Raw genomic sequence first — 57671 nt, forward strand, 5'->3', positions numbered from 1 at the left:
ACACTAACTTTCCCACACTAAATGGCGAGGAGCCGAAAAAAGCAATTACGAAGTTCGAAGTATTTGGAAGTTTAATATGGACTGCGATTTGGGCAAATCTTTATTTTTATGCGAATCATTTTGTAGGTGTATATGAAGGAGGAGGAGGAGACGGACTTGAATTCGTGACCCCAGCTTTAAATCATGAATTTTTACTTTGGTATTGGCCAATCGTTCTTGTTGTGATCGTTTCGAAATAGCATTAGCTATTTATAAATTAATCAAGGGACAATGAACGAAAAGCATGGAAATATGTAATACTGCCCTCCAGCTTATTGGAACCGTTGTATTCGTTGCTATATTAAGAAATCCGAACGTAATAAGCCGAGATTTTATTACGTATATGGCTGATTTATTTACCATAACCCCTAAGCAATTTGAAACGTGGATAGTTGGAGGTGGAATTTTCATCTTTATGTTATCTGCGGCAATCAATGTATTTGATGGCTTCCGAAAGACTAGAATTCGTTAATTCGTACTTGCTTATTAGAGTAACAGAGACGTTAGCTACAGAAATAAGGACATTATATTAGTCATATTAATTAATGGAATGTCCTTTAATTTATAAGGATTTTTTCAATTTAGGTCTTGATAATATAAAAATGATCAAATACCTTCTTATTATACTCGTTTGTTAAAAACACAAAAAAGTACACCACTATATTATTGTGATGTACCAATTACCCATATAATGCGCGACATTATATGGCAGACATTGATAGCAAAGCAATACTTACTATCCTGAGCATCGAATAACTACTGGTTTGCATGCTACTTTTGAAGTCCGTACTCTTTTGCTAAATTGCTAAAAGATTTGCCCTCTTCTTTTACAGAATTGTTAAAATCAGCTGTATTCTTATAAGATGCCTCAAGTTTCAAATTCTTTAGCTTTTCAATGAAGGTAGGGTCTTTAACCATTTTGGCGGTAGCTTCTTCCCATTTCTTAACAACCTCTTTTGGTGTCCCGACAGGCAGGGAAACACCTGTCCACCATTGCGTAGTAAGACCTGTCACGCCTTGTTCTTCCACGGTTGGTACATCAGGATAATACGGGCTTCTTTTTGAAGAAAGAGTGGCCAAGATTTTCACTTTGCCTGCCTCAACCATGGAACTAACCTCGTTGACAGAGTGGACACCCAATACTGCGTGTCCACCGGCAATCTTAGGCATAGCGTCAGCAGCACCAGTGGTTACAACCATTCTTGTCTTATCGTAATCAACACCAATTGCATGTAACCATTCCGCTACGGTAAATACGGAAAGACCTGAGGGTCCAACGCTTGTCCACGTAAGCTTCTCTGGGTTTTTTTTCACCCATTCACAAAATTCCTTAAAATCTTTCCACCGTGCATCAGCTTTAACAGTGAAGGCCATTGAATCTTCAGCGAACTGGGAGACAAACAAATGATCCTTCAATTTAACTGGGGGATTAGTCATTCCTGCTGTTAGTAAAGTGGTACTAGTAGGACCGTTAGCCAATGCTGTATATCCGTCATTACTTCCCTGCTGTAAAACAGCCTGGGAGCCTATAATCCCACCTGCCCCAGGTTTATTTACTACAGTTACCGGCTTGCCCCATTCCTTGCTTAAAAACTGGGCTACTGCTCTTGCAACAAGATCGGTTCCTCCTCCTGCAGCAAAAGGTACAACGTATTCAACCTGCTTGGTCGGATAATCAATCTTTTCTTTTTTGTTTGAGTTTGCTGTTTGATTTGAAGCGGAGCAACCAGAAGTAATTAAACCAAAGGCTAAACTTACGGCTAAAAGTAACTGGAATTTGTTTTTCTTTATGATCATATTCCCTCATTCCCTCCATAATTTGTCTTGATAACTGATTCTATCGTATGGCATATATCTTGTATGAAATGGTTAATCAGTTTCTAGTTCTCCACCGACTTCTTTTGTCACTCTCATCTTAGTACGTCTCATTAATCTTAATGAGATATATAGGAGTGCAAAGGCTGATTGATAAAATCGTCATTTTCTTCTCCCGCTGTGAATCCAAGGAAATCCCAAGGTAAAGCACTTACACCTTATCGAATCTTATAATTGGATTATTGATAATCGATTATACTTACATTACACTAAATATTTTAATTTTTCAAATTATTTTTGAAAATTAGATTCTTCTTATGACAATTGGACACTTTCATATTAAAGCCTTTGATAATCTAGGATTATTTCTTAATTTGAAGGAAACCTCCTCCTAACTAACCCATCCAACATCTATCCCAACCAAAGACTTATTATTCCAGTAATCATTTATACAGTAAGGGCAGGTGATATCCTGAATAGCATTTCTGCACGGTTCAATACGACGATTCAAGCGATTATGCAGACTAATCAACTGGAAAACTCTTCTCTTATTTCTATCGGGCAAAGGTTAAGAATTCCTCGAAGGCCGAAGCAGATAATTGATGTGAATGGTTTTACGAACGTTTACGGGCAAGCCGGTGCGCAGCACGTCCGGGAAGTCGCCTATGACCTGACCTATGTAAGCCCGTTTGGATATCAAATGCGTGCAGATGGCAGCCTGGAAGCGATTGATGACAATCCGACCATACAAGCGGCCACGTCTAATGGTGTGGTTCCAATCATGGTAATCACCAATTTTCCTGCCACAGAAGCGGGAACACAGCTTGCCCATACCATTCTTTCCAATCCAGAGTTAGTAGAAAGATTGTTGACAAATGTCATAAGCACAATGAGAAATAAAGGATACCGCGGACTGAATATAGATTTCGAAAATGTGGCACCCGGGGATCGTGAGTTTTACAATCGCTTTATCCAGAGAGCTGTAAGCCGTCTGCATCCTGAAGGCTATTTCGTCTCGTCATCTCTTGCCCCAAAAACGAGCGCCAATCAAACAGGATTACTGGTTGAAGCTCATGATTACCCTGCACACGGCCGAATTCTCGACTTCGTTGTGCTGATGACCTATGAATGGGGGGCCCGAAAAGGGCCGCCACAGGCAATTTCCCCTATAGATGAAATTAGACGCGTCCTTGATTACGCAGTCACAGTAATACCCAGAAATAAAATTTTTTTAGGCTTTCAGATTTATGCCCGGGACTGGCTGGTTCCACATCAAGAAGGACAGGAAGCAGAAACCTTTGATATGCAGGAAGCGATCAGGCGTGCTGTTCAACATAATGCAGAAATACAATATGACAGGGAGGCCGAGTCTCCGTATTATCGATATACAGACAGCCAAGGGCGCTCCCATGAAGTCTGGTTTGAAGACGCACGCAGTGCCAAAGCAAAATTCGACCTGGTCAGAACCTATGGGCTAAGAGGTGTAAGTTATTGGGTACTTGGTTATCCTTTCCCTCAAAATTGGGAACTTCTTGCGGACACATTTATCATCCGGAAACGGTAATTTTCCGTATTCAAAGATAACGAGAATGGGAGATAATATGGTTAAATTCAAATAGCGACTTCTTTTTTCATGGGTTACTCTTTTTCACTCTTTCACGCTTATCAATCCCAAAAAATAGCCCCAAGTAAAAAGAGCTTATCCATTTAAGGAATAAGCTCTTTTGATGAGTTAAAAATATATTCATTTTTGTTCAAACATTATTCAGCCGGTGATAATTCACTTTCTGTTACCCATTTATGATTTTTAACTTCTTCTCCGCCGGTAGTCGGAGTGAAATCAACCATATACAGAGTCGTTTCTTCTGCAGAATCAATTTCAGCGCTCGTGCCGTCCATTCCTTCCATATGAGTTGCATTTACCGTAACTTCTGTTCCAGGTTCTAACGTTTCGTCGCCAACATCTTTAAACTCTTCGTGAATAACCCATTTATGATTTTCCACTCTTTCTCCACCGGTTGTCGGAGTATACGAAATAGCATAGGCTATAGTATCATAGGCACCAACAATCGTTGCTTCAGCTCCCTTCATACCTTCCATATGACCTGTTTCGATAATAGCTTGACTTCCAACTTCATAGGTTGGATTTTCTGCTACTTTCAAACCTTCAGGAACTTCACCTGAGCTGGAATGGTCCATTTTACTATGATCCATTCCTTCCATGTCTTCCATATTTTCTGTGCCTTCTGTGTTTTCTGTGTTTTCTGTACCTTCTGGGTTTTCTGTACCTTCTGGGTTTTCTGCGCTTTCATCATTAGCGTTGGAGCAGGCACCCAGCACTAAGAAAAGGGCTGCAAATAAGGATAAAATGATAGACATTTTCATTCTTTTTTTCAGCATATAAATAACTCCTCCTTTGATGTTTGACAATATCATACCAATAAAATGTGCAGAAATTATGGAGTGCGCTCAAGAGAGGTAAAGAAAAAACAGAGCAGTTTACTCTGTTTCCCCGTTTGATAATATTTTATTCCATTTTATCCACCCAGGCATTTTTGCTGTATCCTCTTTCTTCCCAAAACCCGGTGTGGTCCTTATCGATCAATTCAATTCTGTCTAACCATTTAACCGATTTATAGGCGTACATTTTTGGAACTACCAACCTTACCGGCCCACCATATTCTCCCGAAATCGGTTTGCCATCCAATAAAACAGCAACGATAATATCATCCATCATAGCTTGATCTAAAGTAAGTGAATCAGTATATGTCCCATCACCTGAATAAAATTTTACGAATTTCGCATTTTCCTTTATCCCCGTCATTTTTAAAAAGTCCTTGAGCAAGATGCCTTCCCAGGTAACATTCGTGACACTCCAGCCTGTTACACAATGAAAATCGCTTACCTGTACAGTGCGGGGTATGTTGAGAAATTGCTTCCAATTATAAGCTAATTTTTCATTAACAAGGCCGTCAATTCTGAAATTCCAGTTGTCTGTTGAGAAAACAGGAACCTCTGTTACAGTATAAGGCCTGAATTCCCCTTTTGCCCCGCCTCCAGCAGGCTCAAGAGATTCAGGCATAGGAATTGGTGCAGGAATCATATTATTTTTATCCACTACTTTACGCTCGTACGTGAACACACTTTCAAGATTCATTGTTTTGCCGATCCACTTTAGAAAAAAAGGAGCAATTGACAAAGTTAAAATGGTCCCCACTGAATATCGTATAAAGCTTTTTCTGCCTAAAATAGGATTTGCCCGATCAATAACCAAAGGTTCCTTCAAAGTCTTTGAAGAACTTTTTTCCCTTCCTGCCTTTTTAACCCGCGCACTCCTTGTAATGGAGTGATAAATGGCATAAGGCACCAGAATCCAGGTTAATAAATCATGGGCAATCAATGAGACGGAACTGAGCTTAGATGGAAAGTAACGTTGAAGCCATAACAAAACTCCGGTTATGCCATGGCCTGCCAGAATGAGAAATACAAACAGCAAATTCAAGTGCGCACCCTGCTTTTTTCGCAGCTGTTTATAATGTTTTGCAAACAGAGGAACATACCAAATGAGGATTCCTATAGAAAGAACGCCAATATAAATGTGAACGTCTTTTATCCAAACACGAACTTCAAGGAGTATCGGACGGAGTGCGGGCAAGTACAAAATGATCCCAGTCAACGCTAACAGCAAAAATACCCAGGCATTTGAATTATGAATGGCAATAAGCTTCTTGCCATTTACTTTTTTCTTATTAGCCATGGAACTCTCCTTTCCTCTCTTCTTGGTTTCACCTTCTTCTATAGGATAACGGAGAAAAAAATTATTTGGATCATTTCTTCATAAAATATCTAAAAAAACGGCCCAGTTTCTCCATTATTATTAATTATCACAGCGTTCCTGTTAAAATGACAATAGATTTCTTTTAATTTTATAGCCTATTCCTACTTTTCATATATATTTCAGCTAATAATTGATATAATATATATTGGTATTTTTGGACTATTTAGTAGCATTAACAAAGGTCCAATGATGAAGGAGAAAACAGGATGTCTAAACTAAAGGTGTTAATTATATATACTATTTCAGGGATTCTCTGGGTTTTTGCCACTGATATTTTAATGGAAATGTACATTAAGGATTATGAAGTCATTATGATGATTGAAAAAGCGAAGGGCTTATTTTTCATTCTTTTCACCGGATTGCTGCTTTATCTTTTCCTTACAAAACGGGAAAAGCTAACGAAATTGGATGAGGAAGAGCGGCGTCTTCATACATTGATCAACTCGATGGTAGATTTCGTTAATTTCAAAGATGGAGACGGAAGGTGGATTCAATCGAACGAATACGGGCTTAAACTTTTCCAATTGGAAAATGTCGACTATAAAGGTAAAAGGGATTCCGAATTAGCGAATTATTCAAGCTTTTATAGGGAAGCTTTAAGCTATTGCGAAATATCTGATGAAGAAACATGGAAAAAGGAAACGATAACCAGGTGCGAAGAAATAATCCCGTTGCCAAATGGAGATTATAAAACATTTGATACGATTAAAGTTCCTTTGTTCCATCATGATCGCTCAAGAAAAGGCCTGGTTGTCATCGGCCGGGATATAACCGAAAGAGCAGAAGCGGAAAGAAAGTTATCTGAAAGCAAGCAGCAATATAAATCATTATTTGATTATAACCCCGACCCCGTTTACATGATGGATTTAAAGGGGATCATCACCAATGTAAACCCCCAATTCGAATCGGTCATGGGACTGCCTCACGATGAGCTAATTGGCACATCGGTCAATGATTTCATTTTTCAGGCTCAAGAAGAGAAGGAAAAGCTGAAAGAATCCTTTACTCATGTAATAAACGAGAAAACAGGTATGAATACTGGTGACATCGGATTTCGGACCCGGGATGGGAATATTCACTTTTTCTCCTGTACGTTCGTTCCGATGCTGATTGATAACCAAATAGTAGGCATCATCAGTTACGCCAAGGATGTTACCCATATTCGGGAGACCGAGAAGATCTTAAGAAAAGCCGAAAAATTATCCGTAGTGGGAGAACTCGCGGCCAGTGTTGCCCACGAAGTCAGAAACCCATTAACCTCTCTAAAAGGATTCGTCCAATTACTGAAGGATAATGAGAGTCAATACCAACATTACTACTCCATCATGCTGAATGAATTAGATCGGATTAATCAGATCGTAAGTGAACTGCTGATGCTGGCGAAGCCCCAGGAAATGCAGTTCAAAAAGCATAATCTGATCCATCTTATGACTGAAGTAAAAGCTTTGCTTGAACCTCAAGCAAACTACTATGGCGCTCAAATACTAATGGATGCCCATAATCAGCTCCCTTTGGTTTCCTGTGAAGCGAACCAACTTAAACAAGTATTCATTAATATCATTAAAAACTCCATTGAGGCATCCTCACAAAATATACAAATTAAGTTTGAACGGGAAGATAAATCGATATCCATCATCATGAAGGATGATGGATGCGGGATCGATGAAAGTCGTGTAAAACATCTCGGAGAGCCTTTTTATTCCTCTAAGGAAAAAGGAACAGGTTTAGGGTTAACCGTAACCTACCGCATCATAGAAGCACATCACGGGAAACTTATCATCAATAGTGAAGTCGGTACAGGCACCGAAGTGAAAATTGTTTTGCCAATCAGTTAAGCTTAGAGTGCCCAACTGCATTTTTCCAACTGTGATAATATGAAGATATTAACCATTTAGGGGGTTGAAGCTACATTGAAAAATGAAATAATTGAAAGATTTACCTCTTATGCAAAAGTCGACACTCAGTCCAATGAAGACAATGACACCTGTCCTTCTACGCCTGGGCAGTTGACGCTAGCCAAAATGCTGGTTGATGAATTAACGGCGATTGGCATGTTCGATGTAACGATTGATGATAATGGATATGTTATGGCTACCCTTCCTTCCAATACCGAAAAGCAAGTGCCGACGATCGGTTTTTTGGCCCATGTGGATACAGCTACCGATTTCACCGGCGCCAATGTAAAACCGCAAGTTGTCGAGAACTACGACGGGAGCAACATTTCCTTAAATGAAGCGTTACAGATTGTGCTTTCACCAAAGGATTTCCCGGAGCTTTCGAACTACAAGGGACACACGTTAATTACGACAGATGGCACGACACTTCTTGGTGCTGATAATAAAGCCGGCATTGCAGAGATTATGACGGCGATGGTTTATTTGATTAATCACCCGGAAATCCAGCATGGAAAAGTAAGAGTTGCTTTTACACCGGATGAAGAGATTGGTAAAGGGCCCCATAAATTTGATGTTTCCGCATTCAATGCTCAGTATGCTTACACAGTGGACGGGGGTCCTCTCGGCGAATTGGAGTATGAGAACTTTAACGCCGCCGCAGCGAGGATTACGATTAAAGGCACCAACATCCACCCGGGCTCCGCAAAAGGAAAAATGGTTAACTCTGCTAAAATCGCAATGGAGTTGAACAAAAGTCTCCCTGTAAATGAAGCGCCTGAGTCAACAGAAGAATATGAAGGTTTTTATCATCTCGTTTCCATCAATGGCAGTGTCGAACAAACAAAGCTTCACTACATTATCAGGGATTTTGACAGAGACGGATTCAGTACGAGAAAAGCCAATATGGAGAGAATCGTTGAAAGTCTTAAAGATCAATACGGAAAAGACCGCATCATTCTGGAAATGAATGATCAATATTATAATATGAAAGAAAAAATTGAACCGGTAAAAGAAATTGTCGATATTGCCCATCAGGCGATGGAGAATTTGGGAATCCAACCGCAAATGAAACCGATCCGGGGCGGCACCGATGGTTCACAGCTATCCTATATGGGATTGCCTACGCCGAATATTTTTACGGGTGGAGAGAACTATCATGGCAAATTCGAATATATTTCGGTCGACAATATGATTAAAGCAACCCATGTTGTGATTGAAATAGTTAAGTTATTTGAACAAAGATCTCAGGAGTAATAACCTGTTTTCATTTAAATAACTATACCAGTAATTCAAAAAGGCTAGCCCTATCTAACATGGGTTAGCCTATTCATTCGTTAATCAGTGAAAGAAGAATTGTTTATTAAACTTTTTATTTTTGTCCTTCATCAATTTCATAACGCGAACTTGAACAGTCATTTCATAAATCACTCTAGAATCCCTCCTTAAGATACCTTTCCATTTTGTATGTTCCCGTAACGATCAAGTATTCCTTTTATTGGAGCACTTTTTTTCTGGATGATCCCGGTCAAAACTACACCTCTTTTTTCAACAAGCTTCCCTTTCTCCAATACAATTCAAGTGTTGATCGGTTAGCCATGAATACACCTGCAAGGATCAATAAGGCTCCAATTCCCATAATCGGATTGAGCGGTTCTCCTAAAAACAAATAGCCTGCGATGACCGCAATTAAGGGTGAAATGTAAAGCCATGTGGACGGGAACACCGGATTCGTTTTTGATATAAGCCAGTAATATAATCCGTGTCCGCCGATAGAACCGATGAAGATCAAGTAGAGAATCGGCCATTGAACACTCCATGAAGTTAATACAGACGGGTCAGGGTGTTCAGTAAAGATTGAGGTAATGATCAGCAGCAAGCCGCCGTACAACATCTGAATTCCATTGACTAAAAACGGTGATACATCCTGCAATTCAGTTAAAATCTCCTTCGACTTGATGGAACCCATACCATAGAAAACCTCCCCCATTAAAATAACCATGCAGGCCATGGCCCATAAATAAGACAACTGCTGGTGGAAGCCAGGCAAGGAGATACAAATCACTCCCACAAGCGCAATCATCAGAGCGAGGAATTGTTCGCTTCTCATTTTCGTTTTATTCTGCCTTGCTTGAAGCATAACAATCATCATTGGACCAGTAGCTGAAAGAACAGCTGCCAATCCAGAAGTGATATGCTGCTCGGCCCAATATAAAGTCGAAAACGTCATAAAGGTTAGACAAAAACCGGCGTAGATAATTCTTTTTGAAAAAAGCAAAGGCATGATATGTATTCGTTTTAAAGCGAAGAAAATCAAAACAAGGAGGCCTGCAGCAAAGAAGCGGACTCCTGCTGAAAAAAGCGGCGGTGATCCTGCATCGATCCCGATTTTAATCGTTAAGAATGTTGTTCCGAAAATGATGCAGATTAGAATGTAATTAAAAATAATCATATAGTTTCCCCCTATTCTCTAATGAAACGATTATAGAGGACTTCGTGTATAACAGTACATCACTGTATATAACAGTCTTATGAAGTTTTAGTTGAATATAAAAGGTTTTCGGATTAAGTTATAGTAAAAAGAAACTCAGGTGAAACCCATGAAGTTCGTGCTACATAAAGAATCCAATACACCAATATATCAACAAATCTACGTGCAGATTGTTCAGCGGATTCAGGGCGGTCTTATGACAAATGGTGAACAGCTCCCTTCATTGCGCGCACTTGCAGACGAGTTGGATGTTAGTATGTTGACTGTCCGCAAGGCATATAAATGGCTTGAGACAAAAGGATATGTTTTCGTCCAGGCAGGAAAAGGAGTATTTATTAGAGGAAAAAAACAGACGGCACAGCAATTAACCGATCCCTACGGTTGGCAGCACTCTTTAGCAGTCAACGTCGTGAGGTCTCAATACTTAATCAACCGACAGAAAAAGTATTATGATTTTTCTCAAGCCGTTGTCTATCCCCGTCTTCTTCCTACTCAATTTCTCGCGAATGAAATGCAAAAAATGTTAGAAAAAAATCGGATGATGCTTGCCACATACGGACCTGTCCAAGGGGATGAAGAGCTACGTATTGAAATGGCTAAATATTTAAAAGCCCATCAAGGATTGACTGTCAACCCTTCTAATTTATTAATCACAAGCGGTGTACAACAAGGAATAGACCTAATCGCCCAGACATTACTAAAGCCGGGAGATACAGTTATTGTAGAAAGCCCATGCTACGGAGCCGCCGTTGACGTATTTGTCAATAAGGGGATGAAGCTGCTCCCTATTGAGCTTGATGAACAAGGAATTCGACCAGATTTATTAGAAGACGTTTGTCAAAAAGAGAAGCCCGTCCTGCTGTATGTCAACCCTTCTTTTCACAACCCTACCGGGACACTGATGAGTGAGCAAAGGAGGCGGGAACTACTTGAACTTGCCGAACTATACCACTTTTTCATCATAGAAGATGACTCATTTGGCGATATTTATTTTGATCAAAATATTCCGCCAAATCCGCTTAAACGATTTGACAAAAATGGTCATGTTATTTATTTAAAAGGTTTTAGCAAAACGCTGGCACCTGGGCTACGAGTGGCAGGCATGTTCGCTGAAGGCCCGGTTTTTGACTGGCTGTACGCAGTTAAAGCATTCATGGATATTGGCAGCCCGCTTATAACCCAAAAAGCGGTCCTTCCCTTTTTACGAACAGATAGAATGGTAATTCATCTCGAAAAACTTCGAACCGCTTTACAAATCCGGCGGGATACTACCGTAGAAATCATTTCATCCTTAACAGAGGGAGTTACGTTTCAGATCCCACAGGGAGGATTCAATCTATGGTTGGCACTTCCTGATTTCATCGATCCCCATGCATTGCTCGAGCAAGCAAAAGAAGATAATGTTTCCTTTTTACCTGGTCCAGCCTGTTTTGTCCAACAACCTGAAAATCCTTATATTCGCGTCAGCTATTCCTTGTTAAGTGACCAGGATTTACAAATTGGTCTACAAAAGCTTTGTAAAGTAATACTCCAGGCTGGAACAACTTAAGATAAGCGGATCTTCAAGCGGAAAAAACTTAGATTAAGCGAAAAAACGGATAATTGAGCGAAAATAACATTCATTCAAGCGAAAAAATTACTAATTAAGCGAAAACTGCACTTATTCGAGCGAAAAGATAGAGATGATCGATTTTCAAAATAGGTTATCCCTTTAAACACGGGACACCGCTTTAGTAAGTGTTAAATATGTGTGGAAGTCTTGACCTAATGAGGCTTTTTGCCATTTCACTATTCTCCCTTTTTCATACTATATCTATAAAATAACTATTTTAGGATGTGTTGGTATGCACAAGAAAAGAAGACCGGAAAAGCGGCAAGCACCTTGCCCTTTTCCTGGATATAGATGGTGCGGCCCTGGGTGCAGCGGACCGGGTGCACCGTTAAATGATGTAGATGCATGCTGCCAGAGGCATGATCGCTGCCTGAACCGGGGGATTTCACCATGCCGCTGTGACTTTGAATTTATGAATTGTGTCCGTTCCAAAATGAATAATCATACAAAAAAGGGCAGACAAGCTGCACTTATGTATCGGGCTATGAAAGTGAAAACATCTTTTACCTGCGGCGGATTTTAATCTGGAGACGACATCCATGCTGCCAAAAAACCGATTTCCCCTAAGGAAAAATCGGTTTAGTTAGTATATAATCAAACACCTCCCAATGTTAGGATGCTGTAGATTCTCCACCATCAACATGAAGCACCTGGCCGGTTACAAAACGAGAATCATCAGAGGCCAGGTAAACAAATGTTGGTGCAAGTTCAAATGGTTGGGCTACGCGTCGCATCGGGTTAAAAGCTCCGTATACGGCGACTTGGTCTTCAGAGAAGCTTGCCGGAATAAGCGGAGTCCAGATTCTCCCTGGAGCAACAGCGTTGACCCGAATGCCTTTATCCGCGAGGTTGTTCGCCAGAGCGCGTGTCCAGCCGACGATAGCGCCTTTTGTGGATGTGTAATCAATCATTTGTTTCTCACCTATATATGTCACCACTGAGGAAGTACCAATGATCGAGCTGCCAGGTCTTAAATAAGGTAGCGCTGCTCTGGTAGTGTAGAAGTGAGAGTATATGTTCACCTTATAAGTGTCATCAAATTGCTCATCAGTAATGTCCAGCAAACTTAATTGTTGAAATTGGATACCAACATGGTTACAGAGGATATCAAGTCGCCCGAACGTCTGTATGGTTTGCTCGACAATCGCGACACACTGTCTCTTATCCCGCAGGTCACCTGGCATACAGATACAACGCTGTCCGAGTTCTTCAATCCTTGCTTTTGTCCGGTTCGCATCCTCGTGTTCATCCAAATAGGCAATCGCAACATCGGCGCCTTCTTTAGCGAACGCAATCGCTGCAGCAGCACCAATACCGCTGTCGCCGCCTGTAATGAGCGCTACCTTTCCACATAATTTCCCGCTTCCTTTGTAGTTCGGGTTTTCAATAATCGGCCGGGGCACCATAAGCCGTTCCTGACCGGGGTGGCGGAGCTGGCGCTGTTCTGGAACACTGATTGGGATTTCCTCGTAACGTGTAATCTTCCCATAGTTCGGATACATTGGGTAGTTATCATGCATGTGCTGCATCTTGTGCATTTCATGCATGTGATGTTTTTGATGCATACCCTGCATATCGTGCATGTGATGCTTTGTATGCATACCGTACATGTGATGCTTTTCGTGCATATTTGGCATTTGTTGTTGTTCACTCATATCGTACATATTCGGCATTTGCTGTTGTTCATTCATGTCGTACATATTCGGCATTTGCTGTTGTTCATTCATGTCGTACATATCGTGTATTTGGTGTTTGTGTTTCACGGGAAGCCTCCTGAAAAATTCGATTTTCTTTTTACCGTATGTCAGAGGGTCTATTGCAGTGCATGTTCTAAAAAGTTGACATGGAACCATTTAGCTGGATATTTTGAAGCACTTATCTTCAACCGAACAGCTATATCGACTTTTCATCGAATGATTGGGACTGGCTCAATTGTACGGGGGTTTGAATAGGTTGAAGGGTAGGAAAAAAAGCATGAAGGAGGCTTCCGTTTTGCAACATTTTAAATATAACCCTGAAGTTAAGTTATTGTTAAAAAACTACTCTGATAAAAAAGAAGAGATGGTATACATGAATCATTGCTGGCCAATGCCAAAAATAGGACCCAGACCACCATATTATTGCAATCCGCAGTATGTTAAGAATTATCCTCTTATCTAAACGTCCAGAAGGTTTATAAAAAGCCTGTATTAATGGTTTTGAAAACCATTAATACAGGCTTTTTTCCTTTACAGCTTTAAAACGACCTTGACGCAATTATCCTGGTGATCATTAAAGAAGCAATACCCTTCACTTGTACATGGTTTACCTAATCAGTATGGTAAGTTATAAATAATTAAATACTAGAAACTACAGATTCTTTAACATCCCTATAAAAAGAGTGAAATAATTATATACCCAAAATTTACAGTAAGCAGGTGTGTGGCATTGGACATCAAACATTTACAATATTTTATTGAGGTAACGAATTTCAATAGTTTTTCCCGCGCGGCTGATCATTTGTTTATCACGCAGCCAACCATTAGTAAAATGATTAAAAACCTTGAGGCGGAACTGGGGGTTGCTCTATTTGATCGCTCTCGAAAAAAATTAGCGCTAACGGATGCAGGACACATCATTCTTGGGCAAGCAAAATTAATTAATAAGGCGTTTCAAAATTTGGAAACAGAATTAGGCAACCTTCTTGGATTAAAAAAAGGTCATATCCGCATTGGATTACCACCAATTTTCGATGCTCACTTTTTCCTCAAAATAATTGGATCCTTTCATGAATTGTATCCCGGTATCACCTTCCAATTGGTTGAAGACGGCTCAAAAAAAATAGAAGAGGATGTAGGCAACAACCTTCTCGATGTAGGTGTCATCGTTCTTCCGACTAAGAACGACATCTTTCAACATTTCTCTTTTATCGAAGAAGACCTGAAGCTGATCCTTCACCCTTCTCACCCATTGGCATACCGAGAGGAAATCCGTTTAGCTGAATTAGCAGATGAATCTTTTATATTGTTTAATAAGGATTTTGTTTTACACGACCGAATTATTTCTTCTTGTAACAGTGCCGGATTTAACCCTCACATTATCTCGGAGAGTTCACAATGGTCTTTTATTGAAGAAATGGTAGCCTGGAAATTGGGAGTATCTCTTTTGCCGGAAAGCATTTGCCGTCACCTAACAAAAGACGTACGGTCCATCAAAGTAATTAACCCTTCAATCAGCTGGAAGCTTGCGATTATTTGGGGCAAAAATCACTACCTTTCCTACGCGGCAAAAGAATGGTTGCAGTTCACAAAAGGTCAGTTCCAGGAACTTTGGGAACTTGAACATTGACTGCAGATTGATTGAATTATCTATAAGCCGAAGGAAGACGGTTCTTTTGTCGAAGAGCCGTCTTTTTTTTTACCTAAAAATACACGATATATAATCTGCATAATTGAAAGCAATTACATAGATCCTGTCTATGATTGAAATAAAAAATATCCATTTTACTATCCTAGTAACGCGGCGTACACTTGTATAAGGCAACATCTTAGATTCACACATGAAAGGAACCAGTAAAATGGAAGCAAAATTAGCTAAAGAAAGCCGCATTATTAATACCGCTCAAGTATTATCATGCGATTTAAATAACTATAACACCCTATTTGGCGGGGTTTTGATGAAAAAGCTGGATGACGCCGCAACCTTATCAGCGCGCAGGCACTCCAGAGTGAAAGAGTGTGTAACTGCATCTACAGATTCAATTGATTTCTTATGTCCCATCAATCAAACAGATTCAGTCTGTGTCGAATCGTTTGTCACATATACCGGAAAAACATCCATGGAGATTTTTTGTAAAGTTATTGCTGAGGATATAATGACTGGCGAGCGCAGAATTGCTGCTACAGCATTTTTGACATTTGTAGCCTTGGGAGAAAATAAACGACCCGTTGAAGTACCTGGCATCATACCAGAATCAGAAGAGGAAAAATTTCTCTACAATACTGGCAAAGAAAGAGCTGAAATGCGTAAATTCAGACGACAAAAAAGTAAAGAATTAGCTGGGTATATTAGTTTAAAAAAACCATGGGACGAAGAATAGGATGGGGAAATTATGATAACTTTATCCAGCCAAGATGATTTAAAGGCCGCCAAAGAAGCCCTTGAAGCAGTAAAAAATTCGTATCCTGCCCTTTTTGAAAAACTGGTAGATGTGATTAATTTAACCCGCGCCTTACAATTTAAGTATCAATATCTGGGATGTTTAATTACAGATGAAGATCCAGGCAATAACGCACCATGTTTTGTACATGGTTCCGTTTTACGCCTATATAAAAAAGAATTTCAAAGTTTAAAAGATGACTCTGATTCAGCAGTATTAAAACAAGCTTTTATTGAATTTAAACATATCAGCTACGCTAAAGTTAGTCTTCTAGCAATCGGTATGACCCCTGAATCATTATTAGGTGCTTCTACTATAAAGTAAAGGGTGCAAAGAATAAAGGTGCCTTACTTTCAAAACAGTAAGACACGCCATTTACTTAAAAGGAAAGCAGGAACCATTTGGTTCCTGCTTTTTTAGTCACTGGATAATTTGAATGAGATCCTGGTCTCTGCTGGTTACACCTTCATTAAAGGTAAGCCTTGTTTTAAAACGATACGTTATTTCTTCAGTTGAAGCTAAGACAGAATCCGGCAGTTGAAACGCAAATGAAATCTTATTCGACTCTTCTGAATCAATACGCGTTGATGTCAAAATAGTTGTGCTATCAATTACTTTTTCAGTACCAGAGATCTTATCCATCACGACTAAATCACAATCAATTCGTTTGAGCTGCTGTTCGATGGTACCGCCTTTGATAATGAAATACCCATGAACAGGATCGCCAGGCCTATACGCTTCTTTTTGCAGAATAAGGTCTATCTTCGCTGCACCTATTCCTAAAAGAGACATGTATTTCCTCAGTATCAATGAACACCCTCCCGGATTTTCCTAAGCTATAAAACTTTTAGTTATTTATCTTTACATGTTTGTCATCAAGGCGCTTTTCAATTTTTTCAAGTTGTAATTTATCCTTCAGAAGCTCTTCTTTATTTTTTCTCATTAGCTCGGAAAAGGATGTTCTCATTTTTTTCATTTCTTCATCCCCCTTCTTTTTCGTATTATACGCAGGAATCAAAAAAACCTTCACCATAGTGTGGCAAAGGTTTGATATACAGATAAAGACCTTTACCAATAGGCAAAGGTCTTGCTAACAACAGCAGGTTGCCAACAAAGCCGGGAGTGGTACCTCCGAAATGACGACTTTATTGTAAAAGCTACTCCCCTTTAGGAGAACTATTAAACTAATAAGTTAATTATATATAAACTCTACATAAATGTCAAAGTTATTTTTGTGTCTTTGATTTTCTGGACTTTCCTTACCAGAACATTATCTGTTTACATTCGGATAAACGAACCATTTCTGCTCAGGATCAGGCTTCATTATTCCGCTTGATTTTCCTGATGTACCCTTTCTTCGGTTGGATCCATCTCTTGCACTAAGTTTTCCTCTCTTGGCGCAACTCCTTCATCGCGCCGCCTAAAAAAAGATTCCCATGGGTTTCCCCTTTGCTCTCTTCTGGGTTGCTGTTCTTCTTGGTGCTCCTTTATAATTTCCACGTCTTTAGCATGGATTACCAGCTTATCAACATGGATTACTTTTTCTTTTTTCTGCTTAGACATAATACCCCTCCTTTCATCGATAATAGTGTATTCAAAACGGGATAATGTCGTATAGGCACAATCTCATCTTTTACCTTTTTCCAAAAACTCTTCATACTCTTTTTCATGTTTTGTCGTAACAGCAAGATCATATAGCGCTCGATAAAATTGTTGATAGTCTAGTTTAAATAAAAAAAGATCATCAAATCCCCTTGCTGTAAACACTCCAAACTCCCAAACGGCTTTATAGTCGCGAGTACTAAGGGATTTGGCCATCAAATCCAACACGTTTAGAATTTCAGTGGACACAATCACATTATCCTTGGCATAGTGTCTGATATAACCAAAACCATTATAAAGATAGTGATTGAAATCTCTATCCTGTAAAATCACTCGGAGATTATTACTTTCATCCATTAAATAATTAGAAAATATGGCTCCGCGCGAAATTGAAGCAAGTACCTCGCCAAGTTGATAGAGAGCATTGGTCGCTGTTTTGGGATCATAATTTCCCAGGGACCTAATCGCAACTTCTACCAATTTGTTTATACTGAATTCAATATCTTGAACTTCAGTCTGCCTCCTTCCAATACTAAAAAGCGAATGATACGTACGCTCGTCTATTTCATTTTCACCTTTTTTCCAATAAGTTGCGATAGGCGTTGATGCAAATACATAATCTCCAATTGTATATTCCAGCCGAATAACGATGTCATCCTTTTGAGTCTCTTCAATCATCGTAATAAAATCGACAAGTTGAATATAGCCGGATTTCTCAGCTTCAATCACACATTCTTTACCGTGGGGTATTTGGCCATCAATCGTGCTTACATCTTTTACTCTATACGGATCTACTTCGTTTTCTAACGTACCTTTTACAATGCTTAACGCTTCTTTTTTCATGTCATAGGTCGCCTGGTTCACTTGCAGCCAGGCGACCGCATGATTAATAAAAAAGATAAACGTTCCAACAGCTAATGCAGCCATTAATGCGGCTAACACAGGTACTGCAAAATAATATTGTGCCATTCTTTTATTCAGAAATAGAAAAGATAATAGCATATAGAAAAAACTTGCTGTAAAAATCCCGAGTACACGTTGGGTGGCTTTACTTGCGATAAAGTTCTTCAACATGCGCGGCGAAAACTGTCCAGAAAATGTCGTAAAAACAACCAATATCAAGTTAAATGTGAACGTAGTTAATGTCAAAGTGGCAGCTGTAAGCGTACTGACAAGCGCTTGAGTCAGATCATAATCCACCGCAAAAATAGACCTCATATGACTTCCTAACTCATACTTGAAATCAGCTGTTAATGCAACAGCTACTAAAAGAAAAGAGAAAAATACGTAGATAACGGGCGTAAACCATAAATTCGATTGAATAGTATAAGCTAATTCCCTTTTTGACATCCTCGTATATTTCTTTACATACTTATCAAGAAGATTCATTTTAAACACTTCCCTATTTCCTCTCAGTAAAATAACAAAAGTATTCGAATTTGTTGTCCAACAATATCTTACCCTAAATAAAAAAAGTAAACCTCCTATAAGATGAACTATAAATCGGACCGTATAAGAAAAGAGTTGCATAGTGAAAGAATAAAGAGCTAATTCGCCAGATGAATGGGTTTTAAATAATACAGGAATGCCTAAACCCGCGGATAAACTTGAAAAAAATAGTACGATGGTTCATACTATAATTTTGGTTTATCACTTACTTGATTGATCATTCTGAATTTCGGAGAGAACGTCGTTATGAAAAAACGGAGAATGGAATTTGTTTTTGTCATTATTATTATCGCTTCAGGGTATTTGGTATTTTTTACAAACATTCCTCTGCTGTGGAAAGCGTTGTGTATGGTTCTTTATGGGGTAATTATCTTGATTACGATTTTTTCCTTAATGCTTGAAAATCGCTCGGCACACAACACGCTTTTATGGATTTATGTTTTATTATTTTTACCTGTATTCGGTTATTCCTTCTATTTGTATTCTGGACAATTGTTCTTAAAAGGGTATCTCTTTAAAAGTAAGCGCATCAACGATCGCGAAGCATTCGGTATTATTGGTAAGAAAGAGAAGACCCCCGACTTTTCAAAGCTTAATGATCACCAGCGTTGTTTTGCGCTTTATTCAGATCGGGTAACGTTAACAAAAACGAATATCAATACTCAGACTCATATTTTAAAAAATGGTGAGGAAACTTTTCAAGAAATTAAAAGAAAGCTTGCCGAAGCGAAGGACTTTATCCATATGGAATATTATACGTTCCGATCTGACCGCTTAGGGAAAGAGCTTATAGACATCTTAATTGATAAAGTGGAAAAAGGAATAGCAGTACGTTTTATGTACGATGCTGTGGGAAGTATCTCGCTTTCAGGCTCCGATATTAAAAAAATGGAGGAGGCCGGTATTGTGATACACCCCTTTTTACCAATAAAACATGGATTTTATAACCAAAAGTTTAACTTTCGGAATCACCGTAAAATCATTGTAATCGACGGTAAAGTAGGATTTGTCGGCGGACTAAATGTCGGGGTCGAATACCTTGGTGAAGATGAGGATATCGGATTTTGGCGTGATACTCATGTCGTTCTTGAAGGTGAAGCGGTGCAAACTTTGCACGCGGTTTTTTTATTGGATTGGGAGTATGTTTGTGGTGAAATGCTGTTTGAGGATGAACACTATATGAAATCAATACCGGTAGATGGAAATGGATTGGTTCATGTAGTCTCAACCGGTCCCGAAACCCAAGACATGAGTGATCATTTTTATGCCATGATCTCATGTGCGACAAAATCTATTTGGATAGCGTCACCTTACTTTGTTCCCAATCAAGCGATTCGGACGGCACTTAGGATTGCAGCCTATAAAGGAGTTCAAGTTCGAATCATGGTACCTGAAATCAATGACGGTTTTCTCACTCAATATGCCACACGGTCTTATTTCCCTGAACTTTTGCGATCTGGTATCGAAATTTATACGTACAAAAAAGGATTCCTGCATAAAAAAATCATTATTGTAGATGGTGATCTTGCATCCATTGGGACAGCAAATATGGATATGCGTAGTTTCCACCTGAACTTTGAAGTCAATCTGTTTTTAACAGGGACCGATTCTATCCAGGATTTGGTTGCCCATTATGAGGAAGACCTGCAGGATTGTCGACGAATTCGGCCGGTTGAATTTTACAAAAGAGGGGTCTTAGAAAGGTCAAAAGAATCATTTGCTCGTCTGTTTTCAGGAGTTTTATAACGGGGTAATGAATGGATTAATCGTTTGAAAGAGCAATCTATTCGAAGCAAATTCTCCCGTAACAGAAAAACCTCTCATAGAGAGGTTTTTGTCCTTTAACAAGTTACATAATATTAATCACATTGTTAGAGTGGGGACAAAACTAGAAAACAGACGAGGAAAATTAAAAAGTGACGACAATACTAAAAAACAGACTAGAAAGTTGGCTAAAAGAATTTGCCTTAGTCGATTGAAAGAGTCCACGAATGCGTGTTAGCAACATTAGCAATGGAATCCGACCCGGTTGATCCTCGATTATAAAAACTGTTCTAAGAAACATGAAAGGCAACTCATCCGATAAGGAAGAGTTGCCTTTCTTTGATATGAAGTTTATTTACCCGGCATAAAACCATTTTTCGAGAGTCCTACCTCGCCATGCTCCTCCTGCAGCATTCTCAAAACAACTTTATATGCCGTCGGATTAAACCACTTCTCCATCCCCACTTGTTCATAGATTTTATATATTCCTAATTTTTCTGTTCGCCTTCCCCCGCTGCCGTCTCCCATCCAATAATCATCCAACGTCACACGGCTGGCGATGTTTTTTAGCTTTTTCGGAAATTCTCTTGAACAAGGCAGTAGCGGTGAAATGGTCGCTTGGGTTAGTATGCCGGCGTCGGTGATTTCCTGCAATGCCTTCATTCTCGCAGGAATCGGAGGTGCAGAAGGTGAAAATGCCTTCCTGATGTCTTCTTTATCGGTTTCTATCGTTATCGAGACTCTAATTTTGTCCCCAAATTGTTTAAACAAATCGATATCCCTTTTTACCAGGGGTGAGCGGGTTTGTACAAATAAAAAATCGGGTTGTTCTTCTAGCATCACTTCCAATAGACTCCTGGTTAGATCCGTTTTTACCTCGATAGGCTGATATGGATCCGTAGCGGAAGACATAAATATAGTTACGGGTCCCTTTTTCTTGGCTTTTATCAAACCTTTTCTTAGCAATTCGGCAGCATTGGATTTAATGTCAACCCACGTCCCCCACTCTTCCTCACGGTAAAGGGAAACAGGAAGCTGTCGTACATAGCAATAGGAGCACCCAAATGCACAGCCGGCATAAGGATTTAAAGAATGCGAATAGTCATCTAATTGTCCTTTTCCTGGTGTTAAGATACTTTTCGAAACGATATCTTTTACCTGCATTTTCATCTTGATCACACCTTTTTCAATCCGAACTATGCCGGATAAATCACTGTTCCGTTCTCTTGGACAACTGGTGATGCTCCCCACTTTCCCAGTTCGTGTTCGACAATGTCTATTTCTCCTTCACGACCGTCGATTATGTGTTTGACCGTCCATCCATTTGCGACTAGCCAGTTGCTAATCAACAGACGATGACACCTGGCCGGATGGCGCTCCGAACAACAATAGGCAGTGAGTTTAGATGACGCCTTTTCCATGAGTTGATCGATTCCTTCATCAAAAGAACATGATAATGTATAGTCGGCATAATTGTGAAACGATTGATTTTTCCAGGCTCCATTTAACTCATTGTCTACTTTTTTAGATTTTCTTCTTCTGCCGCCAAGTTCAACAAAATGATGGTACTGAATCGTTTCATTTTCCAACCACTTTGACATAGTATCCTTGGAGAATTGAGGGAACTTACGACTCCCTGGAAAAGCACGTACATCTGCCAGCAGTTCAATCCCACAGTACTTTAGCATGTCAATAAATGTTTCCTGGAAATGAGTGGAATGTCCAATTGTATAGATTTCCAATGATGTTACCACCTTTCAACTCCTATAACTTTAATAATGCCCTACGTTTATATTCCTTTTCACCTAGTCAATTAAACAAAAATTGGATGGTGACTGGCACCGTCTGTTTATTGCCAAAAGCCCCGGTCCATTATTCAGGCCGGGGCTTCTTTCTTTCGTTATTCAGTATTTCTCAAAAAGGAGGTTACCCCCCTTTTATTTCTAGCAGCTTCTGTCTTAGGTCATTTTCCATAGAACCCAGCTCTATCTCGGCCTGGCGGCGTTTATTTCGCCCTTCCTCTTGGATCCGCAACGTTTCTTCAAGAGTGGAGAGTAAATTTTCCTGCGTTTTCTTTAGTGTTTCAATATCAATAAGGCCACGCTCATTTTCTTTGGCGGTTTCAATCGTATTTGTTTTTAGCATTTCCGCATTTTTTAATAAAAGTTCATTCGTGGTCTTTGAAACCTGCTTTTGCGCTTCCACGGCATGGCGCTGGCGGATCAGTGTCAAGGCGATTGCCACTTGATTCTTCCAGAGCGGAATCGCTGTCATGATCGAGGACTGGATTTTTTCGACAAGTGCCTGGTTTGTATTTTGAATCAGGCGAATTTGCGGAGCGCTTTGAATCGTTATTTCCCGGCTTAATTTCAAATCATACAACCGTTTATCCAAACGGTCGGCAAACTGGACCATATCATTTACTTCTTGAAACTTCATGTGATCATTTGTCGATTCAGCTGATTTCTTAAGTTCTGGAATTGTTTTTTCATGCAATTCTTCAAGCTTGATTTCACCCGCAGCAATATATACATTCAGAGCTTGAAAATACTCTTTATTATTTTCATAGAGCCTTTCAAGCATAACGATATCTGATAAGAGAATATTTTTACTGCCGTCTAACTTCACACTGATTCGATCAATCTGTGCGCCTGTTTTTTGATATTTGGAAAGGACCTCCTGAATGGAGCCAGACAGCTTGCCAAACACGCGCGTGAATATAGACTGCCGGCCCGGTTTCAACTCATCAGGGTTCACTTCATTTAACTTTTTCATTAAGTCGCTGATGATATCTCCAACCTGGCCTACATCCTTCCTTTGGACATGCTCAAGCATGGTATTCGAGAAGGACAATAATTTGGATTGTGCAGGAGTTCCGTATGAAATCATCGCCTGGTGATTTTTCGGGTCAATCTGTTCCGCAAGCTGATAGGCCTTTGCCCGGCTTTCTTCTGGAATTACATCAATAAGCCTGGTTGATTTCTCCTCCTGGTTTTGGAGGTTGGCAACTTCTTTATTGTCTCCGAACGGATTAGATAGTAAGTCATCCATTAAATCCGCATTACTAGTATTCTTTAACAGGGAAGGATTGGTTTCATTCATGTTTATCTCCTGCCTTCTTCAAGTAATCGTGAATTTTTTCCTGTTTTTATTGAATGCTTGGCCACATCTAGTTCAAAGTGAAGCTGATCAATGTCATCAGCAAGGATTTGGTATAAATCATCTTCAATAGAATGTTGAAGCTTACCTAACGTTTGACGAGTTTCATGTAAAGACTGATCAAGTTCACGATTCTTTTTTGGCTGAGCTGACAAGAACACGTATTTCTCCGTCAATTCAACAGCCGAATCCAAATGGGAAAAATAAAATCGTTCCGCTTGATAAAAACGTCTTGGCTCCTTCTTAGTCAAACTGTATATTTTTCTCGTGATACGCATCAGCTCGAGCCTTTGTTTCAAAGAGGGGATATGCCGAATCGAAATAAGAGCTTTATACAACCGGGTCATTTTTTGTTTGGCTTCATTCAAATTTTCGTTTATATATCGATATTCTTTCCTTGTCAGACGATGTCTTTTTAAGAAACTGTACTTTAAATAGACTGAAATAATCCAATATGTGAGGGTCCCTCCAGCCAGGGAAAGGGCTGTCGAAAACAAAAAGGTTTGATTAAAGCCAAAATAGCTCACCAACCAAACCGCGGCAGTTGTCGGAATTGCAATAAACATTCGAACAAGAAATGCTAAAAACGGGTTCATCATATATCGACTCCTGTCATAATCTCTTTTCTTAGTATACGAACGTAAAATAATAGGGTTTCATTTCTGGAAGTAAAAGTATGAGAAAAAGGTCAGTTTCTCAAGCTTAACCATACAGGATAATTAGTATTCTTTCTATAGAACTAAGAATGTAAAGTTTTCTAGGTCTAGAGGCGTATTTTGGGTTAATAAGTATTACAGCACGGAGTATTAACAGGTCTTATACCTGCTTGATTTGGATGGGGTAATGGCGAATTGCGCTTCTACTATGTAATGTTAGCACACAATAAGCATCTACAAAATGAAAAAGAGGGAAAAATCTTAATGATTTTTCCCTCTTTTTATTGGCACTGCTCATCATGTTTATTCTATCTTTTCAGGAGCGTAGTCATTTTTTCATGTCGGCAGCAAAGTCAAATTTCTCTAGCATCACTTACTTCTTTTTGCAGATCACTTTCCAAAACTCAGCTGCTACTACTTTGTATCCGGTCGTACTTAAATGAATATCTTGAGGATTTGGGATGTATTCTTTGTATTCCTTGGCAATCTGCGCTTCCGTTGATACGTATGTATCACGGTTTTTCTTAGCAATTGATTCGATTTGCGAATTGAGGGCTTTTAATAGTGGCAATAGTGCATCTTGTTGTTCTTTTGTATAATAAGGGAAAGGATTGTAGTAGCCCATTACGTACACTTTGACTTTCGGGTTAAGTTTGTCGATGGTGCTTAGAATCGTTTCCAGATTAACGCTGACCGCCGCGATTGCATCCGTCGCATGGGCGGGATCTGTTTTGAGTTTACCCAGGAGATCATTTGCACCGATATCGATTGTTACATGAGTCGCTTCTTTAATCTCTTTTCTTATTTTACTGCTTTTTAAAATATCATTTTTCAAATGGACAGAAGTATAGCCCGGGACACCAAAATTATCGAAATCTGCCAGCTTGTATTTATTAGCCACAAAATGATTCGCTAGATAATCTGCATAGCCATAATCAATAAACCCAGTCGGCGTTACCCCTGCCGCCAATGAATCTCCTAAAGCCACATACTCTACCGTTTTCATCGGTGCCGGTTTCCCCTTTGCGACAGCTGTAAATGGCAAGCCAACTAATAAAGCCCCCGCTAACAATAAACTTCCAGCTTTCCTTTTATTATTCACCCAATTCTCCCCTTTGGTATAAAATACCTAATTTTCCCCACTCCTTATACTTCTTTTTTCATATGCGAATTCCTTCTTAAGACGCAGCTTAATTATGTGACAAAAAACTACAAAAAAAAAACAGAACTGTCATTATTGGAGGCTTCTTTTAGACCACTAGCCCAAACATATCCTTACTCCTCTAATAGCTTTTTTCATATAATGATTTAAAAGCCTCAACCATAAAGGTGAAAAAACTGCCAACAGCTTCTTCGCCTTTATGTATTTGTTTTTTTAGATACCTTTTCAGAAGTAATCAAATAGAGGAATGGATTTAATTTCTCACCAAACCATGAGGGTCAATGACAAATTTTTTCGATACACCACTATCAAACTCTGCGTAGCCGCCAGGAGCTTCATCAAGAGAGATTAACGTAGCATTTACAGCTTTAGCAATTTGAGCTCTGCCACTCAATATGGCAGACATTAAGTCCCGGTGGTACTTCATGACTGGTGTTTGCCCAGTTATTAGCGTGTGCGCTTTTGCCCATCCAAGTCCAAGACGAATTTTTAATGTTCCATGTTTCGCATCCTCATCAACTGCACCGGGATCCCCTGTTACATATAGTCCCGGGATGCCTAATCGTCCGCCTGCTCTAGTGACATCCATAATCGAATTCAGAACGGTTGCAGGAGCTTCTCCATGTGATTTACCATGTCCATGTGCTTCAAACCCAACGCAATCTATCGCACAGTCTACTTCCGGTACACCTAATATTTGCTCTATTTGCTCTCCAAGATTTGGGTGTTCTCGTAGATTAACTGTTTCACAGCCAAAGCTTTTTGCTTGAGCTAAACGTTCACTAATTAAGTCACCCACAATAACTACCGATGCGCCTAATAGCTGGGCCGAATGAGCAGCGGCTAAACCTACAGGACCTGCACCAGCAACATAAACGGTCGCTCCCGGCTTTACTCCCGCACTGACAGCACCATGATATCCTGTCGGAAAAATATCAGAGAGCATGGTTAAATCAAGAATTTTTTCTATAGCTTGATCCTTATCAGGAAATTTGAGTAGTTGAAAATCTGCATAAGGCACCATGACGTACTCGGATTGTCCGCCAACCCAGCCTCCCATATCTACATATCCATATGCCGAACCAGGACGATCTGGATTTACATTTTCGCAAATATGCGTTTGTTGTTCCTTACAGCTTCTACAACGGCCACAAGCGATGTTAAATGGAACAGAAACTAAATCACCCTTCTGAATGAATTCAACATCACTTCCCACTTCAATGACCTCACCCGTGATCTCATGTCCTAAAACTAAACCACTCGGCGCTGTTGTCCGTCCCCTTACCATATGCTGGTCACTGCCACAAATGTTAGTCGTTACAACCTTCAAGATGACACCATGGTTGCATTTTCTTCCAACATTCAGCGGGTTCACTCCAGGCCCATCACGAAGAACTAAATCCGGAAAACTAATGTCTCTGACTTCTACTTCTCCTGGTCTAACATAGGCTACCGCACGATTACCGGCCATACTTATCACTCTCCCAAAATTTAATAGTGAAACCACATAATGAAAGCGCATTCATTACATGGTCAATTATACTATTTATTCTAATTATTTCAATTAAACACTCTTAACTGAACTAAATTATTATTATTATTGATTTGACTCTTACAAAACAAGCAAATACTAATTATTCACACATAAAAAAGAGGGAAGAATGTTAAGCTTATCTTCCCTCTTCTCCATTAATAGTTTTTAGCAGCCATTGCTTCCATGAAGCGCTCATAAGGTTCATGACATGTACAGCTTTGACGCTCAGAAATGGTATGGTTGAATCTCCCATCATTTTCGTTGAATTATTTTCTAGCATCCTAGTTTGGTTGAATTCATGCCCAGTTTGGTTGAATTCCTTATCATTTTCGTTGAATTATGCAGAGTTATTTATATTTAGGAATCTCCAGTGTCATTTTATATGAGTCTAGCAAGCTATATAAATTGTAGATTTGTTTAACTTGCTTCGATGCCCAGCCAATATCAGTGGCGTACTGGTGAGAGGCATATCCATTTATGGATGCAGATATTGGATTCCATCTCATTTTATATAATGTATCCTGTCCGGTATTAACATATCCTTGCGCGATGAATTGTGCTCCTCCTATTATGGATGCTTCCGGGGTAAACCATCCCGCGTTATAAGCGTATTGTGCACCGCTGCTTATGGCAGTACCATCAAAGGCTCCTATACCATACATGTTATAGACTATCCTTCCATTTACATTGATTCCTGTGGCAAGCGGCGAAGTACCATTCCCTGTCTCCAATAACGCATGAGATATAAGATACATTTCATTTACGCCATATGTTTCTCCTGCTGAAATAAAAGATGCTGCTTTACCACTCAGAATTCCCTTCCCCGAGAGTATTCTTTCATTTACTTCAGAGGCATTTAGATGGGTGGTTTGGGATAGTTTTACAAATTGGAACGAGTTGATAGGATGATCAACGAAATTATTTGCATCCACATAGTAGGTAACATCTTCGGGACTAGCATTTACCCAAGATTTGTTATAACTCACTTCAAACCAATTGTATCCGTCTGAGCCTTCTACTTTTGATTTAATTTCTAATGTTTGGTTTTTACTGACAGTACCAACAACCCAAAAGTTATTACCAGCACCGCCCCTGACTCGCCAACCGGTTCCTTTTACAGTACCTTTCGTTGGACTAGTTAAGGCTAACCCATCTTCACGAATATAGATCTTGTAATCTTTATCTGTTTGCGGATTGGCTTTCATTTGAATAGCAGTCATTTCACTTAAGGTCAAGTCATAATTCTGATACATCCTGTCTATTGTTCCAGTCGGGTTTCCTGGGTTTTCCGGGGCCTTGCTGACTAAAAATTTTGATCTGATATACCCCGTTTTGCCATTCGCTGACACTCTTGCCCACCCATTTACTTCCGAATATACGGTTACTGCTGTGTCTTTTGCAAGCTTTGTCAGGATCGAAGCCGTTGGGGAAGCTGCCGAACGCATATTTAATGCTGCACCAGCACTTACATTCACAAATTTCAAAGTCGTTTTTTCGGTATCAGTGTCCGTATCTGTATTTGGGCTTGTTCCAGGTTTTGTAGCTGAAAGATATTCAGAGCTGACATACCCTTCTTCCCCATACACTTTTATTTTCGCCCAACCGTTAGACTCGGAATAAACCGTAACCTGCATACCTTTTGCCAGTTTAACGATAATGGATCCATCTGCAGACGGTTTATTACGCATGTTCAAAGAACCGGCACTTACATTGATATATTTAGTTGTGGGTATAGCTTCAGGTTCAGTTTCTTCAACTCCTGGTTTAGATGGCGAGAGATATTTTGAACCGACATATCCTTCTTTTCCATTCGCCTTAATTTTGGACCAGCCATTGGATTCATAATACACAGTCACCTGCATACCTTTCGCTAGCTTCACAAGGACGGACGCAGTGGTAGACGGTTTGCTGCGCATATTCAACGATCCCGAACTTAGATTGATATATTTAGTTGTCGTTTTTATTTCAGGTACAGGTTTTGCAGTACCCGGCTTGGTTGTCGAAAGATACTTTGTGCTGACATAGCCCTCTTTCCCACTAGCCTTAATTTTAGCCCAGCCATTGGATTCGGAATAAACGGTAACCGGCATATCTTTTTCTAGCTTCACAAGGACGGACGCAGTGGTAGACGGTTTGCTGCGCATATTCAATGAGCCAGAACTTACATTGATATATTTAGTTGTCGTTTTTATTTCGGGTACAGGTTTTGCAGTACCCGGTTTGGTTGCAGAAAGATATTTTGTGCTGACATACCCCTCTTTTCCACTGGCCTTAATTTTAGCCCAGCCATTGGATTCGGAATAAACGGTAACCTGGGTCCCTTTGGCTATTCTTGTAACAATGTTCGCACCCGAAGACGCACTCTTGCGCATATTTAACATGCCAGAACTTAAGCTGACGTACTTCGTTGTGATTTTTGCTTTGGTTGCTGTGACAGTCGGACTAGGGTTAGATGCAGATAGATACTTTGAACTTACGTAGCCATCTTTGCCGTTCGCATTAATTCGAGCCCATCCATTCGATTCCGAATAAACCGTAACCTTTGTACCTTTGGAGAGTTTTGCAATGACGGAAGCACTCTCGGACAAGCTCTTACGTAAATTCAAAGAACCGGCACTTATACTGACATATTTACTAGTGGCGGGGGTTTTGGTTGACGTACTGCTTTTGGTTGACGTTGAGCCAGTTGGATTTGTGGAAGTAAGATATTTAGAACTCACATATCCTTCTTTTCCATTCACCTTAATCTTGGACCAGTCTTTAGATTCTGAGTAAACGGTAACTTGTGTGCCTTTGGTTAATCTAGCAACGAGAGGCGATCCTGTTGAAACGCTCTTCCGTAAATTAAGGCTAGATTCGGCACTTACATTTACATATTTAGTGGTTGTTTGAGTGCTTGACGAAGTACCAGGGGGTTTTGTGGATGTAAGGTACTGAGAGCTGACGTAGCCAGTCTTCCCGTTTACGTTTACCCTGGACCAGCCATTTGACTGCGAGTAAACGGTCACTTGGGTACCTTTTGACAGTTTCGTAATCAGGGCTGCATTTGTGGATGCACTTTTACGCATACTTAAATCAGAACCTGGACTCACATTTACATACTTTATACTTGTATTTGCACTTACTTGCTGCGTGGGTAACGGGGCCGCGTTTACAGTCTGTTCCAAAGCTGCCGTTGATAATACGGCAAAACAGAGACTCGGTATTATTATGTTTTTCATCTCAATCTCCCTACTAATCTATTTTTACTAAAAAATTTCTAAAACTATCAAGTTCCAATAGTAGCAATCCAAGGGTATAGTAACATACCCGTATATCCAAATTAAAGTAAAGTTTGAATAATTTGTTGAAATTAGTAGTAATTTCACATATCCTTTACAATGTTGTCGAATTACCTTATTTTTTGTATCGGATTAAGTGCTGTTTTCTTTAGAAAATAATCCATGTTCTTTACTGACCATTCAGCTTATTGTTTTTATCTTTACTCTGTTTTTTAGGAAAAACATACCAATAAATTCATCACTAACCTCTTATTTCATGTTATATTATAAAGCAAGAAAAATTTTGCATTTTCCAGAGTATATAAGTTCATCATTCCTATATATTTAATGATTATCAGATAATTCTTAAAGAGAGAGGTGCAATTCATTGTGTTAACCGCTTTCTATGCCATTTTGCATGAAAAACAGGAACAGCTCGTTCGTTTGAAAACCTGCAAAGCAAATCTGGAAAGTGTCCAAGATGAGTTTTTTTACAATGAAAAGATTTGCTCTTATCCCGAACTTTCTCCATATTCTTGGCACGGAACCTTAGCTGCGAAATTTGAGGACATTCGTCTAGGGGGCTTTTTAACAAGTTATATCGATCTTGAGAATCGTCAATTAAATGAAGTAATTTCTTTAGTAGATAATAAGATTTCTGAAATTGAACTTGAGATTGAGGCACTGAAACAGCGCATTGGTTATCTAGAAGAGCAAGCAAGAAGAGAAAAAGAAAAGCAAACGAAGTAAAAATTAATAATGGATATATATAAGGAAGTGTTGTTTGTGAGTACGAAAATTCAAATCGATATGGATCAGATCGAAAGTTCTTTAGCGAAATTGAAAGCAGCTGCCACCGAATTGGAAACAGAGCCTGGTTCACCAATTTCAACACGAAATCAGTTGGATGTAGTAATGAAATTGAATACGATTAATGAATCATTACGACAGGTCCTGGATTCTTATAAAGCTTTACTATTAAATAATATTCATTATACTAATAAAGCTGCAACGGATTTGATAGCCACTGATGCTCAAGTTGCTAATTCTATTAAGGAAAGTATCTAATAATTTTGGAAAACACCGCTTAAGGAAACCTTTTTCTAAAGCTGAGAGAATGTAAACATGTTTAAACTAATTATCTAAATTTTAAATCAACTCTATAGAACCACCAACAAATGTAAGGTTAAATAAAATACAGTTTTTTATTTTTATTAAAGAGGTGAATCTTTGATGAAAACATTGGAAATTGCATCATTACTTACAGAAGTACATAAGATACTAGAAAAAATAACTTCACAAAGAAATGAAATTGAACGAATTGAATCTGCTGTAAATGGAATTATTTCACTTGAAAATTCATTTAATGGTGAAGGCGGCCAAGCAATCCGTTCGTTCTTTCAGGATTGCCACGTGCCTTTTTTAGCATATTATAAATCATCACTTGACCAATACGAAATAACTTTAATCAATCTTATGGATGCTCTCCATTCATTTGAACCCTCCGAAAGTGGTTTTATAAGTGAAAGTTTTTTAGAGGGAGATCTGGACAATGGCCTGCAAAAAGCGATGAACACTACAATCGAATTAACAAATGAAACAAACAGTATCATCCAAAGTGTACAGGACATAGTTTCTATACCATTCTTCAGGACGACAACTTTATCCAACAAGTAAATGATGCTCAGATGAATAAAGATAGGACGGTTGAACAGCTTCATCAATTTGACAGTCAGCAAACAAACCGGCTCGATTCTTTTTCAGAAAGCATTCAAATAATGGCTGATTATGTGAAAGAGTTAGAAACAATGTTTCATAGTAAAGATTTAAGTATTAATGGATATCATTCCGGACTTCTTATGAAAAAATTAGCAAATGGAGATATTAGCGGACTTGAAATGTCTTCTCGTGAAAAAGCTGCTCAACTTTTGACTGATTTTGAAAATAATAAAGAACTAGAAAGAATGGATAAATCTAATGATTCAGCAGAATTTCTTTCAGCATTAAAGGACGGAGCCATTGGCGCTTCACTGCCTTTAGCCATAATGATGGCTTCTCAGAAATCAGGATTATTGAGAATAGAATACACTAGGAAGAAAAACCACTACGCTTTTACATACAATAGAAAACTATTAAAATTTCTAAAGGGTGATATCGGACCTACACTAACAAGACGATTGATTAAAGGATTAAATCAAAAGGGTAAGGGCCACGCGTTTATTACTAAAACGCTAAAAGTCCAAAATAAAAACATTGAGAAACTAAAAAACTTCAAAGATAATCGTTCAACTCTTCAGAAGATGGAAGGAATGGCATTAAAAGTAGTGACCGGCAACAGGCCTATCCATGAAACAGTAAAAAGCAAGATCTTCAAAAACTCCGCTCGTGATATGTTGATTGATAAAAAGACATTTAAGAAGCTAGCAAGTAAAACATCAGCAGGAGCCGCTGTAGCAGTTGGTGCTGTATCAGCACTATATAACATAGGATCTGGATTTAATCAGAATAATGATAAATACAATGGAAAAAGGCTTTATGAGCAGAACGGACGAGTTGTTGGTGAAGAAGTAAATAAACTAGTTGGTAGCGTATCTGGAGCAGCAGTTGGAACCTATATTGGGGCAGCCATAGGTGGAGTGGTTTCCGGTCCTTTTGCACCTTTCGGAGCGGCAGCAGGTGCCGTGATAGGCGGTGCGATAGGAAGTAGTGTTGGTGAATGGAGTTCAAAATATACAAATAAGTGGATGAGTGATGCCGGTGCTGCCACTGGTAAAGCCTTACATAATACTAAAGAGCAGGCTCAAAATGCTTTAAAAGATGCCAAGGAATCGCTTGATGGATTTAAGGATAAACTTTTGGGATGGTCATAAAAAAATATTTTATTTAATGTCAATTTTGGTTCCGAACCCTTTTCATTTGCATAGTAGTATAAGGATTTGAAATCAACGGTTAATTTCAATATTTCAATACTTAATCTTTTATTTTTTTGTCCATAAATTTCAGCAAAGGATGTTAGAACATGTATGTAGCTATTTCCATAGTATTTGGTCTCATTGGTTTTTTTGCTACAATTAATTTATTATATAGTTTAATTTTTATTATTAGTTTTACAATAGCAAACGGCTTTTATAGGTGGCTAGTGAAAGAAGCTGAATTCTTGGAAATCATATACTTCCCTTTGTTCGGCCCCACTTACAGTGTGGCCACTAGAATATATGAACGCTCTAATTGGTTTGTTGCAAGACTTTTACTTATTTGTTATTCCATCTTGCTTCTTTTACTATTAATTATTTTCTTTATCTTATTTTATAAGTTTGCAGTTCGATAAACACATAGATCAATGTTTTTTACTTAATGGAGTAGTGTTAGAGTGACCCGTCAATTTTATGAAGTAAATGACCTACTGGTGTTCATGACGCTATTGAATTAATAACTCTTAGCCCAAGCATAAGCCTCTATATAAATTTAGTTAAAGGATGTTACATCGTGTTAGGTATAATAACCACTTTATTAGGTATCTTGGGCATTTTAGCTACTATAAATCTATTATTTAGTTTTTTGTTTATTATTAGTTATTCAGCAGGTAAAGGATTATATAAGTGGTTAGTGATGGATATGGATTTTCTTGAATTCTTATATACTCCATTCTTAGGACCTACTCTCTATGTAGCTATGAGATTATATGAACGGTTTAACTGGTTTGTTGTAAGAATAGTCATTTTTTTCTACGCTGTGCTCCTGCTTGTTCTTTTAATTGTTTTCTTTTATTTATTCGGCACATTAGGATAAGCCTGTTAGAAATTTTTTGTTGAAAATGGAATGTTATTTATATTGAAATCATATTTAGGAAGGATGGATTAAAATTGTCCTATTCTCTTACCGCAGAAGAATTAATCTTATCTCTAATTTTAGTAGGCGGAGCGGAAGCCGCTTATTCAATTAAAGAAGAAACTTTCGGCGAGATTTCCGAAGATGAATTGGAACATCGCCTAGATAGTGCTACAAATGGATTACTATCAAAAGATCTTTTAACCATTCAACAAAATCAAGAAATATTAGAAACTGAATTCCAACAATTTCTACTTCAACTAACCAAAACACCCAGGGTTCTTAGATGTCAAATTGCGACTGATGAAGGTATGACCAATACATCACTGTATTGCGGAGTTGATTTTACTGTACAGCAATCAACATACAATAACCGTGTTCATAAATTGTTTAAGGAAGTAAGTGATTCGAAGATTTGTGGTCTAATGGATTTGAGTCATTCAAATAAGCATGCTGAAGCATTTACGATTGAAGAATCGTTATTTGAAATAATAATAGATAAACTTCTTCATAACACCGAGTTAACAGAGGCAGACATTGTTCACTATCCTTCTGATTTTATACACGCATTAAAAGAAAGACACGGAAAACTGAATACACTTTTTGATTATAAACTTACTGAAGATAAGGTAGGAATCGATACATTTTTATACGTCACAGATGCGGAACAGACTTGGATTATTCAAGAAGACAATGACCAAACTCTCTCTATTAGGCCCTTCTCTTTTAATTTACTTTTTCAAAGTGTATAGTCTTAAAGAAAGATTAGACATTATGTGAGAAAGGCCTAAAAGTTTGATTAAAGAAGGTCAGAATTTTTTTATGTAAATGACCTTTTTCCAAAACCATTGATTGCATTCCGGTAAAAAAGGAAAGCACTGGTCACGACCCACATATATTAAAATGATGCCATCCCTTGCTGCTGATCGTTTGGATTTTCTAAATGTTAAAAGGGAAATTGAACGGATAAAGGTGTCTGTGGCAATCGTTCCTTAGTGAGTCAGGTGGGTCTACAGACCCATCCCTTCGTTCCTGGAGATCTTTCTTATAATCATGGCCAACTCCGAAGCCCAGTCAATGGGAAGTTGATCGCTAAACCAAAGCCGTTGAAATGAGACAAAAGATATTTTAATAGGACATAGGCTATTAATGCGGCGAATAACTGGTTATAAACCGCATTTTCTGTTGTCCCAAACAAAACAGGCACATTTAAGTTTTGTTTGATCCATCGAAAGAACGTTTCAATTTTCCATCTCGCTTTATACATGTCTGCAATGGTTTCCGCAGAGACATTCATCAGGTCTGTTACCACCCGGATCTCACGCCCTTGATTGTCTTTAAAGAAAACGACACGATGACGCCTGGCAGAACGGGACTGAGGAGTCCCTAGCAGACAAGTCATATCCTTGGTGACGGGTGAGGATTCCCGGGCTAGTCGCTTTAAGGAGTGCGGCCTTACAATTTCGATATTTTCTTTCATACGGATGACAAAGGATTGGCCGTTAGAAACAAACTGATCAATACGCTTGATTTTAAAATAAGCACGGTCTTCTACCAATATAAAACGGGGGTCTGCAAGCTTTTCACCAAGTGGCCCATCGTGGGCAAGTCCTGTCGACTCCACTGTATAAATTTGGTTAATCAACACGCCTGATATTATACATTAAAAAGGTTATAAGAGATGAAGGGAGTTTTTTACGTGACTGACCATGAAGCAAACAATGAACTGCCACCAAAAACATGTACGATTGATCGACTCGTAACAAAGCCGGACGATGTAATAAAAGTCCTCGAGGGCAAGAAAACAGCAACGCGCCGGAATGGAAGATATGCTGATGCAGGAGAAGTAATGGTATTAAAGGATAAAAAGTTCGTAGTGGAATGTGTGTATTCTCAGTCGCTAGGCGAGCTAACAAATGAAGATGCCCGCCGGGAGGGCTATGAGACCGCAGAGGCATATAAGCAATCTATTTTGTCCTATCATCCGGGAATGACATGGCTTCCGAAAATGAGAGTATGGGTGCATGAGTTCAGCCCAGTTAATGAGTAACACATAAAAATGGATCTATTGTATCGGATACTAATATATATTCATGTTCTTAGCGTCATCGTATCAATTGGCCCTTTCTTTATTCTATTGCCAATTGCTAAAAAATTACGCATAGCAAAAGAATCTGAAATGAGCGCCTATCTTGACACATTCCGGTCTGTTGTCCGCCTTGCCAAGCATTCAGGTCATGTGCTGGTTGTAACAGGAATCCTGCTGGTCATTTTAGGACCTTGGACTTGGAGTAAACCGTGGCTTGTAATGACCCTTATCATCCTGATTTGTTCATTATTCTTTCTGGCCCGTGCGTTTTCACCTAAGCTTAGGAAGTTCCATGAAGAAGGGCAGAATAGAGATGAATTAGCAGCGAGGCTAAAGCGATCGATTTGGATATACATCGCCCTGTTAATGGTAATGCTTTGGTTTATGGTTGTTAAACCGGCTTTGTGGTAGATAGCATTGTTATAATAATTGCCACTTCACAGAGGTCAAAGGATTTTGGTTCTAATATAGCTGACCAATGTTTAGAAAGTGAAAGATTCATCTCCGGGAAAACTCCAACAACTTCACAGCATGTTCGATTGCTTCATATTCATGCTGATATTCTTTATACCAATTAAGGAGTGTCTGTTTTAGCGAACAGTGCCTGCCACTGTTCGCCATGGATAATGCATTGTACATCTGTGTCCTTCCCACACTTTTTCCTTTAGTGCGAGCATACCTCCCATTTAAGATAGAAGCGCAGTCTAACTCGACCGTCTAACGAGATTTTCAGGATAAATGAGTGAGTTTCAGTCCATTTCAGTGTACTTGAGTTCCTTCTTAAATGTTTTGGCAGAAAAGAGTACTAGATTCTTATTTATCAGGGAGGTTATAATTAATAAAAGGGAGGTGAAAATCATGGATCAAACAGGAGTACAAGAAATACTAACAGCTTTAAAACTCCATTCTGCTCACATTGATGAAAAGTTGAATGTTATGAAAGAACATCTCGAAAATCGAATGGACGAGGGATTTAGCAGCATTGAAACAAACCTGAATACCTTTCGAATAGAATTATCTGAAACCCAAGAAACAGTTGATTATCTTTCCCTTAAAAATGCTCAACATGAAAAAAAACTTCGAAATCCAACGGGACAGTAACAATAGTTCTTCTATGTAGTTTGAAGTATGGCCGCAACATGTGATTCCACAGTGACAACTCAAGCCACGTTTCTTTCCGATTACGCAGGATTCCTTTTTATTTAACTAATAAATTTCCATATTTCGTGTTTATATAGACACTACTATTTATTTTTATTGCATTGCCACCACTCCATTGCATCTGGTTAACAAGTCCTCGATCACCCTCTCTAACGCCTTCCTTTACAAAAAAAAAAGAATAGCATTAACTGATTTAAATAAAGTATATTTACTCAGAAGTTTTTCCTCCTGTGTAATTGGAGTTTTTCAGTTTTCATAATGTTCCTCCAAACGTTTTATAACAAATGCATTTAGTATACCTGCCTCGTTTGGGTAAAGAAGAAAGGTTTAGGAACCATCCTTCATAATCTCTTTACTAATATTAACATAAATATCTAGCATTCATGAGAGTTATAATGGTCGATTCTCTGACCCATAACAAATAAAAGCAGGAAACCTTAATTGGGTCGTTCTTCTTTTTGAAAAAAGCGCCATTGGGCAAGGTATCTCTTTTATTTTATAAATGCCTAAAGCTTTTTTACTAATTCTAACTGTTCTTGAATCTTTCCACGAAAAGACTTCCATTATGATAGAGCAAGAAAAAAAGGTTTTTACTGATTATTATCGAAATAGTTAAGATTGAGAAATGGGTTTATTCATTTTTTGTAACAGTAAACTAGGAGGATGGAAAATGAGAAATGAAGAGATGCTGCTTATACCTGGACCAACACCAGTCGTCGATTCCATTTACGACGCTTTGGCTAGTGAAACAAGAAGTCACACAGATGCGAGGTTTGCAGCTATTTACCGGAGCGCGATTGATAAAACAAGGACGATGCTGAAAACGGACGGCGAAGTGTTTGTGATAGCCGGATCTGGAACAGTGGCAATGGAAATGGCCCTTGTTAATACGGTTGCTGCGGGTGAAAAGATTTTAGTCATCAGCCAGGGCTACTTCGGTGATCGTTTCATTAAATTAGGGGAAGCTTTTGGCATTGAAGTAGACGTACTCCAATCTGAATGGGGAAAGCAAGTTAACCCGGATGATGTTGAGCAGAGACTCGTTAAAGGGAAGTTCAAGGCGGTTACGATCACCCATGCCGACACATCGACAGGCGTCGCGGCCAATTTGGATGTGCTTGTCCCGATTATTAAAAAACATGGGGCACTCGTCATACTCGATGGCGTCTGCGCGACTGCGGCGATGGAAGAAGATATGAGCAGGACGTATGGAGATTCGCATCATAAAATTGATGTCGTTTTAACAGGTTCCCAAAAAGCCATTGGCGTGCCGCCAGGCCTGGCAATCGTCGCCTTTAACAAAACAGCGTTGGACGCACGAGCAAAAATCGAACGTGTGCCTGCCTACTACTGTGATATATACAATTGGATTCCGATCATGAATGATCCCCAAAAATACTTCGCGACTCCGCCGGTGAACCTCATTTACGCCTACGATGAAGGCATGAGATTGGTGTTGGACGAAGGTATGGAAAACAGATATAAGCGTCACGAGGCATTCGGCAAAGCAGTAAGAGCCGCGCTCGCTGTATATGGGATGACAGCTTTGGCAAAAGAAGATGCCGCTGCTGCCACACTCAGCTGCATTCTTTATCCGGAGGGAATGGACGATGCTGCTTTCCGTGCTTCCCTTGCCGAAAAAGGTCTGATTGTCGCCGGAGCCCTTGCCCATTTGGCAGGAAAAGCGTTCCGGATCGGCCATATGGGAAATACGACGGAAGAGATGCTAGAAAAAGCGGTTCTTATGATCGGAGATGCAATGAATGAGTTGGGGTATTCAGTTGATCCAGCCAAGGCAGTGGATTGCTTTAAAGAGTTGGCATATGTTCAGGTAACATAATGACAGTGCCTGTCACCCCGGTTTTTGTCGATAAAAAGGCTCATCCAAAAGTATTATTCGGATGAGCCTTTTTCTATATTTTTAAAGTTTAATTCTCCACCAAATTCGCTAGATTTTTACTTTCAGCTTGTTTTCCGGATATTGTATCTTCCGCTGGTTTTGCACGTTTGATAAAGAAAGCAAGTATGAGTGCAACGCCGGCAATAAATGTAGCTACAAAGAAAGCATCATTAATTCCTTCTAACATTGCTCTCATAGCGATTTGTTGCTGCATTTCAGGCAGTGATTGGCCTGCCGCATTTTTCATTAATTCAGTGGCATGCGTTTCCGTACGAGTGGACATGACTGTGACCAACAACGCTGTACCAATTGCACCGGATACTTGATTTAATGTATTGTTCATGGCCGTACCATGTGGATAGTAGCGTGCTGGCAGCTGATTTAAGCCATTTGTCGAAACCGGCATCAATACCATCGACATGCCTAAACTCCGTACAGAGTTTAAGATCACTAAGTTGGTATACGTAGTATCCATTGTTAATTGGCTAAAATAATAAGTGGTTACCGTTGTAATGATCAAGCCAACGATCGCTAATATACGTCCTCCAAACTTATCAAATAGTCTCCCCGTAATCGGTGACATGACAGCCATCAAAAGGGCCCCTGGCAACATCATTAACCCCGCATCCACCGGAGATATCCCGCGAATCGTCTGAACATAGATCGGAATTAATAACATACCGGAAAACAGAGCCATATTAACGACCATAGTAATGGACGATGATAAGGAAAACATTGGGTATTTAAAAATCCTAAAATTCAGCATCGGCCGTTCTTGCTTTAATTGCCGCAAAATAAACCATACTAAGGAACTGATCCCAACGATTAATGTCCCATAGACTTGAGGGCTATCCCAGCCTTTACTGCCGGCAGAACTAAATCCATATAGCAAGCCGCCAAAGCCAACGCTTGATAATAGCAGCGAAAATAAATCAAGCCGTATATCCACCTTATCCTTTTTATCCTTAAGCAAGAAAAAGCCAATCAAGAGGACAACAATGGCAATGGGTGTGACAAAGTGGAAAAGCATTCTCCAATCATAATGTTCGATGATCCAGCCAGATAAAGTCGGTCCAATTGCTGGTGCGAACATTAAGATTAGTCCAAAGACTCCCATTGCTGCTCCCCTTTTTTCTATCGGGAAGCTCACAAGCATTACATTCATTAACAGCGGCATCATGATCGCTGAACCTGAAGCTTGAACCATCCTAGCTGTTAATAAAACAGGAAATGCATGGGCAATACCGGCAATAATGGTCCCGGTGGCGAATAAGCCCATGGCCACCAGAAATAAGCGCCGAACAGAATATTTTTGAATCAAAAATGCGGTTGTTGGAATTAAAATTCCATTAACTAACATAAAACCTGTAGTCAACCACTGGACAGTGGTTGCATCAACATCCAAGTCCGTCATAATCGAAGGCAACGCGATATTTAATAATGTATTATTTAAAAAAGCAATAAATGCTCCAATCATCAGCACAGCAAGAAGCCCGTACGGTGGACGATCAGTCTTTTTTATGGTATGGTCCATTTTTTTCCCCCTATAGACTTTTGGTTCATGATATTGAACCACAATTTCACACATACAATATAATATACCATCAGTTCAAATATTGCAAAATAAAAATATTCTTGTGTTTACTGTGTTTGTTAAAACAAGTCAAATAATATAATATGTATTCTATACCGGCAGTATAACTAAAAATAAAAGGTGATTATATGAACGACAGGAAACAGCATGTTATCAAAATGGCCCACCAATTATTTATTGACAAAGGTTTTCAAAACACATCCATTCAAGACATATTGGACTATAGCGGAATTTCTAAAGGAACATTCTATAATTATTTTTCATCAAAAAACGAATTATTAGTCACTCTTTTTAAAACAATTTACAAGAGGCTGGAAAAGGAGCGTAATGGATTACTCATTGGCCAAGATCCTTCTAATATTGAAATCTTCATTAAACAAATCGAATATCAAATGAAAACAAATAGAGCAAATAAGTTAATGACCCTTTTTGAAGAAGTACTCGTTTTAAATGATGCCGATCTTAAACCCTTCATAAAACAAGGCCAGCTGAGAATGCTTCACTGGTTATTCCGTCGGTTTATAGACATCTTCGGCGAAAGTAGAAAACCTTATTTGTTAGATTGCGCCATAATGTTTATGGGAATTATACACCATAACCTTAAATATCAAGCTATGGCATATGATTCAAACGCTAGCATGCACCAAGTAGTCCGTTATAGTGTGGAGCGAACAGTGAAGATGGTTGACGAAGTCTCAGAAGCAGGTGATCAATTGATCCAACCTGAGTTCTTAGATAGGTGGTTGCCAGACAGCAAGAATACTGACCCAGCTTTTCAACAGGAGCTTTATCACACAGTATTAGCATTAAAAAAAGCTGTAAACCATAACAGAGAACAGTCTAATTACCTAGAGTTGCTGGACTTTGTTCAAGATGAACTTTCGAATTCAAAGAATCCTCGGAAATTTCTCGTTAAAAGTGCCCTCTTATCATTGAAGGAGGGGCAAGAAACTTTTGAAAAAAAAGAACTCCAAAAGCTTGACCAACTGGTTGCAACCTTTTTTACGCAAAAAGCGGAAACAGACTAATATTACATCCCTAATCCTACGGAATTGTTGATTCAAAAAAATGCAATTCGGCACAGAGCGGGTAAGGCGACACCTAAAAGAGGGGTTGCCTTATTCCAAATTGAGTTGTACTTAACTCCTTCTAAATCATCAATATTTCCCGAATGTCCTCTTCGGTAAGAGCAGATGGCGCTTTCTCCTCAGAATCGATGATTTCTTCAATTAGATGTCTCTTTTTCTCTTGCAGTTGATTCATTTTTTCTTCGATTGTACCGCGGGCAACAAGCTTGATGACCTGTACAACATTTGTCTGGCCAATGCGATGGGCGCGGTCAGCTGCTTGCTCCTCGACTGCAGGATTCCACCAAATGTCATATAGAATAACGGTATCGGCACCCGTCAGATTGAGGCCTGTACCGCCTGCTTTCAAGGAAATCAGGAATAAATCACGTTCGCCTGCATTAAATCGATTGCAGATCTCCACCCGTTCTTCTGATGGGGTTTGTCCATCAAGGTAGAAATAAGGCAGCCCTTGAATCGCTAAATCTCTGCCTATGAGCTCAAGCATTTTCGTAAACTGTGAGAAAATCAATACCCTCCTTCCAGAAAGCTTTGATTCCTCTACAATTTGCTTCAGCTGTTCAAATTTCGCTGAACTACCTTGATAGCCGTCCACAAACAAGGCTGGGTGACAACAAATCTGTCGTAACCGAGTCAAACCTGCGAGGATTTTGATACGATTTTTCCGGAGAGTATCCTTGTCCAGATGCTTAAACGTGTCATGTCTCAGCTTCGCCAAATAGGCAGCGTACAGCTTCTTCTGATCAGGAAGCAACTCCACTGATTCCAACGACTCGATTTTTTCAGGAAGCTCTGAAAGTACATCCTCTTTCAACCTGCGGAGCATAAATGGACGGATCCTCCGGGCAATCGTTTCCTTTGAGAGGTTACTGTATTCCTTTAACCCCGGGAATAGTTCAGGAAAGACAACGTAAAAAATGGACCACAGCTCTTCTAGTGAATTCTCCACCGGTGTACCAGTGAGGGCGAAGCGATAATCTGCCTTTATCCTTCTCACCGCTCGTGCTGTTTGTGTCACAGGATTTTTGAAGACTTGAGCCTCATCAAAAAACAAAGTGTGAAAGGCTTGTTTCTCAAACCAATTTATATCCCTGCGTAACAACGGATAGGAGGTAATGACGACATCCATATTTGTTATATCTTTCTGTATCTTGAACCTGTCTGTTTGATTGCCATCAACGACAACGGCTTGTAAATCCGGAGCAAATTTGATGATTTCACTAAGCCAGTTATACGTCAAAGATGATGGGCAAACAATAAGGACCGGGAGCTCGCTTTTACGGATGTTCGGAAGCTCTGATAGAATGAACGTAATGCTTTGCAGCGTTTTACCCAGTCCCATATCATCTGCGAGAATCCCTCCGAAGCCATAACTGGCAAGTGTTTTCATCCATTTGTAGCCGCGTTTTTGATAGTCTCGCAATATCGGCTCTACACTCTTCGGCACCTCGAACTCCAGACTGCCCGGATTGCGGATGTTTTCCAAGAACTGACGGAATGATTCCTCTAACGTGAATGCATTACTATCATCAATAGAATTAAGAAGCTGAAGACCCTGTAAAATTGGTAATTTCAAGCCACTGTCCAGATCTTCATTCTGAATCGGAAGTGCATTCAGAAAACGATTGATTTCTTCAAATTCCCTTGTCTCCAATGAGAGTAGCGATCCGTTCCGCAAACGATAATACTTCCGTTTTTCCTCTAACGCTAAAAGAACCTCATGAATCTGTTTTTCAGGAATAGCTTCCATTTCAAATTTGAATTCCAGCCAATTGGTCCGTTCTTTTTTGACCTTCACCCTAACCTGCGGACGACCATTTCCTCTGAAAATCCGGTTTCTCACTGCCGTAGTAGCGTATAATTGTACAAGCTTTTGAAGTTTCGGAAGGACATGGTACAAAAACTCATACTCCAACTCTTCATTATGCAAAAAATATCCGCTGTCCGTCTTGGCAAACGAGCTATCCTCCATCAGCCGCAGGATCGCATCCTCCTTCTCCACATCCCTTATAATCATGGAGCCTGCCCGGAGGTCGCGACTTTCAAGAGGATTAATCACGAAATTTTCATAGTGAAACTCCAGCCCGGCAAGCAGGCGATTTTTCACACGATCCAAGTATAGTTTGGCAATCAACGGTGTCTTCATAAACTCGGAAATAGCTCCAGATATTTGGATATCGCCTAACCTTTTCAAACCTGGAACCACTTTTTCCAGGAAAAAACTGATTTGTTCCCGAGGAATCGGAATTTGATTCGTTCCTGAAGCATTTAGCAGCTGTTTCAGGTCCGAAAGACGTTTGCAGTCCTCACTTTTCAGCTGGACTAATTTTCCTCCAGATAGAACAGACCTGTATGAATCCAAGACAATCATACGATTCAACCCTTTGATCTTCAGTTGATAGCCTTTTCCCTCAGTCTCTGCAAAATCAAACTGTAAAGGAAGCGGTTCGTCCGATACGTGAAGACCTTCAAATGTATTCCCATCATACCCAAGCTTCACCAATGGTGCTCTTATAAGTAAAGGCATTAGCCGTTCCCAAGAAGATGGTGGAATCAGTAATATGTGATTGCTGATTGTATAGTCAGGTTTGTCCGCTAGTGCGTCAACATATACTTTTTCATCATGGGTCACTTGGATAAGCTGCTGAATAACAGTATTTGTTTCTTTTTGAAAGCAATGAAGGCTCGGGTCGTACGTGAATGAACTGGAAAGCAAGCTGGGATTCCCTTCTTTCACTTGATCCAGAAAATCTCGGATATTTTGCACAATGGCCGGACCGATCTTAACTTCTATTCCGAACATGTGGCGTCCCTTGCCTATGGTGACGGGTTTACACGTGAACTCTGCATCAAGCACTTTTCTTTTTTCAAAGTGAAGCTGATAGCCGCTTGATCGTGTAGGCTGATCATTGAAAAGAGTCAGCAAACCTTCTGTAAGCGCCTGATTTGTTGAGGAGCCGGACTGACCTTCTCTTGAACCAGCCGGGCTTGTTCCTTGACGCTGATATTCGTAAACCGATAGCAAAACAGCCGCAATATGCTGACAATCCCTTTGAAAGGAAGCTAGCGCAGGGCAGCTGCATTTCGTGCGAAAGCCTCCGTCGGCATCCGTTTCAATGGTGACATGGAAATCTTCCATTCCCGTAACTGTTGCTTCACAACCATCGGGACTGTATTTTTCAAATGTTACTTTATTAGCATGATAGAAAGCGTCTCCTCTTTTGAAGGAGACGGTACCGCACATTTCTTTAATGACTTTTTGATTTAACTTTATATCCAAATGCCTTGCTCCTTTCTGAGGATATTTCCTTCTGTTATCAAGACTTATATTTTGCTGAACCTATATCTAACTTTAAAATATAAGTATAAAGTATTCAAAGGGGATATGAATATGATTGTGCCTGGTGAGACTCTTCTTGAACACATTCTTATCGAAGAGATTTACTTAGAAAATAATAATGGACGATTATGGTTGGCATAATCGTCCTTGTTCAGGAGTGAATTACTTAATCGCGTTGCTAACTTTCAGCTTCTTTCCTTTGATTGTTATATTACCACACTGGTATTATGTCGGGTGAAGAAGAACATGCCATACGGGTAGCTCACAGCATTCAAGCAGGTACTACCATGATTCATATAGTCACTTACTCAGAACGAAAGGTTATCCTTCTCTTCACAAAAAAGGTTGTCCCAAAATTCTAGCATCTGGAACAACCATTTTACCATTATTCGTTCAAATATGCCCATGCGTATTGAGCGTATAGTTCTGCTCCTGTTACTAGCGAATCCTCGTCAATATTGAATTTGCCGTGATGATGTGCCCATTCCGTATCTTTTTCGGGATTTCCGCTTCCAACGAGAGCGAAACTACCGGGGACTTCGTCCAAATAAAAGCTAAAGTCTTCGCCACCCATCGTCGGCTTTTCATTATATAAGACGTCTTCACCGAATGCTTCTAAAGCGACCTTTTGGACTAGTTTGGCGCTGTTTTCATCATTAATGACAGCTTGGGTGCCGCGAATGTATTCAACCTCCGCACTTGCGCCATACAGGGCAGCCACATTTTCGGCGTAATGCTGGATTTGTTTTTCAACATGGTCGCGCGTGTCAGGATTGAAACATCGGACGGTGCCTTCTATGAAAGCATTTTCCGCAATCACATTGAATCGTGTGCCGACGGCCATTTTTCCTACTGTAAGAACTGCTGGATTTTGGGGATCAATTGTCCTTGAAACGACAGCTTGTACATTCATGACAAATGCGGAGGCAACGATTGCTGCATCGATACAATCCTGCGGCATGGCGCCGTGTCCGCCTTTCCCTTTGAATGTAACCTTGAAAATGTCCGCTGAAGCAAAAGAAGGCCCTGGTGTACATGACACATTGTGGGTCGGCATCTGTGACCATATATGTATGCCGAATACATTATCAACACCTTCGACAGCCCCCTGTTTCATCATTTCTCTTGCACCTTGTGCAACTTCTTCAGCAGGCTGAAATAATAACCGAACGTTTCCTGGCAATTCGTCTTTTATTTCGTTTAGTGCTTTAGCTGCAATCAGCAGCATCGCAGTATGGGCATCATGACCGCACGCATGCATTTTCCCATCTTCCTTTGAAGCATATGTCAAATCTTTGTTTAACTGTTCAACAGGAAGTGCGTCCATGTCGCCCCTTAAAGCCACGGTTTTTCCTGCCTTCGCTCCTTCTATATTTGCAATAACACCTGTCGGTTCTGTTCTTCGGTATGGAATCCCTAAATTTTCCAGATACTCACAGACAAAGGCAGTCGTCTTTTCTTCCTCCCATGATAATTCAGGCTCGCTATGGAACTTTCTGCGTAATTCTGTCAGTTCTTCACTATATTGTTGGATTGCGTCTTTTAATTTTTGATGAATCATTTCTATTCTGCCTCCGTTAAGTTCTTAGCTGCTTCGTAAAGGATTTGAACAGCGTTTGCTAAATGGTGTGAATCCGACCATTCTTCCTGACAATGGCTTAGTCCATCTTTACTTGGAACGAAAATCATGCCTACATCTGTAACATCGGAAAAAACCATGGCGTCATGGCCCGCACCGCTGTTGATGGAACAATACGGAATTTCCAATTGACTGCTCTGTTGCTTTAAAAGGGAACGAATATCTTCATTCAATGCTTTTGGCTGAATGTATAAAAGTTCCTCAACGGATGTATGGATCCCATTTTCACAATATGACTGAATCAATTCTTTCGTTTTCCGGATGACGTTACGGACATTTTCTTCCTTCCCGGACCTGATGTCCACAGTAAATACCGTCTTTTCCGGAATGACATTTGCTCCGTTTGGAAATACATGGAGACGGCCGGTCGTAATCACCGTCCCTTCTCCTTCCTCGATCGCAAGTCCCGGAAGCTGTCCAATGATCTTTGCAGCGGTTACTAAGGTATCAGACCGGCGATCCATCGGGGTCGTACCCGCATGCCCAGCTTGTCCTTCTACCGTCACTTCCAACTGTGTCAAACCTACAATGGCTTCAACCACTCCAATCGGAATGTTTTTCTCCTCAAGAGTCGGTCCTTGTTCTATGTGCAATTCCAGGAATGCCTTCATCGTTTTTGGATCTCTTTTTTTAGGAAGGGACGGATCCAGTCCGATTTTTGACATCGCTTCTTCCGTGGAGATACCATCTTTATCTTTTTGAATTTTAAAATCTTCCTCACTAAGCGTCCCGACTATTCCTCTTGATCCCATCAGTCCACCGCCAAATCTTGCACCCTCCTCTTCTACAAGTGCAACAATTTCTAATGGATATTTGGGTATTAATTTATTCTTAGAGAAAAGAGCGGCCACTTCCAGACCTGCCACAACGCCTGCAGGACCATCATACGCCCCTCCATTTGGAACCGAGTCAAAATGAGAACCGATCATTACGCTGGGTGCATCTTTTAACGTGCCTTCAAGTTTACCGAAGATATTTCCAAAACCATCTTCCCGAATTTGTAATCCAAATTCCTTCATTTTCTCTTTTATATAATTACGTGCTTGTAAATCTTCATGGCTATAAGTAAGCCGAGTGACGCCTCTAAGAGGTGTTGATGTAAATTCCCTTAATGTATGAATATGCTGTTCAATCCTTTGTTCGAGTTTCTCCACAATACCCCTCCGTTATTTACAATAATCCTACAAAAATACCTGCTAATATAACCGACACAATGGTTACCGTTATGAATCCGCCAACAAGCATAGGCGGCAGCATGCGGCTAGTCAAAACTTCTCTTTCCTTCTCATCCTCTGTTAATGATTTGATGACTTCGTTGGTGATAATATAGTCAGCTGGAAATCCATATAAAGCAGTCAACGATACAGAAAACGCCATTTCTTTTGAGACTTTTAAAAGTTTACCTGCAATGAATGAAAATACATACATACCGATTACACCTAAAACAATAGTACCGACGAGAGGATATAAAATCTCGAGCATCATACTTGGAGTCGCTTGTTTTAATCCATCAAAAATGAACAGCATAAGAGCCATGATCGCAAATCCGAAGCCATTCGCTTTTTGTAGCACCTGTTTTTCCAGAAAACCAATGCTTGAAGCAATAACACCGAACAATAAGCAAAGAACAAACGGGCTGATCGACACAATCGGCGCCGATATAGCAGAAACCAGGTAAGCAAGATAGGCGACAAGTGCAAGCCTTAAAAACTTGAAGAAATCCGTGTTATATTTAGCGGGCATGTTTTTAAACAGCTTAAGCTCAGTTTTTCCTTTTTCCAAAGGGGCAGTGGTTTCCGGTTCTTTTATCGTTAGCTGTCCATTTCGATATTGCGTAAGAAGCCTCTTTCCTTCTTTTTTCAACATGATCGACGTTAATGGATAACCTGCAAATCCCTGCATCACATAGATGACAATCGCAAACACGGATAGCGACACGAGACCCGCTTCCTTTGCTCCTTCTGACATGATTAATGCAGATACTACCCCGCCCACTAAAGGCGGAATCGCTACGACTACTGTCTCAAAGTCGTAAATGAATGTTCCAATACTAAATAAAATGGCAATAATGCCCAAAATTCCTGAAAGGGCAATTAAAATCGTCTTCCATTGATTTTTCAATTCCTGAATCGATAGCAAAGTGCCCATATTTGTGATTAATAAGTACATCAACATAGTCGCTACGACCGGTGGCACACCTGCCAATGCGACAATATCCTGCGGAAAGAACGTCCAATACCCGAGGAGGAACAGGACGGCGCAGACGAACATAGAAGGTACCCAGGCTTTTGTTCGAACAGCGACCAGGTCTCCGATAAATAAAATAAGAAGCAGAATAACTAAAGCTAACATCTGTGACATAAGAAGCCTTCACCTTCCTTTATTTTATTATACTGAAACAATAACACTGAATCTAGTGAATTTAAAGACTATTTCTTCTTTTCAGTTAAAAATATTTTGGAAACTTAAGTGTTTTTCAATTACAGCGCATGTAACGCCCTAAATTTAGTAGAATTATTCGTATGAAAACACGGATAATCTTTAAGACCGCACCTCACTTTTTCGTACTTTTCCTCTAAATTATTATTTCCAAAAAATATTAAACCAACAAAAATTCACAGTTAGGTTACCATCTATTCCTCCACCCCAAGTCCGGTTATCATAAAATTCTTTCGTCACCACGATGAATAACATTCTGAAATTTGAAAAGAACATTGATTTAGAGGAAAAAAATCCACCCATAAAACTGATTATTCAGGTGGATGATAGATTGTTTTTTTATGCATTGCAGTGTCATATTTTCACACTCTATTTGCGTTTTTTTCGATCTTCTCAATATAGTTGTAAATTGTGTATTTTGATACAGACAACAGTTCAGCAATTTGCTGGACAGCACCTTTAATCTGGAAGAGCCCCGCTTCATCAAGCAAACTTATAAAAGACATTTTCTCTTCCTTTTGCATTAATGGGATAGGTTTTCCAATTTTCTTGATGCATTCTTCAATAATTTGTTCCATTAGCCCGGAAATAGTAGTAGCAAAGGATTCCTCAGTACTTGCTTGGCCTTCATGTTGAGATATCGAATTGATACTTTTCAGCATCGTCTCTGCCATCGTTAGGTGTGTGACATCTAAGTTGATGCATAAACAGCCGATTTCCTGCTGATTTTCATCCTTGATAAAAATAGAACTGGATTTAATCATTTTGTCTTTAACACTTTTATTCTCGTAATTAAGGATAAAATCTTGATGATGTTTACCAGACCGCAATATTTTTAACCCCAGGTTGGTAATAGGCGCATCAAGGCTTCTCCCGCTCACATGCCCGTGATGGATAGCTATAATAGTTGAAGGCAGTTCTCTCAAATCATGCAGGACAACTTCGCAAAATTCTCCAAATGTCCGGGCTAAACCTTCTACGACCGGAATATAACTAGCCAATATTGGATGAGGTTTCTTCATATGATTCTCCCATTCCTTACCATTATCTTATAGTTGAGGGACGCTTAATGGACGGTTTTTACAAATGTCATAGGTGTGTTGCCATGGCTTAAGTTTTTCAAAAACAGCACTCGCAGTTAACACGTCACTATCACCGTACCGTTTCCCGATTATTTGCATACCGACCGGGAGACGGCCGTTCGCGAGTCCTGCCGGGATCGATGCGGAAGGATGGCCTGTTAAATTCGTAATAAACGTCATGGCCCACCCTAATAAGGAATCAACTTCTTCCCCGTTTATATGGGTTGGCCCTACTGTATTGCCGCCTGGAACGTTCTCTACAGGAAGAACAGCCGCAGTAGGTGTGATTAATAAATCGTAGTTTTTGAATACATTTTGGACAGTATCATACATTTTCGTGCGCATTATTTGATCCCGATTCACATCAAGCATATTACTCTCATACACTTTTTCTATCCATTCAATGTATTGCGGAGGTAAATCATCACGATGGTCCTTGAGTAAGTCAATCCCTCTGGATTTGAAAGCTTCCATCAATCCAATCGATCCCCTCATCGCAATGCGGGTAAACAAATCGCTCAATTCCAGTTGATGATACGGGACCCCCAGCTCGACCTCTTCGACCGTCGCTCCTGCCTGTTCGAATACCTTTACAGCATCGGCTACTATTTTTGCAACATCTTCGTCAACAGGGTACACATCAAAGTTTGGACTGTATGCAATTCGCCATCCTTTGATAGATCCGTGCAAGGCGGCCATGAAGTCTACTTTTTCATTTGCGCTATGCGGATCGCGATCATCATACCCGGTTAACACGCTAAGGCCCATGGCAGCATCCTCAACCGTCCGAGTGAGCGTCCCTTCGGTTGAAAAGATATGAGTCCTGAATCCATCCGGCCTTCCCAGGAAAGGAACCCGGCCTCCAGCAGGTTTAAATCCATAAATACCGCTCCAGGCTGCAGGAATACGAGTCGACCCGCCGCTATCGGATCCTTGAGCGATCGGAACAAGGCCATCGGCAACAGCCGCCGCGCTGCCGCCTGAAGAACCGCCGGGATTCCTGTTTAAAGCAAACGGATTCCGAGTGGGGCCAAACAAATAATTATCTGTGACCCCGCGAAACCCTAACACAGGGCTATTTGTTTTTCCTATTAGTATGCCGCCCGCTTTTTCTATACGCTCTCCATAAGCACAATAATTGGTGGCCACGTTGTTCTTGAAAGCCTTGACCCCTCCAAAAGTTGAAACCCACCCCGGCTTGGATCCGAACAAATCCTTTAAGGCAGTAGGCACTCCATGAAATGTTCCGACTTCCTCACCAGCGAGGATTGCTCTCTCCGCTTCCTTTGCATTTCTCAATGCATCTTCATATCCAAAATAGACAAAGGCATTTAAGCTTTTGTTTCGTTCCTCGATTCGCTCGATAAACGCTTCGGTTACTTCAACAGGTGACAGTTCCCGATTCTTTATTCTCTCAGCTAATTCGCTTGCTGACATATAAGCCACTTCGTTAGGTAAAATCAATTTTCAAACCTCCCTTTCCTAATATTTGTTATGTTTGTCCGTTTTTTTATTTTGAAGCCAGCACCTTTCTTGGTTTGCTGACGAAGTATTTTCCTTCTTTAAACACATGGAAGACGTCTTTACAGCAACACTATGGTCATGAACGGCCGTCGTTTTTCCGGCATGTGTCCTCGGCAATAGCGGTACGAAGTTCTTCCTCACCAAATGGAGAAGAATCCGGGTTATGTGGGCACCCCCCTGATGGAAATGATTTATTACGAGAAGCTTCTTACTCCTCGATTTCAATTACCATTTCTATCTCCACCGGTAAATTCATTGGAAGAACATTTGTGCCAATGGCTGACCGGGCATGTTTTCCCTTCTCGCCAAGAACTTCTACGAGAAAATCGGATGCCCCGTTGATTACTTGCGGATGATCATAAAAATCGCTGGTGCTACTTACAAAACCAAGAAGTTTAACTACCTTCTTTATTTTGCTTAGATCCCCCAGCTCCGCCTTTACTACACTCAATAAATTGATGGCCGTAATTCTAGCCGCGTCATAACCTTGTTCAACAGAAATATCCTGGCCCAGCTTCCCTTGGTAAACGGGCTTTCCATTACGAAAGCATCCTTGGCCGGATGTAAAAAGAAGATTTCCCGTACGATTTACGGTTACATAGTTTGCAAGGGGTTGTGGTGCTGTCGGTAAGTCGTATCCTAGTTCCTGTAATTTCTTTTCTATCATTTTTTATCCTCCCCTTAAAATTCTGAATTGTATTTTATTTTACATCGCTTTAAAGTTGTAAGGCAACAAAAAATTTTGAAACTTAAAAATTTTTTGGAATTTGAGATGCCAATAACCCCTCATTTTCGTCAAAAAAACTCATCTATCGCATTAAGATGAGCTTTATCTTGTAATTTAAATCCAAGTATTCCGCCATTTTCATTGGATTACATAATGATTTTTTAAATGGAATAGTGTATAAGTCTCGCGATATATAAAAAAGTTAATGATACAAAGCTGTTGCAGAAAGAAGACCCTGTATTCATCACCATCCTGCGCGAAGACTGTATGAGATAGAAGATCGCAAAAATAAACAATAAATCAAGATGGAGTAATAAGCATCCATTGCTTGGCCTCTCTTAAAACTCAGAAACACTTTGATAAAGGCATACACAGGAATGGAAATAAACAAAAATACAATCAGCGCAACAAGAAAACCTCTCCCTCCCTTTCCTGTCAAAAGTACTGGTTAGTATTTTAATAAACCATCACCCACTGTCAAGCTATGACAAAAAGCCACCCTGCTAATAAAAGGATGGCTTTACTGTGTTTTTTCTCCGCTTTCAACTTATATAGTTTTTAGAAAGAATAGTAAGCTTACACTCCTTTACAAGGATAATATTGAGCAAAAATACAAAGGAGAGACTAGCTTTTTCTTTCTATTATTCCTTAATGAATTCTTTTGTGCTTCTTATTGTATCTATCGGCCGAACTAATTTTTCGATCTCGTCACGTTTTGGTTCTAAGAATGGAGGCAATGATAACTTTTCTCCAAGCGTTTCATAAGGTTCATCGCCCATAAATCCTGGACCATCTGTTGCAAATTCAAATAAGATTTGTGGGGCAACTCTTGCATACAATGATTCGAAAAAATGGCGATCTACATAACCGGACGTATTGAATCCGAAACTTGGCATACGGCTAATCCATTCTTCAAGAACAGAACGGTCTTCCACACGGAATGCCGCATGGTGCACTGTACCAAAACCTTGTCTTGCTTCAGGAAGAATCGCATTATATTCTACGACTACTTGCGCACCATTTCCTCCTTCACCGACTTCAAATAAATGGAACGATCCTTCGTTATCTATTTCCTTAAATAATAGAACCTTTTCCAGCATTTCTTTAAAATGAGCAAAATTAGCGACACGAACAAAGATTGGCCCTAAACCAGTAATCGCATATTCAAGAGGAACCGGTCCTTTTTGCCATGGTGAACCAGCAGCAACGCCCTCATTGTTTTCATCTGAAATCAATTGGTAATCCTGGTCATCAAAATCGGCAAAAGAAAGTGTCTTCCTGCCAAATTGTTCTTTGACCCCAGAATGTTTTACATCCAATCTGTCAAAACGTTTAACCCAATAATCGATGGCTGGATTACTAGGTACCCGGAAAGAGGTTTTTGAAATTTCGTTTGTTCCATGTACGCCTTTTGGAATGCCAGGAAAATCAAAGAAAGTCATATCTGTACCCGGGCTGCCAGTATCATCCGCAAAGAATAAGTGATACGTTTGGATATCGTCCTGGTTAACGGTTTTCTTTACTAAACGCATCCCTAAAACATAAGTGAAAAATTCATAGTTCTTTTCCGCACTGCTTGTAATGGCCGTAACGTGGTGGATTCCTTTTAATCCGTTCATTTAATTACCTCCAATTAATCTCCTCTTTTGTTTAAAAAAAGGTACTTATACCTTTTAGCTGATTAATCTTCAATGTCGATCGCATCTTCTCATTTACATGCCAACTAGGCCTTCATCAACCATTCAATCAATTCCACATGCTCTCTCCATAAATGCAAATGCTGGTCTGCATAAATAATCGCTTCGGATTCATCTCCTAATCCATATGTGGCTGGGGTATTTCCGGGAAGTTTCTTTTTTCCGGTTAAATAATCCAAGACATATGGATTTTCACCTTTTGCTTTTTTCAATAGTTTTTTTGCCTTTTGCGATGTACCATTTTGTAAGTATTCGATTAGCAACTTGTTGAATGCACCATTTGCAGTTATTTCTTCGTTAAACTGCTTTAATAGTGATTCTGCCTTTTGGAACAAGCCTTTTTCCACGTGAGCGATGAATAGTTCATACCGGACTCCTTGATTATCCATTGGATTCAACTCCAGAAGCTCCTCATATTGCGCAATTGCTTCTTCACGCTTGCCCTTTTCGTGTAAAAGCAAACCATAACTGAATTTTGCCCGCATATATGCACGTGTGCTTACAATCCCCCAAAAGTGGCCTTTATTTTCACTGAAAAATGATTGTCCTAATTCCTTTTCTCCTGCTTCCATACCCTTTAAGTAAAGGTTCTGTCTTTCTTTTGGGTTCATTTCATACTCTGCTAAAATATTGTATGCATCTGGGCTATTTGGGTATAATTTCAATGCCTTTTTTGCAAGCTGCAGGCGCTTGCTTCCTGATGCTTCGTACGCATCAAATAATAGTTCTTGCGCTTTTTCTTTGTCGGATAATTTTGCCGGGGACGGTTTTTGATTATTTATCCGTTTATTCATAAAATCGTTCAATTCGTCAATCGATTCAAAATCTCTGTCACCAATCTCCCTCTCCATGTTAAGGAGCTCTCGTTCCATCGTTATTCTTGAATTCGTGAAGGCATTTCCAACCTTTTCTTCACCAAAAATGTGCTCACCATCAAAGAAAGCATCTTCATCATCAATCGTTTCAAGCTTATCATGCAGATCCTCGATTTCTTCAGAAAGGACATTCTCTAACTCTTTAAACTTTGTTGAGATACTGTTGCTGGAGATATCGAATTCTTCAGCCAATTCTTTTTGTGTTATCATCCCTCCGAACGGGAGCAACTTATCAACTAAATAGACTAACGCTGCTTCATATACGTTTGACTTTTTAATTGTTGGATTTCTTCGCATACAGTACGTATTCCAGAGATATACGCCTAGATGGATAACGGTTTCTTCATGCCCATAATTCTTCATATATTCTTGGTAATTTACAGCAACTTCCTTATGTTTGGCCGATTTCCATTCCAAATCGTCAATTGATACATCAGCTTTTCCAAAGATAAAGAGGTCAAGTACTTCAAGAAAAGATGCAGCCATAAAGTCAACCGGGCTTTCTTCCCCACTCTCATCATATAGAGATAATACAGCGTCTTTTAGTTCCTCTGATTCATCAGCTGGCATATCAAGGAATGTTGTAAAAAATACAGATGTCGGCCCAGCAGGTAAAATCGTCCCCAATACCAAACCACCAGTCTCTACTTTATGTTCCTCTTCGAGTACTTTGACCTTTTGTACCTCTTGTGAAAAAATATCTTGAACAGTTATATGCTGATTCCCCTCTTGGTGTTGAATGATGGACACAGAAGGCTTAGCTTTTTTCCATGTTCGCAAAATATCCTTTATTCTTTGTCTGCTAAACTTTTCTATATTCCGATCAATGTACTCTTCCAATATGGTTTCTTCATCTACTTCCACTGAAGTGATGAACCATGTAGTTCCAAAGAAATTAAACATCTCCATTGCTTCATCAGGTATATCAAATTCCTCGTAGCATTCTTCCAAATAATCTTCCATTTCTTCTTGGTAATTTTCCATTGCATAATGAAGAATGTCGAGCTGAATTTCATGCAGTTCTTTTTCTATCAGGAGTTCCATGGATAAAACATTATTCTTCCCACAGCACTTCTTATATTTCTCCCCACTGCCACAAGGGCATAAATCATTCCGTCCAATCTTTACCATTAACTGAACTCCCCTTTCATCAATTATTGTAGTTTTATGATATCAAATTTTTAAGGTAGCAGTCTGGTATAAGGGTAGATTGACATACAATCTTCCATTTTGAACAAGGCTATCATGCCCGCTTATCCAAATCAAGCCTCTTTGCAGTTGCGAAAACTAAACAGTCCATCGCTCAGTATCTACTGAATAAAATGACAGCTGCAAAATAAAAACACCCTTTGTGGCAAAGGGTGAATGAAACAGAATCAAAGCTTTACAAAATTTCACCACTCACATATAAGTGAGTCTGGCCAAAATAGTACTCCAAAAGTAATTGTAAACAGGGCCCACGATAAGTTGGAATTTTCGAAATCTCTCAATTCTGAGGTCATTGAGCTATTGTTTATTATATCAATGCGCCCTCTTTATACTTTGTTTCAAGTGTTGGAGCTAAAGCCGTTATCCCATTTTGAACAAATGCCCAAATTTCTGCTGTAAGGGCACCTAAGACCATCGCACTTGGTATGTGACAAATGACGATCTAAACACTATGATTGCATTTGCAGCTCTAGTCGTATCAATTATTGTTGCAGCACGTTCTGGCAAAAATAAAAACGACTAGCCCACCCTGATTTGGCGGTCGGGTCATGGGAACTAGTCATTTTCTTATCGACCTCAGCCACCGCAAACTTATACTGCGGAGTAGCCAAGACGGAGACTCAGGTGTATCGAGCACCTGGGTCTTTATTTATTATGTTATCTTATGTTAATCATATACTAATAATTCTTATTCATCAAGTATTCGAATAGCATTCGCTAAAGCCTCATTACTTTGTGTTAAATCATATGCTTGTGGCTGAAGGCAAACCACTCTCATCTCAATGCCTATTTGGAATGACTCATTAATAATTTTGTTTTTTCTGTAGAAATCCATGAACACTGGTAATGTGATTCACCATTAAATCGCTTGCGAGTTCCGCATTTCGTTGTTTCATTGCGGTAAGAATATCCTTGTGATATTGAAGGGAATCATCCATTATTCCTGGAACAGTTACCGCTTGTACTTGAGCATGTTCAATTAATTTGTTGATAGATTGGTATAGATGATACATAACAAGGTTCTTGGATGATTTGGCAATTTTCTCATGGAAATGTAGATTGGCTGAA

At 39.7% G+C, this 57671-nt stretch carries 44 protein-coding genes and 4 pseudogenes (1 of these 48 running past the window's edge); 20 read left to right on the forward strand and 28 right to left on the reverse strand.

The genetic code is table 11. The annotated features are described in order from the left end of the window. Window positions 1-511 (forward strand): annotated as a pseudogene (locus ELQ35_RS23295) (hypothetical protein); the annotation flags it as partial. A gap of 299 nt (window positions 512-810) precedes the next feature. Here ELQ35_RS23295 and ELQ35_RS20425 read toward each other — a convergent pair. After that, window positions 811-1836 (reverse strand): tripartite tricarboxylate transporter substrate binding protein, encoded by a 1026-nt coding sequence (locus ELQ35_RS20425; protein WP_126867030.1) that lies wholly within the window; start codon window positions 1834-1836, stop codon window positions 811-813. A 409-nt stretch (window positions 1837-2245) separates the two neighbouring features. Between ELQ35_RS20425 and ELQ35_RS20430 the strand changes: the two are divergent. Beyond that, window positions 2246-3418 (forward strand): annotated as a pseudogene (locus ELQ35_RS20430) (glycoside hydrolase family 18 protein); the annotation flags it as partial. 197 nt (window positions 3419-3615) lie between these two features. Here ELQ35_RS20430 and ELQ35_RS20435 read toward each other — a convergent pair. Next, window positions 3616-4254: a DUF1541 domain-containing protein gene (locus ELQ35_RS20435; protein ID WP_126867032.1), complete on the reverse strand. Its 639-nt coding sequence runs from the start codon at window positions 4252-4254 to the stop codon at window positions 3616-3618. A gap of 127 nt (window positions 4255-4381) precedes the next feature. Beyond that, the gene (locus ELQ35_RS20440) at window positions 4382-5611 is read right to left on the reverse strand and encodes a molybdopterin-dependent oxidoreductase (RefSeq protein ID WP_126867033.1); all 1230 of its coding nucleotides are present in this window, start codon (window positions 5609-5611) and stop codon (window positions 4382-4384) included. A 287-nt stretch (window positions 5612-5898) separates the two neighbouring features. On the opposite strand from ELQ35_RS20440, the gene ELQ35_RS20445 reads away from it, so the two are divergent. Together ELQ35_RS20445 and pepT are read left to right on the forward strand one after the other, a co-directional pair. Continuing rightward, window positions 5899-7527, forward strand: coding sequence for a PAS domain-containing sensor histidine kinase (locus tag ELQ35_RS20445; RefSeq protein WP_126867034.1), 1629 nt, complete (start codon window positions 5899-5901; stop codon window positions 7525-7527). A gap of 75 nt (window positions 7528-7602) precedes the next feature. Continuing rightward, a complete protein-coding gene (gene pepT / locus ELQ35_RS20450; RefSeq protein WP_126867035.1) occupies window positions 7603-8841 on the forward strand; it encodes a peptidase T in 1239 nt (412 codons plus the stop codon). Window positions 8842-9118: 277 nt separating this feature from the next. Here pepT and ELQ35_RS20455 read toward each other — a convergent pair whose 3' ends face one another. Then, the gene (locus tag ELQ35_RS20455; protein ID WP_126867036.1) at window positions 9119-10036 is read right to left on the reverse strand and encodes a DMT family transporter; all 918 of its coding nucleotides are present in this window, start codon (window positions 10034-10036) and stop codon (window positions 9119-9121) included. 148 nt (window positions 10037-10184) lie between these two features. Here ELQ35_RS20455 and pdxR point away from each other — a divergent pair, with 148 nt between their 5' ends. After that, on the forward strand, window positions 10185-11624 hold the full coding sequence (pdxR, locus tag ELQ35_RS20460) for a MocR-like pyridoxine biosynthesis transcription factor PdxR (protein WP_126867037.1): 1440 nt from the start codon (window positions 10185-10187) through the stop codon (window positions 11622-11624). A 295-nt stretch (window positions 11625-11919) separates the two neighbouring features. Continuing rightward, entirely contained in the window at window positions 11920-12210 is a 291-nt protein-coding gene (locus ELQ35_RS20465) for a phospholipase A2 family protein (protein ID WP_126867038.1), read from the forward strand. Window positions 12211-12298: 88 nt separating this feature from the next. On the opposite strand, the gene ELQ35_RS20470 is transcribed toward ELQ35_RS20465, so the two are convergent. Continuing rightward, entirely contained in the window at window positions 12299-13252 is a 954-nt protein-coding gene (locus tag ELQ35_RS20470) for an SDR family oxidoreductase (protein WP_126867081.1), read from the reverse strand. 862 nt (window positions 13253-14114) lie between these two features. On the opposite strand from ELQ35_RS20470, the gene cidR reads away from it, so the two are divergent. The 3 genes from cidR (at window position 14115) to ELQ35_RS20490 (ending at window position 16149) form a co-directional block, all read left to right on the forward strand. Then, window positions 14115-15014, forward strand: a complete 900-nt coding sequence (cidR, locus tag ELQ35_RS20480; RefSeq protein ID WP_126867039.1) for a cidABC operon transcriptional activator CidR — start codon at window positions 14115-14117, stop codon at window positions 15012-15014. 229 nt (window positions 15015-15243) lie between these two features. Then, window positions 15244-15765, forward strand: a complete 522-nt coding sequence (locus tag ELQ35_RS20485) for an acyl-CoA thioesterase (RefSeq protein ID WP_126867040.1) — start codon at window positions 15244-15246, stop codon at window positions 15763-15765. A gap of 12 nt (window positions 15766-15777) precedes the next feature. Then, window positions 15778-16149 carry a hypothetical protein gene (locus ELQ35_RS20490; RefSeq protein WP_185861845.1) on the forward strand — a complete coding sequence of 124 codons (372 nt, stop codon included), beginning with the start codon at window positions 15778-15780 and terminating at the stop codon, window positions 16147-16149. Between the two features lie 96 nt (window positions 16150-16245). On the opposite strand, the gene ELQ35_RS20495 is transcribed toward ELQ35_RS20490, so the two are convergent. The 4 genes from ELQ35_RS20495 to ELQ35_RS20510 all read right to left on the reverse strand — a co-directional run bounded on the left by ELQ35_RS20495 (window position 16246) and on the right by ELQ35_RS20510 (window position 18816). Further along, window positions 16246-16635 carry a sporulation protein gene (locus ELQ35_RS20495; protein ID WP_126867042.1) on the reverse strand — a complete coding sequence of 130 codons (390 nt, stop codon included), beginning with the start codon at window positions 16633-16635 and terminating at the stop codon, window positions 16246-16248. 37 nt (window positions 16636-16672) lie between these two features. Continuing rightward, on the reverse strand, window positions 16673-16801 hold the full coding sequence (locus ELQ35_RS20500) for an FbpB family small basic protein (RefSeq protein ID WP_126867043.1): 129 nt from the start codon (window positions 16799-16801) through the stop codon (window positions 16673-16675). Between the two features lie 347 nt (window positions 16802-17148). Next, window positions 17149-17388, reverse strand: coding sequence for a hypothetical protein (locus ELQ35_RS20505; RefSeq protein ID WP_126867044.1), 240 nt, complete (start codon window positions 17386-17388; stop codon window positions 17149-17151). 63 nt (window positions 17389-17451) lie between these two features. Continuing rightward, window positions 17452-18816, reverse strand: a complete 1365-nt coding sequence (locus ELQ35_RS20510) for a DUF2254 domain-containing protein (protein ID WP_246026159.1) — start codon at window positions 18814-18816, stop codon at window positions 17452-17454. A 306-nt stretch (window positions 18817-19122) separates the two neighbouring features. Here ELQ35_RS20510 and cls point away from each other — a divergent pair, with 306 nt between their 5' ends. Further along, entirely contained in the window at window positions 19123-20622 is a 1500-nt protein-coding gene (gene cls / locus ELQ35_RS20515) for a cardiolipin synthase (protein ID WP_126867045.1), read from the forward strand. 369 nt (window positions 20623-20991) lie between these two features. Here the strand turns inward: cls and ELQ35_RS20525 are convergent, their stop codons facing one another. The 7 genes from ELQ35_RS20525 to ELQ35_RS20555 form a co-directional block, all read right to left on the reverse strand. Beyond that, a complete protein-coding gene (locus ELQ35_RS20525; protein WP_126867046.1) occupies window positions 20992-21810 on the reverse strand; it encodes an SPL family radical SAM protein in 819 nt (272 codons plus the stop codon). Window positions 21811-21836: 26 nt separating this feature from the next. Further along, on the reverse strand, window positions 21837-22382 hold the full coding sequence (locus ELQ35_RS20530) for a DUF488 domain-containing protein (RefSeq protein ID WP_126867047.1): 546 nt from the start codon (window positions 22380-22382) through the stop codon (window positions 21837-21839). Window positions 22383-22566: 184 nt separating this feature from the next. After that, window positions 22567-23742 (reverse strand): toxic anion resistance protein, encoded by a 1176-nt coding sequence (locus tag ELQ35_RS20535; protein ID WP_126867048.1) that lies wholly within the window; start codon window positions 23740-23742, stop codon window positions 22567-22569. 2 nt (window positions 23743-23744) lie between these two features. Continuing rightward, on the reverse strand, window positions 23745-24395 hold the full coding sequence (locus ELQ35_RS20540; RefSeq protein ID WP_126867085.1) for a 5-bromo-4-chloroindolyl phosphate hydrolysis family protein: 651 nt from the start codon (window positions 24393-24395) through the stop codon (window positions 23745-23747). A gap of 433 nt (window positions 24396-24828) precedes the next feature. Continuing rightward, window positions 24829-25557 (reverse strand): SGNH/GDSL hydrolase family protein, encoded by a 729-nt coding sequence (locus ELQ35_RS20545; RefSeq protein ID WP_126867049.1) that lies wholly within the window; start codon window positions 25555-25557, stop codon window positions 24829-24831. A gap of 313 nt (window positions 25558-25870) precedes the next feature. After that, the gene (fdhA, locus tag ELQ35_RS20550) at window positions 25871-27088 is read right to left on the reverse strand and encodes a formaldehyde dehydrogenase, glutathione-independent (RefSeq protein WP_126867050.1); all 1218 of its coding nucleotides are present in this window, start codon (window positions 27086-27088) and stop codon (window positions 25871-25873) included. 410 nt (window positions 27089-27498) lie between these two features. Continuing rightward, window positions 27499-30372 carry an SH3 domain-containing protein gene (locus tag ELQ35_RS20555; protein WP_126867051.1) on the reverse strand — a complete coding sequence of 958 codons (2874 nt, stop codon included), beginning with the start codon at window positions 30370-30372 and terminating at the stop codon, window positions 27499-27501. A gap of 429 nt (window positions 30373-30801) precedes the next feature. Between ELQ35_RS20555 and ELQ35_RS20560 the strand changes: the two genes are divergently transcribed. The 5 genes and pseudogenes from ELQ35_RS20560 (at window position 30802) to ELQ35_RS20590 (ending at window position 34991) form a co-directional block, all read left to right on the forward strand. After that, window positions 30802-31161 (forward strand): YwqH-like family protein, encoded by a 360-nt coding sequence (locus tag ELQ35_RS20560; RefSeq protein ID WP_185861846.1) that lies wholly within the window; start codon window positions 30802-30804, stop codon window positions 31159-31161. A 36-nt stretch (window positions 31162-31197) separates the two neighbouring features. Continuing rightward, window positions 31198-31479 carry a DUF5344 family protein gene (locus tag ELQ35_RS20565; protein ID WP_126867053.1) on the forward strand — a complete coding sequence of 94 codons (282 nt, stop codon included), beginning with the start codon at window positions 31198-31200 and terminating at the stop codon, window positions 31477-31479. Between the two features lie 165 nt (window positions 31480-31644). Then, window positions 31645-33281, forward strand: a pseudogene (locus ELQ35_RS20575) (T7SS effector LXG polymorphic toxin). A 616-nt stretch (window positions 33282-33897) separates the two neighbouring features. Beyond that, complete coding sequence (locus ELQ35_RS20585; protein ID WP_246026160.1) at window positions 33898-34200, forward strand: hypothetical protein; 303 nt, start codon at window positions 33898-33900, stop codon at window positions 34198-34200. A 74-nt stretch (window positions 34201-34274) separates the two neighbouring features. Then, window positions 34275-34991 (forward strand): hypothetical protein, encoded by a 717-nt coding sequence (locus tag ELQ35_RS20590; RefSeq protein WP_126867057.1) that lies wholly within the window; start codon window positions 34275-34277, stop codon window positions 34989-34991. A gap of 258 nt (window positions 34992-35249) precedes the next feature. On the opposite strand, the pseudogene ELQ35_RS20595 reads toward ELQ35_RS20590, so the two are convergent. Next, window positions 35250-35863, reverse strand: a pseudogene (locus ELQ35_RS20595) (IS4 family transposase); the annotation flags it as partial. 75 nt (window positions 35864-35938) lie between these two features. Between ELQ35_RS20595 and ELQ35_RS20600 the strand changes: the two are divergent. The 4 genes from ELQ35_RS20600 (at window position 35939) to ELQ35_RS20615 (ending at window position 39329) form a co-directional block, all read left to right on the forward strand. Beyond that, complete coding sequence (locus ELQ35_RS20600) at window positions 35939-36289, forward strand: ASCH domain-containing protein (RefSeq protein ID WP_370873470.1); 351 nt, start codon at window positions 35939-35941, stop codon at window positions 36287-36289. Between the two features lie 9 nt (window positions 36290-36298). Then, a complete protein-coding gene (locus ELQ35_RS20605) occupies window positions 36299-36739 on the forward strand; it encodes a DUF2269 family protein (RefSeq protein WP_126867059.1) in 441 nt (146 codons plus the stop codon). Between the two features lie 447 nt (window positions 36740-37186). Continuing rightward, window positions 37187-37429, forward strand: coding sequence for a hypothetical protein (locus ELQ35_RS20610; protein ID WP_126867060.1), 243 nt, complete (start codon window positions 37187-37189; stop codon window positions 37427-37429). A gap of 730 nt (window positions 37430-38159) precedes the next feature. Beyond that, window positions 38160-39329 carry a pyridoxal-phosphate-dependent aminotransferase family protein gene (locus ELQ35_RS20615; protein ID WP_126867061.1) on the forward strand — a complete coding sequence of 390 codons (1170 nt, stop codon included), beginning with the start codon at window positions 38160-38162 and terminating at the stop codon, window positions 39327-39329. Between the two features lie 88 nt (window positions 39330-39417). Here the strand turns inward: ELQ35_RS20615 and ELQ35_RS20620 are convergent, their stop codons facing one another. Beyond that, a complete protein-coding gene (locus tag ELQ35_RS20620) occupies window positions 39418-40923 on the reverse strand; it encodes a DHA2 family efflux MFS transporter permease subunit (RefSeq protein ID WP_126867062.1) in 1506 nt (501 codons plus the stop codon). Between the two features lie 188 nt (window positions 40924-41111). Between ELQ35_RS20620 and ELQ35_RS20625 the strand changes: the two genes are divergently transcribed. Then, window positions 41112-42011, forward strand: coding sequence for a TetR/AcrR family transcriptional regulator (locus ELQ35_RS20625; protein ID WP_126867063.1), 900 nt, complete (start codon window positions 41112-41114; stop codon window positions 42009-42011). 121 nt (window positions 42012-42132) lie between these two features. Here the strand turns inward: ELQ35_RS20625 and ELQ35_RS20630 are convergent, their stop codons facing one another. The 10 genes from ELQ35_RS20630 to ELQ35_RS20675 all read right to left on the reverse strand — a co-directional run. Further along, window positions 42133-45351 carry a DEAD/DEAH box helicase gene (locus ELQ35_RS20630; protein WP_126867064.1) on the reverse strand — a complete coding sequence of 1073 codons (3219 nt, stop codon included), beginning with the start codon at window positions 45349-45351 and terminating at the stop codon, window positions 42133-42135. Between the two features lie 445 nt (window positions 45352-45796). After that, window positions 45797-46972 (reverse strand): M20 family metallopeptidase, encoded by a 1176-nt coding sequence (locus tag ELQ35_RS20635; RefSeq protein WP_126867065.1) that lies wholly within the window; start codon window positions 46970-46972, stop codon window positions 45797-45799. Between the two features lie 2 nt (window positions 46973-46974). Then, window positions 46975-48204: a Zn-dependent hydrolase gene (locus ELQ35_RS20640; RefSeq protein ID WP_126867066.1), complete on the reverse strand. Its 1230-nt coding sequence runs from the start codon at window positions 48202-48204 to the stop codon at window positions 46975-46977. A 16-nt stretch (window positions 48205-48220) separates the two neighbouring features. Continuing rightward, window positions 48221-49411: a hypothetical protein gene (locus ELQ35_RS20645; protein ID WP_126867067.1), complete on the reverse strand. Its 1191-nt coding sequence runs from the start codon at window positions 49409-49411 to the stop codon at window positions 48221-48223. Between the two features lie 440 nt (window positions 49412-49851). Next, window positions 49852-50511 (reverse strand): helix-turn-helix transcriptional regulator, encoded by a 660-nt coding sequence (locus ELQ35_RS20650; RefSeq protein ID WP_126867068.1) that lies wholly within the window; start codon window positions 50509-50511, stop codon window positions 49852-49854. A 27-nt stretch (window positions 50512-50538) separates the two neighbouring features. After that, window positions 50539-52035 (reverse strand): amidase, encoded by a 1497-nt coding sequence (locus ELQ35_RS20655; RefSeq protein ID WP_221884992.1) that lies wholly within the window; start codon window positions 52033-52035, stop codon window positions 50539-50541. A 268-nt stretch (window positions 52036-52303) separates the two neighbouring features. Continuing rightward, window positions 52304-52762, reverse strand: a complete 459-nt coding sequence (locus ELQ35_RS20660) for a RidA family protein (protein ID WP_126867069.1) — start codon at window positions 52760-52762, stop codon at window positions 52304-52306. Between the two features lie 701 nt (window positions 52763-53463). Further along, entirely contained in the window at window positions 53464-54441 is a 978-nt protein-coding gene (locus ELQ35_RS20665) for a ring-cleaving dioxygenase (RefSeq protein WP_126867070.1), read from the reverse strand. A gap of 104 nt (window positions 54442-54545) precedes the next feature. Continuing rightward, window positions 54546-56525, reverse strand: a complete 1980-nt coding sequence (locus ELQ35_RS20670; protein WP_126867071.1) for an SEC-C metal-binding domain-containing protein — start codon at window positions 56523-56525, stop codon at window positions 54546-54548. Between the two features lie 881 nt (window positions 56526-57406). After that, window positions 57407-57671, reverse strand: partial view of a FadR/GntR family transcriptional regulator gene (locus ELQ35_RS20675; RefSeq protein WP_126867072.1) — the 3' end only. 434 nt of this gene lie beyond the right edge of the window; 265 of the gene's 699 nt are visible here — the last part of the coding sequence; its start codon lies beyond the right edge, outside the window; the stop codon is at window positions 57407-57409.

Origin of the sequence: Peribacillus cavernae (assembly GCF_003989135.1) — a bacterium.
Lineage (GTDB): Bacteria > Bacillota > Bacilli > Bacillales > DSM-1321 > Peribacillus > Peribacillus cavernae.

Excerpts from the sequence above, each read along its gene's own strand:
- pdxR (WP_126867037.1), top strand. The coding sequence starts at position 10,185 with ATGAAGTTCGTGCTACATAAAGAATCCAATACACCAATATATCAACAA.
- ELQ35_RS20555 (WP_126867051.1), bottom strand. The coding sequence starts at position 30,372 with ATGAAAAACATAATAATACCGAGTCTCTGTTTTGCCGTATTATCAACG.
- ELQ35_RS20635 (WP_126867065.1), bottom strand. The coding sequence starts at position 46,972 with ATGATTCATCAAAAATTAAAAGACGCAATCCAACAATATAGTGAAGAA.
- ELQ35_RS20525 (WP_126867046.1), bottom strand. The coding sequence starts at position 21,810 with ATGAAAATGCAGGTAAAAGATATCGTTTCGAAAAGTATCTTAACACCA.
- ELQ35_RS20505 (WP_126867044.1), bottom strand. The coding sequence starts at position 17,388 with ATGTCTAAGCAGAAAAAAGAAAAAGTAATCCATGTTGATAAGCTGGTA.
- ELQ35_RS20660 (WP_126867069.1), bottom strand. The coding sequence starts at position 52,762 with ATGATAGAAAAGAAATTACAGGAACTAGGATACGACTTACCGACAGCA.
- ELQ35_RS20425 (WP_126867030.1), bottom strand. The coding sequence starts at position 1,836 with ATGATCATAAAGAAAAACAAATTCCAGTTACTTTTAGCCGTAAGTTTA.
- ELQ35_RS20615 (WP_126867061.1), top strand. The coding sequence starts at position 38,160 with ATGAGAAATGAAGAGATGCTGCTTATACCTGGACCAACACCAGTCGTC.
- ELQ35_RS20535 (WP_126867048.1), bottom strand. The coding sequence starts at position 23,742 with ATGAATGAAACCAATCCTTCCCTGTTAAAGAATACTAGTAATGCGGAT.
- ELQ35_RS20625 (WP_126867063.1), top strand. The coding sequence starts at position 41,112 with ATGAACGACAGGAAACAGCATGTTATCAAAATGGCCCACCAATTATTT.
- ELQ35_RS20510 (WP_246026159.1), bottom strand. The coding sequence starts at position 18,816 with ATGAATCTTCTTGATAAGTATGTAAAGAAATATACGAGGATGTCAAAA.
- ELQ35_RS20490 (WP_185861845.1), top strand. The coding sequence starts at position 15,778 with ATGATAACTTTATCCAGCCAAGATGATTTAAAGGCCGCCAAAGAAGCC.
- ELQ35_RS20445 (WP_126867034.1), top strand. The coding sequence starts at position 5,899 with ATGTCTAAACTAAAGGTGTTAATTATATATACTATTTCAGGGATTCTC.
- ELQ35_RS20435 (WP_126867032.1), bottom strand. The coding sequence starts at position 4,254 with ATGCTGAAAAAAAGAATGAAAATGTCTATCATTTTATCCTTATTTGCA.
- ELQ35_RS20605 (WP_126867059.1), top strand. The coding sequence starts at position 36,299 with ATGGATCTATTGTATCGGATACTAATATATATTCATGTTCTTAGCGTC.
- ELQ35_RS20540 (WP_126867085.1), bottom strand. The coding sequence starts at position 24,395 with ATGAACCCGTTTTTAGCATTTCTTGTTCGAATGTTTATTGCAATTCCG.
- ELQ35_RS20650 (WP_126867068.1), bottom strand. The coding sequence starts at position 50,511 with ATGAAGAAACCTCATCCAATATTGGCTAGTTATATTCCGGTCGTAGAA.
- ELQ35_RS20645 (WP_126867067.1), bottom strand. The coding sequence starts at position 49,411 with ATGTCACAGATGTTAGCTTTAGTTATTCTGCTTCTTATTTTATTTATC.
- ELQ35_RS20670 (WP_126867071.1), bottom strand. The coding sequence starts at position 56,525 with ATGGTAAAGATTGGACGGAATGATTTATGCCCTTGTGGCAGTGGGGAG.
- ELQ35_RS20500 (WP_126867043.1), bottom strand. The coding sequence starts at position 16,801 with ATGAAAAAAATGAGAACATCCTTTTCCGAGCTAATGAGAAAAAATAAA.
- cls (WP_126867045.1), top strand. The coding sequence starts at position 19,123 with ATGAAAAAACGGAGAATGGAATTTGTTTTTGTCATTATTATTATCGCT.
- ELQ35_RS20665 (WP_126867070.1), bottom strand. The coding sequence starts at position 54,441 with ATGAACGGATTAAAAGGAATCCACCACGTTACGGCCATTACAAGCAGT.
- ELQ35_RS20485 (WP_126867040.1), top strand. The coding sequence starts at position 15,244 with ATGGAAGCAAAATTAGCTAAAGAAAGCCGCATTATTAATACCGCTCAA.
- ELQ35_RS20465 (WP_126867038.1), top strand. The coding sequence starts at position 11,920 with ATGCACAAGAAAAGAAGACCGGAAAAGCGGCAAGCACCTTGCCCTTTT.
- ELQ35_RS20610 (WP_126867060.1), top strand. The coding sequence starts at position 37,187 with ATGGATCAAACAGGAGTACAAGAAATACTAACAGCTTTAAAACTCCAT.
- ELQ35_RS20620 (WP_126867062.1), bottom strand. The coding sequence starts at position 40,923 with ATGGACCATACCATAAAAAAGACTGATCGTCCACCGTACGGGCTTCTT.
- fdhA (WP_126867050.1), bottom strand. The coding sequence starts at position 27,088 with ATGGCCGGTAATCGTGCGGTAGCCTATGTTAGACCAGGAGAAGTAGAA.
- ELQ35_RS20470 (WP_126867081.1), bottom strand. The coding sequence starts at position 13,252 with ATGCATCAAAAACATCACATGCATGAAATGCACAAGATGCAGCACATG.
- ELQ35_RS20440 (WP_126867033.1), bottom strand. The coding sequence starts at position 5,611 with ATGGCTAATAAGAAAAAAGTAAATGGCAAGAAGCTTATTGCCATTCAT.
- ELQ35_RS20455 (WP_126867036.1), bottom strand. The coding sequence starts at position 10,036 with ATGATTATTTTTAATTACATTCTAATCTGCATCATTTTCGGAACAACA.